This is a genomic window from Serratia sp. 2880STDY5682894 (assembly GCF_001537385.1).
Classification (GTDB): Bacteria; Pseudomonadota; Gammaproteobacteria; order Enterobacterales; family Enterobacteriaceae; genus Serratia; species Serratia nevei.
This window is the reverse complement of the sequence record NZ_FCJA01000010.1, coordinates 1-57,671: the sequence shown is the minus strand read 5'-3', so window position 1 is coordinate 57,671 and position 57,671 is coordinate 1. Positions and strand designations below refer to the sequence as shown.

The following is a 57,671-nucleotide window of genomic DNA, read 5'->3' as shown; positions in this document are numbered from 1 at the left end:
GTACGTGCGCATCGATCCAACCGGCGCTCAGGCGGCAGTTGCCCGCCAGATCCAGTTGGCGAACGGTGCTGACGTCCGCCGCCAACCGCCCGACCGAGGCTATTTTGCCGTCTTTCACCGCCAGATCGATCAGCGTGTCGTCCGCCAGTCTGGCACCTCTGATTACTAAGTCATACATACCGCATTGCTCCTGTTAGCCCGGGCGCCGCCGCAGCATCGGGCGGCGCCTGGCGCAGGCCTCTTAAGAAATGGCTACCGGGAAGATCGCCCCCAGGATCATCGCGCCGAGGATCGCTCCGCCGGTGATCGGTTTACCCCAGATATAGAACAGCAGCGCGCCGAGCAGCGAACCGATGCCGATCGGGATCGAGGCGGTCATCGCCGACAGGATGATCAACGGCCCGAGGAAGCGGCCCGACGAGTTGCCCGCGCCCATCATCACGTCCGCCCCGTAGGTGGAGTTGCTCTGATTGATGGTGAATTTGCGCGCCAGGATGATCACGTAACCGATCGCCAGGCCGATGACGAGGCCGGTGGCCAGCGAAGCGGCGAAGTTGGCGACCGGGAACACGATGCCGGCCCCCAGCAGCAGCGCCGGTACGCCCAGCCCGACGCCGGTCTGGATCGCGCCACCGATGTCCAGGATCCCCACCAGCGAACCTTCGATGATGCGCGCGAACAGGAAGCTGGCGCCGAACGCCGCCACCGCGCCATACACGCCGGTATCCATCCCCGCCCGCAGCATGGAAACGAACGCCACTTCGTTAAAGGCGCCGATGCCGTACAGGTAGTACATGTGCGTCCCGGCGAACACGCCGGAGGACAGCAGGCCAACAAAAATCGGGAATGACCAGTCGGCGTACCAGAAGCCTTTTTGGGTTTGCTCTTCCATCATCCCGCTCCTTATTTACCGCTCAGGGTGTTGTGAATGGCGTCCAGCCAGCCCGGCACGCCGAGGCTGAAGGACTCGAGAACTTTCATGTCGAAGCCGCGGAAGAAGCCGCTCAGCACGAACAGCAGCACGATCACCGCCATCATGATCTTGGTGATCTTGTTCCAGCCGCTCTCTTCCACGCCTTTGCCGATCAGAATGCCCAGCACCAGGCCCGGTACGGCGTTGCCCATGATCAGCTGCGCCAGGCCGCCGAAGATGGTGCCCCAGAAGCCGGAACGGCGCCCGGCGTCGATCGCCGCCAGCCAAAAGATCACCGGCATCACGGTGTTCACCAGCAGGTTGGCCGCCGGCACCAGCACCTTGATCGCGGTGACCTGCAGCGCGGCAGGCACGGCGGAAGCGGTGGTATTGAGGAACGCCACCACCAGCATGCCGATGATGCCGCAGGCAATGGCCATTTTTTTCGGATCGTGCAGCGTTTGCGCCAGATTGCGGTTCTTGACCATCAGGGCCGCCGCACCCCAGTGCGGGATGATGCGGTGGTCGACGTCCTGCGTGAAGGAGCCCGCCGCCACGGAAGACGCCCAGGCGTTGAAGAAGAAGCCCAGACCGAATGAGAAGTGGGAAGCCGGATCGCCCTCGCAGGAATTCAGCTCGCCCAGGGTGCGAAACGCCCCCATGCCCTGTGTTGTCGGTGCGTGGAACATGCGCGCGGCGCCGGCCCCTACGCCGACCCCCACCAGCCCACCGATAATAATCGATTTAAATAAGATGATTAAAAACATCAGTATACCCTTTCATTTATGCTAACGTTTTTATTTCGTGACGAAGACAACCTTCTCGGTATTGATAATGGTTACGTTCACGGTTATTTCCAGAGAAACGGCATAGCTCTTTCTTTCACGCGGCAAAAAGAAGAAAAGAAATTTCTCTTTAGTTATTTTCTCTTCCGCTTTCACTACGCTGACGTCCTGCGGCTCGATACGCAGCAGAATATTGTTGGTGGACTTTAATACCGCGCCCTGCACATTAGCCAAGGCGGAAGCAAAAGCTTTCGCTTTGCTGTCGCCTTTACCCTCCACCTTTACCGATGTGGTATATTGCTCTTTCATTATGGATTGCCATTTTTTTTGACGTAGGCTTCCACCAGTTTCTGGCCCAGCTCTTCTTTATCCATAAAGCCGAAGCCCAGCACGTTGTAGCCTTCGTTAATTGCCGTCACGCCCTCTTCCACCGAACGCATGCCATATTTAGCCTTGTAGCCGTGTTTGGTTTGCGCGGTAATCGCGCCGGCGCCGCCGCTGCCGCAAAAAGAGATGCCCAGCTGCGCGTTTTCCGCTTTCATGACGTCGCCGAGCTTCATGTCCGCCGCGACGCCGGGGATGACCACCGCTTTTCCGCCTGCGCTTTCAACGCCTTGGCCAACTTTTTGCCCTTTGCCCAGACGATCGCCGATCACTACGGTAATTTGACCCATGGTATATTCTCCTGATTGAAATCGATGCGTTAACCGCTATGCGTTATTATCTTTCGCCACTTCGAAGTGCACTGACAGCAAATAGGCTTCTTCGATAGGCAATGTGCCAAACTGATTCACCACGCGCTCCGCCATTTGCATGGATTCGGCAGAGATTTCGTCGAACAACGATTTATCCACCTCCGGCAACGGCTCACCGGTTATTGAACGCAGCACCATGGCGCGAATATGCGATTCCAGCATCTGTTGCTGCACCGCATTGGTATAAATATTTTCAGCATTCAGCATCGCGGTAATATCCGCCAACACCCGAGCAGCGATCGCTCCGGCTTCGCTGACATCGGATTGTTCAATTTCTTTTATCGAAGCAGATCCATCATTCACTTTTCAGTACCCCTAGATCCTACATTAATCAGTAAGCCGTAAAGCGCATCACCTGAATAACCCGCTTTCTGTGATGTCTTTACCCTACCCTCGGTAGGATTTTCTGTGTAGACCGGTTTTTTCCAGTTCGAAGTGGAAATCGAATGACGCGCGGGGATCCATTTCGCAAAACGGCGCGGCGGTGAAAAAGTCAATGAGATAACAAATAGATAACCGGGCTAACCGTTTCTTTTGCCACGATTGACGATAAAAGCCTTCGTGATCGGGATCTCTTTCTTTTCTCGCCCCAACCGCCTACTATCAATAGGACAAATCGACATTACCCACACCCCCGCTCCTCTGGCGCGGGGGTGTTGCTTTGTGTTGTTTTTCCGAATTTATGGGTGCACAGACTGGCACCCTTTGATTTGACTGGAGAGTGGAATGACCAAACCCATCATTACTATTAATGAGCTGGATGCGGAACGCCTGGATGCGCTATTGGAACAACCGGCCTTTGCCAACACCGACGTCGCCGCCGCGCTGAACGACGAGTTGGATCGCGCGGAAATCCTGCCGCCGGAGAAAATGCCGGCCAACGTGGTGACCATGAACAGCCGCGTGCGTTTTCGCGATCTGCACACCGATGAAGAGCACGTGCGCACGCTGGTTTACCCGGCATCGCTGAAAGACAGCCACGATCAGCTGTCGGTAATGGCGCCGCTGGGCGCAGCGCTGCTCGGCATGCACGTCGGCAAGCAGATCTCCTGGCAATTGCCGAACGGTGAAGAAGCGCGGATTGAAGTGCTGGAATTGCTGTACCAGCCGGAAGCGGCGGGCGAATACCACCGTTAAGCGGTTCTCAGGGCGGCATCCGGCCGCCCTTTCTGTTTCAGAGGCAGATAGCGATCAGCACGGCGATCAGCAGCAGCACGTAGATTTTGGCATGCAGCGCATCGCTCACCTTAGGCAAACAGCGCCTGGCAAACACGATCCCCGCAATTCCCGCGACCACCAGCAACCCCAGAATGTTCAGATTGACGTAGCCCAGATACTGCGGCCCGCTCATCTCGTGCCACCCCAACACGATATACATCAGCGCCCCGATCACCGCCACCGGGATCGACAGCGGGTTGGCGGCACTGACGCAATACTTCATGTCGTAACCATGGCGACGCAGCAGCGGCACGGTCATCACGCTGCCGCCCACCCCCAGCAGGGTGGCGATGCCGCCGATCAGCGGCCCACCGCCCCACAGCGTGACGGGGGACAGTTCGGCGCGCGCCGGTTTGATCAAAAAACCCCGGCGGAACAGGCAGTCGGCGATGGTCACTGCCATATAGACCACAAACAGCCCGCGGATTACGCCGTCCGCCAGCAGCGAAGAGGCGAACGCGCCCAGCGCCGCGCCGATGCCGATGAAAAAGATCAGCGGCACGATGGTTTCACGCAGCAGGTTGCCGCTGCGCCAGTTGGTCAGCGTGGCGTAACTCGCGTTGAGGATCATCACCGCCGTCGAGGTCGCCACCGCGATATGCATCGCCTGGCCGGGCTGCTCACCCGAGGCGGAGATCAGGTGATAGACGAAAGGCACCACCACAAAGCCGCCGCCGAAGCCGAACAGAATGGTGGTGATGCCGGTCAGAAAACCGGCACCCAGTACAATCAAGGTTTCAATCATGGCCGTGCGCCCGCACGAAGTCGTCGAACCCGGCGCAGAACTGCCCCGCCAGCGGGTGGAAACGATCGCCGACGAACAGCCCCAGATACTGCTCTCGCACGGCGTCATGGTCCACCAGCTCAATGCCCGCCTGCTCTGCCTGCGCCAGCGTCTGCGCGTCCGGGAAGCCCCAGTAGCGCGAATCGCCCTGCTTTTCCGCCGCTATCGCTTCGCTATGCTCCGCCCGCATCAGCTGGCGCGCCAGGAAAGTGCCGCTCTGCACGCCCAACAGCATCATGTTTTCCAGGAACGACAGATCGTGACGCAGCTCGGCGGGCAGGCGGGCGATCACCGGGCCGGCGTCCCAGTGCTCATCCATTTCATGCAGCGTTACCGCACAGTCCCTGTCACCGTTCATCATCGCGCGGAACAGCGTCATCACCCCGCGATAGCGCGGCAAATCCCCCGGATGCAGGTTCCAGAGCAGCTTGCCGCGTCGGCTGAAGGCGCGCACATAGTCGGCGGAGAATTTCTGATAACAGCGCAGGGAGATCACCCCATCCATATGCCCCAGGCTGCTGATAAACGCGGTGTCGTTGATGTCGAGAACGCGATGCGCTTTGACCCCGGCGGCGGCCAGGAACAGCGCCGGCGGCTGATAGACGCCCTCGCAGGCGGCGGCGTTGCGGCCCACGAACGGGAACACGAAATCGTTCAGCACTTCGCGCTCATACAGCCCCAGGTGGCGAACCGCCGGCTCCTGCGTGCGCCCGGCGCTTTTCGCCAGGGGGAAATACACCGTAAAGGCACACTCGCCTTTCAGGGCGGCGATCAGATCCTGACACACCAGCCAGGAGAAAATGTCGTTGCCGACAAAGAGCGCTACGTTTTTCATACTTCAGCCTTCTTTGCGTTGAAAATAGGGTTGTTAAACACGATCTTGCTGATATCCCGCGTGATGGACTCCATCGCCGAGGTGTAAAACAGATCGCCCTTGGCGGGCGCGCCGAGCGAGTAGAGATGCTGCTCGCGGCCGCGCCGGTCGGCGATTTTCAGCGTGTGCGGGTTGCACTTCACGCCGCCGAACAGGTTCTCTTGCACCAGCCCGTCTTGCAGCAGCTGATGGCTCAGGCGGTTGGGCGGCAGTTGATAGGAAGGCGTGGTGCAGTTGAACAGATACTGCGCGTGCACCCGCGTCTCATGGCAACGGAGGGTAAACCCGTCCGCTCCCTTGCTGATATCCGCCAGGCCGCCGCAGGCGCGCAGGCGTTGGCTCTCCAGCGCCGCCACGATCTTGTTGGCGTTCTTGATCGGCATGGCGTGCCGATTGCGCATCCAGGAGGAGTTGTAAAAACGCATGAAGACCTGCCGGTTGTTGGCATCCATCTTGACCCAGGCGGCGCACACCGCCGGGTGGATCGCCGCCAGATAGCTGCAAATATGCTCCCGGGCAAAACGCGCGCGATCGAGGCTGTCCGCCAGATCGCGGTAACAATCGCGCCTTTCCCCCAGCGCCGAGAGCACCGTCAACCGCTCCGGCCCCGGATAGTGGCGCGCCAGCGCGGCATTGATCGCATGCACCAGCTGATGCGCATCAATGAAATCGCTGCCGGCGACAAAGCGCCGCACCCCCTCCACAAACGCCTCCGGCGGCGGACGCATCAGCGCCGGCTGCACGCTGGGGAACAGGCCCGAGCGCGATAAAGCGCAGATGTCGGTCGCCCCCAGGCGCTCCATCAGCTCTACGATGGCGTCAATCGCCGTCAGGCTGCAGCCGATCACGCCGATGGTCGAATAAGGGTTGATCGGCGGCAGATCCTGGTGGGCCTGATAAGCGATCACCCCGTCCACCGGATAGAGACATTCCGGCGGGTTGTGCCCTGAGCACAGCACCAGCGCGTTCATCTGCTCGGCGCCGCCGCAGGCGGTGGTCAGCCGATAGCCGGCTTCGTGCGGCGCGATGGCATTCACTTCGGCGGTCACGAAATTCAGCGTCACGTTACTGTCCGCCGCCATATAAATCGTCATGTCGCGAATAAAATCGAGATATTCCCGATACAGCCAGCGCGGCGGATAACGATCCTGGCAAAACTGCGGGAAATGCATGGCAATCCAATCAACAAAGTGCGCATCGTCGAAAATATCCGCCGACATGTTTTCCGGCGTCATATTTAATATATGGCTGTCAAAATCGCTGCTGTATGCCATACCGCCCTTGAAGCCCTGCTTGTCGAAAACCTTCAGGGAAAGCGGTCTTTTGCAATGATTAACCGACTTATTTTTTATAAAGTTATACGCAAAAGAGATCCCGGCGGCTCCGCCGCCAATCACACCGAACTTATACATGAAATATCACCTTATAGTCATTGAACTGCACTAAGAACTATTGCTTCAGGTGTTGGAATAAAATGACGCTTTATTCCTTATTAACTTCTTGTATTGCGAGAACGAGAACGTTCGTCCCACCCCGGTGTGAAAACTTGCATGGGTTGCCTGGCCGATAAAATAGCGGCGCCCCGAACAAGCGTTATTTTTCTGCCCCGATAGTAGGGCGACGGCCGTTGGCTTGCTTTATATGAAGGGCCAACTATCATTGCGTTTCGGCCAATCTGCCCGCCAAAGAGGACACATGCGCAATGTCCACATTGATGACATCGACCACGTAACGCGCGCGGTGATCGCCATCGGCACCGACTACCCGCCGGGGCATCTGCTGCCGATGCACAGCCACCGGCGCGCGCAGTTGCTGTACGGCGCCACCGGCGTCATGCACGTTTTCACCCAGCAAGGCAATTGGGTCGTCCCGCCGCAGCATGCGGTGTGGCTGCCGCCGCAGATGCCGCACGCGGTAAGGATGGTCGGCGTCACCACCCGCAGCCTGTATCTCGAACCCGGCGCGTTGCCCGCCGAACGGCCGCAGGTCTGTCAGGTGGTCAGCGTTACCCCGCTGATGCGCCAGCTGTTGATGGCGGCCGTGGATATGCCGCTGGAGTATGAGCAAGACGGGCGCGACGGGGCGTTGGCGGCGCTGCTGCTGCACGAGCTGGCCCGGCTGCAACCCTTGCCGTTGCACATCCCGCTGCCCGCCGATCCTCGGCTGGGCGAGCTGTGCCACGCCTTTTTGCAGCACCCCGACGCCCACGACTCCGCGCAGCGGTGGGCGCCTCGTCTGTACATGAGCATTCGCACCTTCAGCCGCTTCTTTCGCGCGCAGACCGGCCTGCCGTTTTCGCAATGGCGCCAGCGCGCCTGCGTGGTGCTGGCGTTGGCGCTGCTGGCCGAAGGGCGCAGCGTAACGCAGGTGGCGATGGAGATGGGATATGACAGCAGCGCGGCGTTTTCAACCATGTTTCGCCGCGTGCTGGGGCAGGCGCCCTCCTCCTATCTGACGGAAGACGGGCGCGACGGTTGACGGATTAGCGGAATTTCTTGTGGTTGGCGTCGCGGGTTTGCTTGAAGCCCTGCGCCAGCTGCTTCGCTTCGGCGACTTTGCCCTGGTTGGCCAGCGCCAACGCCTGATCGATCTGGCCTATCAGGGTATCCAGCCCGCTGCGAAAATCTTTCATCTCCGGGCTGTCGGCGGCTTTGTCTTCCAGCTTCGGCGGGGTGCCCTGCTTGGCATCCTGCGCGGCGGCGCGCATGTTTTGCAGGCTCTGTGTGAGGGTAGCGGCCGAATCGGTATTTAGCACCGTTTTGTAGTTTTCCGCCAGGGTGTCCATATCGTCGCCCAGATCGGCGGCGGCCGCCAGCGAACTGGCTGCCAGCAGCGTCAACGCCGCCAGCGCTTTCAGGGTATTCTGCATGTTTGCTCACCTTCCAGTTATTGTTTTAATTAACCCACCGTTACCATAGGCAAGGCCGGGCAAAACCGAAACCGGAGATTTGTAAGCAAGGTTGAGACGGGATAACGCGCGACCGGCGGGCGCCGGCCGCGCAGAGGATCATTGACCGGCGATCTTCATTTCCGGCAACAGCACCGAACCGCACTGGATATTGCTGCGGGTTTCGATATCGCTGCCGACGCTGACGATATTGCGCAGCATGTCTTTCAGGTTACCGGCGATGGTGATCTCGCTGACCGGGTATTGGATCTCGCCGTTTTCGACCCAGAAACCGGCGGCGCCGCGCGAGTAATCGCCGGTAACGCCGCTGACGCCCTGGCCCATCAGCTCGGTCACCACCAGGCCGGTGCCAAGCTGTTTCAACATGCCGGCAAAGTCCGCGCCCTGCCCGGCAATGCGCCAGTTATGGATGCCGCCGGCATGACCGGTGCTGTGCAGGCCCAGCTTGCGCGCCGAGTAGCTGGTCATCAGCCAGGTTTGCAGCACGCCGTCCTTGACGATATCGCGCCGCTGGGTGCGCACGCCCTCGCTGTCGAACGGCGTCGACGCCAGCCCTTTCAGCAGGTGCGGATGCTCCTCGACGGTCAGCCACGCCGGCAGGATCTGTTTGCCGAGCGAGTCCAGCAGGAAGGTCGACTTGCGGTAAACGCTGCTGCCGCTGATGGCGCCCACCAGATGGCCGAACAGCCCGGTGGCCACCTCGGAGGCGAACAGCACCGGCGCCTTCATGGTCGACAGTTTGCGCGGCGCGAGACGCGCCAGCGTGCGACGGGCGCACTCTTGCCCCACCCACTCGGGGCTGTGCAGATCGCCCATCGCACGGCCGATGGTGTAAGCGTAATCTCGCTCCATATCGCCGTCCTGCTCAGCAATGACGCAGCTGGACAGCGAGTGGCGGCTGGAACAGTAGCTTTGCAGCATGCCGTGGCTGTTGCCGAACACCTTGATGCCGTAGTGGCTGTTGAAGCTGCCGCCTTCGGTGTTGGTAATGCGCTTGTCCGCCGCCAGCGAAGCCTGCTCGGCGCGCGCCGCCAGCTCGATGCCGCGCTCGGCGTCCAGTTCGATCGGGTGGAACAGATCGAGATCCGGCGCCTCGAACGCCAGCAGATCTTTCTCCGCCGGGCCGGCGCAGGGATCTTCAGAGGTGTAGCGCGCGATATCCAACGCCGCCTGCACGGTGCGGGCGATGGCGTCCGGGCTGAGATCGGTGGAAGAGGCGCTGCCTTTGCGCTGACGGTGATACACGGTGATACCCAGCGCGCCATCGCTGTTGAACTCGACGTTTTCCACCTCGCCGAAGCGGGTACTGACGCTGATGCCGGTCGATTTGGTGACCGCGACTTCCGCCGCGTCGGAACCGGCGCGGGCCAGCTCCAGCGCCTGAGAAACGGCCTGTTCCAGCGCCTTGCGCTGTTCTGCAACTTGAGTGACTACTTTCATCAATCTGCCATAATTAATCAGAAAATCGTTGAGAAAAGTGCCGGAGCGGCGTAGTTGTGCACGCGGGGCGGCGCGCAAAAATCCTGAGATCTCTGCCGTTGAGTCTAACAGGAACCGCGTTGAATTTCGCATAAAGCCGGCAACCTGTTAGGATTAGCCTCTTTTTAACGGAGCCTACCATGAACAAACAGCCTGAAGACTGGCTCGACGATGTCCCGGAGAATGAAAACGAGGACGATGACGAGATTATCTGGGTCAGTAAAAGTGAGATTAAACGTGATGCCGAAGCGCTGAAAGACCTGGGGGCCGAAATGGTCGATCTGGGCAAAAACGCGCTGGACCGCATTCCGTTGGACGAAGATCTGCGTGCCGCCATCGAGCTGGCGCAAAAGATCAAGAAAGAGGGCCGTCGCCGTCAGCTGCAGCTGATCGGCAAGATGCTGCGCGCCCGCGATATCGAGCCGATCCAGACCGCGCTCGACAAGCTGAAAAACCGCCACAACCAGCAGGTTTCGCTGTTCCATAAACTGGAAGCGCTACGCGACCGCCTGGTGGAAGAAGGCGATGACGTCATTCCGTCGATCCTGGATCTGTATCCGGCCGCCGATCGCCAACAGCTGCGTTCACTGGTGCGCAACGCGCAGAAAGAGAAGGCCGCCAACAAGCCGCCTAAGGCTTACCGCCAAATCTTCCAATACCTGCGCGAGCTGGCCGAAGCGGCCGACTAAGCGCCGCCGCCATCCCGGGATGAAGCCGTTTCATCCCCGGTGATGGGCCGGCTCGCCGCTGCTTTCACGGATATTGAAGCGCAGGCTGCCTTCCAGCTCTTCTTCCGCCTCTTCAAACAGCAGAATGATCGCGCCGAAACGACGCTTGCTGCGGGCATTCAGGTGAGTGAACTCGATTTCCACCGGCAGGCCGATATCGCCGGTCACCACGTCCCACAGCGCGTCGAGGTTGGCGCCGAACCCCTCGTCCAGCGCAAACTTGCGCGCGAAATCGCGGTAGAAGGCCGGCACATCCTGGATCTGTTCAAAATCAAACTCTACTTTTGCCATCAAACTCACTCCACACGAATGAAGTTTTTGTAATGGTCGCGCGTGACGAAGATCAGACCGTCGCTCGAATACAGCAGGCGATCGGCGCCGCGCCGGCCACACTGGTAATTGATGTCCGCTTCGCGCCAGACCCGGCCGCCGGCGGTCGGCAATTGCCCTTCACGGTTAGAGAATCGATCGCCGCCAATCGCCTTGCCCGGCAATACCACACAGAGGTTGCCTGAACGCGGATCCCAGCCCTGCTCGCGCGCCTGCTTCTTGGTGACGTAATAATCCGGCAGCCGCTGATGCTGCTGCAGGTAACTCACCACCGTTTGCTGCTGCGTGAGCCGATCGATGCTCTGCTGCTGCCCCGCCGGGGCCTGGACCACCGCCGGATTGCCGCCGATCGCACGGTGCTCGTTGCCGCGCAGCGCGCTGAAGACGGCGATAACCACGGCGATGACAATCGCCACCAGAATCCGCTTGTTCATGACATTCCCTGAAATTATGCCGCCGAAGGCGCCGCAGCTCCCCCAGGCTAGTTAGGTATATAGTCGACCTGGATGAAACTAAGATGACCGGCAAGTAACGTTTTCGCGGCGGCTAAGGTTTCATCCATTCATGACAATGATGCCACTTTCCAGCCGTTCTGGCACTCGGAGTCTCTCTGAAAACGGGCCGCCTCTTATGAGACGGCCGCCGTACCAGGCGCTGCTTTCAGTATAGTCAGGGAAGGCGCCGCATAACGCGGCGCAAAAGGCGGGAACGCATCAATCGATCAAGGCGTGGCGATAGCGATGCAGCATGTCGGCCAGGCGTTTCACCGGCCCGGTGACGCTGAGCGGCGCCTGATTGTCCACCAATTTTTGCTGGTACTCGTTCATTTCACCCAGCAAGCGATCGTAGTAATAGGCGCGCTTGACGTCGTTCTTGGCCGAGACCACCCGATCGGCGGTGCTGCGGATCTGGCGGTGGAAGGCCGACAGCTCTTCGCTGACCGGGATTTCCGCCCGCTGCATACGCTGGTGGGCGATGATCAGGTTCAGCGCCAGACGATACTTGGCGATATCGTTCGGGAACATCATCAGCAGCTGGTTGAGCTGTTGATACAGCGCTGGCAGGTGGTTCTGCCGACGGCGCGCCGCCTTGGTGGTCAGCGCCGACACCGCGCTGCTGACGAACTGGTTGAGCAACGTGCGGCCGGTGCGCTCGCGCGAATTGTCGCGGATCAGCAGCAGCACCATCAGCCCCACGCAGCTACCGAGGAACTGGCCGAGCGCCCCATCGAGAAACTGGGTGACGTTGAACTCCATCGGGTTGCTCAGCACCAGAATGTTGATCGTCCCCGCCAGCAGCCCCAGCGAACCGAGCCGCCGCTTCTGCACCTCGATGCCGATGAAAAACGCCAGCAGGCCGAGGCTGAGACACAGCAGCAAGATGCTCTGCTGCGTCGCCGGCAGGATCACCATGAAGAACAGGGAACCGACCGGGATCGCCGCCAGCATGCCCAGCACGAAATCCATCGCCACCATGCGCGGCGCCGGGGTGCGCATCGCCAGCGAGGTGATTACCGCGATGATCACCATAAAACCGCTGCCGGACGTCCAACCGGTCCACAGCCACAGCAGGCTGCCGAACGCCGTGGCCACAAAGGTGCGCAGGCCGTTGATCATCGCGTGATGCCCTTCCGCCGAGGTCGGCTTGACCACGGTTTCATTGCTCAACACACCCTCTTCCACCGCGCTGATGCTGCCGTTGGTGTGTACGCCCTTCGACAGCAGCAGGTAGCGCGTCGCCGCGCCGACCCAGCCGGTGAGGGTCGGCAGCGTTTCATCGGAGCGATGCGTGGTCAGCACCTGGCGCAACAGCTTCATGCGCTTGTGGATCTCCTGCGGGGTTTCCGCCGGCACCATCAGTTGCTCCCGCAGGCTCGCTTGCAGCGCGTTCGGGTGATTCAGCAGGATCAGATAGGTTTCGCAAGCTTGGGTGATCAGCGTCAGCGACAGGGTATGCAGCGCCTTCACCCGACGGTTGACCTTCTGCCAGCGCGAGGACTCCATCATCAGGTTGTTGCGCATGCCATCCAGCGCCGTGGTGCTCTTGACCAGATTGCTCCAGGCACGGTCAATGTCTTCTTTGTCGGCGTTGCTGATGCACATCTGCATCAGGCGATATTGATCCACCAACAGCTGATCCACCGCCCGATCGATGTCCTGCTTGATCGAACGCGGCGAGAACAGCAGATCCGCCAATACGGCGCTGACGATGCCCAGCACGATCTCGCTGCAACGCTCGATGGCGAACTGCGGCGCTTCCAGCAGATGGGCCTCGCTGGTGGCGACCGTCACGATGATGATCAGCGCGGTATAGCCGGCCAGGCCCCAGGCGTAGGAGTTCTCGACCTTGATCAGCGAAGAGAGCCAGGTGCAGAAGCCGGCCCAGATGCAGCACAGCAGCAGCATCACCACCGGCGCACGGGCGGTGGTGATGATAATGATCAGGCCGACAAAGCAGCCGATAAAGGTGCCGATGATGCGCAGCCAGCCGCGGTGGCGGATGGCGCCGGAGAAGGGTTCACCGCCGGCGGCAAAGGCCGGGCCGGCGGCGACGATGGCGGCGGTCATCGCCGACCAGCGCGGGGTTTCCAGGTTGAGATGGAAACCGACGAACAGCGCAAACACAATCGCGAAGCTGAGTTTGAAGGCAAACCTCAGCCGGATAAAGGTTGGGCTGTTCATTAGCCGAACTCACGCAGCCGGTGCATCAGGCGCACAAAGGGCGAGCCGCTGTCGGCATTGCGATCGTTCTTGCCGACGATCACCACGGTGGCGGTGGTGCCGGCCGGGTACGGATGCTGTTGGTCCTTGGCGTCCAGCAGGATCTTCACCGGCACGCGCTGCGCCAGGCGCACCCACTCCAGGTTGCTGTCGATCGAGGCCAGCCCTTTGCTGTTGACCGTGCTGCTGCTGTTGTTTACCGCCGCCGCCACGCTGTCAACGGTGCCGTGCATGATGCGATTGCTGCCGAGCGGGGTGATCTCCGCGCGGTCACCCTTATTCAGGCCGGTCAGCTTGGTTTCTTCCAGATAGGCCAGGATGTAGAAGGAGTCTTTCTTCACCAGCGCCACCGCCACCGAGCCGCGGGTGATGTATTCGCCGGCGTGGACGTTGAGGTTGGTGATCCAGCCATCGGCCGGGGCACGCACCGTGGTGCGCTCCAGATCCAGCTGCGCCAGCTCGTGCGCCGCCACGGCCTTCGCCAGCTGGTGTTGCACGGTCTGCAGCGAGTTGTTCGACTGGTCGATTTCTTCCTGCGACATCGCCTGCACGCCCAGCTTGACGCGGCGGCCGGCTTCGCGCCGTTTTTCCGCCGCCAGCGTTTGATAGTAGGCGACGTCGGCACCGGCCTCCGCCAGCGCCTGCTCATAGCGCGGCCGATCGACCACGAACAGCACCTGGCCTTTCTTCACCAGCTGGTTGTCCACCACCGGCACTTCGGTCAGCAGGCCGCTGACGTCCGGCGCGATCGCCACCACGTCGGCGGTGAACTTGGCGTCACGTGTCCACGGCGACTCGGTGTAGAACACCCAGGCCTTGAACACCGCAACGATACCCAGCAGCACAAGAATCAAAGTGATCGCGATTCGGGTTATTTTTATCGAAAAATTTTTCACAGCGACCTCAAACAAAAAGACATGAAATCAGATAAAACAAGCAGCAATACAGCGCGGTGTTAAACAGCGCCGGATGCCAGACAAAATCGTAAATCCCCGTCGGCTGCAGCAGGCGGCGCAAGAGAAAAAACAGCGCCAGCGACACCAGCAGCTCGAAAAACACCGGCGGAAACGACAGTCCGAAGATGACCATAACCGGAAGCAAACTCATCACTTTTTCCTTATTGTTCACTACGCCGGGGAAAGACACATCTCGCCATTCACATTCTCTTTACATTTTAGCGTGCGCGCGCCACAAATCTTGACCGGACAGCTTGTCCAGGTCACGAACCCGAAAAAAGGTTAAACTTTGGGGCAGACATCCACGACAGGGATTGCGAGGGTGCCGGAGGAGCGGCAGGATTGCGTCGCCGCTCGCTCTCGCACGTTGGTAAGGTCTATTCACCCGACCACGTTATATTAGCCTGCTTACTATCAAGGCATCAACAATCTGTGATCTAAATCACTTTTAAGCCAGAGTGAATAATGGAAAGATTAAAACGGATGTCGGTATTCGCCAAAGTGGTTGAGTTCGGGTCGTTTACCGCGGCCGCGCGCCAACTCGACATGAGCGTTTCATCGATCAGTCAAACCGTCTCGAAACTGGAAAATGAGCTGCAGGTCAAGCTGTTGAACCGCAGCACGCGCAGCATCGGCCTGACTGAGGCCGGCAAAATCTACTATCAGGGCTGCCGACGCATGCTGCAGGAAGTCAGCGAAGTGCATGAGCAGCTGTATGCGTTTAACAATACGCCTGCCGGCACGCTGCGCATCGGCAGCTCATCCACCATGGCGCAAAACGTGCTGGCGAACATGACCGCCGAGATGATGAAAGAGTACCCGGGCCTGACGGTCAACCTGGTGACCGGCATTCCGGCACCGGACCTGATCACCGATGGATTGGATCTGGTGATCCGCACCGGCGCGCTGCAGGACTCCAGCCTGTTCTCCCGCCGCCTGGGGCAGATGCCGATGGTGGTGTGCGCGGCCAAAAGCTACCTCAGCCAGCACGGCACGCCGCAGAAGCCGAGCGACATGGTCAACTTTTCCTGGCTGGAGTACAGCGTGCGCCCCGACAGCGAATTTGAACTGATGTCGCCGGAGGGCATCACCACGCGCATTTCACCGCAGGGGCGCTTCGTCACCAACGACTCCTCCACCATGATCCGTTGGCTGAAAAACGGCGCCGGCATCGCCTACGCCCCGCTGATGTGGGTGATCGAAGAGATCAAGCGCGGCGAGATCGAGATCCTGTTCAAAAGCTACCATTCGGATCCGCGGCCGATCTACGCGCTCTATACCGAGAAGGACAAACTGCCGCTGAAGGTGCAGGTGTGTATCAACTACCTAACCGACTATTTCGAACGCGTGGCGGCGGTCTATCAGGGTTATCGCTGAGCGGCGCTCAAATAGCGGTGCGCCAGCGCGCCCAGCAGCATCAGCGCCAGCATGCCGAGGCCCCATAGCAGCCAGACGGCATAGCCGGCCCAGTTCAGCAGCAGAGGAAAATAGCTCGCCAGCCCGCTGCCCAGCTGTTTCAGCCACGGCAGCCAGGCATCCAGCACCGTCTGCGGCACCAGACTCAGCGCACCGCTCACCGGCAGCGATGCGCCGCCGGCCGCTTCCGCCAACGCCGGGAGCCAGGTCAGCACGCCGGCCACGCCCCAGGCCAGCAGCGTCCATAGCGCCATGGCGCCCAGCAGCAGCGCGGCTGTCCAACCGCCCCGGTTCACGGCACACCGCCGCCGCACTGCGGGCAAAAGCGGCTGCCCGGCGGCAACGGCGCGGCGCACTGGCCGCAGGTGGCGCTCACTGCGGCAAATGGCTGACCGCAGCGATGACAATAACGTGCGCCCGGTTTATTCACCGCCTGGCATTCCGGACACTGCGGCCCCGGCTCGCCATGCTGGTTATAGCGGTTGCCATGATGCCCGCCGCGGTGACCCGCGCGCTGATGACCGCCGTTAACACCGCCTTGACCCAACAACCTTTTCAGTAAGCTCATCCCGCCTCTCCTCTGTACATTGACGCTGAAGCTCACTGTAAACCCTGGAGTAAACTCCAGGGTAAAGCCCAGCGAATGAGGATTTACGTTTCATTACATCGAAAAAGTGGCAAAGCTTTGATGCCGTTAACAAAAGCACCATCGGTATTATCCCACGCCGTCGCGCTGCGTTATGCTGCGGGAACCTCTCCCTGCATCAGGAATAACCATGAAAAAAATCATACTGGACTGTGACCCGGGGCATGACGACGCCATCGCCCTGCTGCTGGCCTGGGGCAATCCGCAGATCGACCTGCTGGCGGTCACCACCGTGGTGGGCAATCAGACGCTGGACAAAGTGACGCGCAACGCACTGGCGGTGGCGCGCATCGCCAATATCACCGGCGTGCCCTTCGCCGCCGGCTGCCCACGCCCGCTGGTGCGCAATATCGAAGTGGCACCCGACATTCACGGCGATTCCGGCCTCGATGGCCCGGTGCTGCCGGAACCCCACCTGCAGCTGGACTCGCGCCACGCGGTGGATCTGATCATTGATACCGTGATGGCCCACCCGCCCGGCAGCGTGACGCTGGTGCCGACCGGCGGCCTGACCAATATCGCCATGGCAGTGCGCAAAGAGCCGCGCATTGCCGAGCGGGTCAAGGAAGTGGTGCTGATGGGCGGTGGCTACCACGTGGGCAACTGGAGCGCGGTGGCGGAGTTCAATATCAAAATCGATCCCGAGGCGGCGCACATCGTGTTTAACGAAAAATGGCCGCTGACCATGGTCGGGCTGGATCTCACCCACCAGGCGTTGGCCACGCCGGCAGTCTGCGAGCGCATCGCCGCCCTCGGCACCCGGCCGGCCGCCTTCGTCGGCGAACTGCTGGCCTTCTTTGGCCACATGTACCGGCAGGCGCAGGGCTTCAGCGCCCCGCCGGTACACGATCCTTGCGCGGTGGCTTACGTGATCGATCCGAGCGTGATGACGGTGCGCAAAGCGCCGGTGGATATCGAACTCACCGGCACCCTGACGCTGGGCATGACGGTCGCGGACTTCCGCGCGCCGCCGCCGCCGGACTGCCACACCCAGGTGGCGGTCAAACTGGATCAGGATAAATTCTGGGATCTGGTGGTAGATGCGCTGGAGCGGATTGGCGAAGTGGAGTGAGATCTGTGAAACATGGATTAACGCGCTTTTACAGGCGCGTTGGTCCGTCTGGCATGATGGCAACAGGGATAGGCAGACCATCTCTCCGTTATTTACAAGAGCACAGAACAATCTTAAAAAAATTTACTTTAATAAAATTCAAAAAAAACCATAAGAACAAGAATAGTCTTAATAAAAATAAAAAATGGCGTGATAAAGAAAATGTGAAATAAGATAATGAACAGCGATAAATAAAATAACGCCCACCGCACCGCCATTAGCAACAGCGATTTAACAATAAAATGCTTATCTCATTGGCTCCGTCAGCTGTTTGCCCAGACGCTCGTTGCCGCTCACACGGCGTTTCATTACGCACAAGACAATCACAACCAATTGATTTAAACGCAAAAATAAAACAATAGATTAAAAATTGACTGGAGCGAGATAAATTTGAGAAAATGACAACCCTGTTTAAAAAAAATAAAAAACCTTTTTGCAGGCAACTGAATACGGCTTCCCCTTTTTATATAAGCCGTCCCCGCGCTCACAGGGGGGGAATTATTTATCACTTCGATATGAAGTCTTTTCAATTCCTATAAAGCATTTCAGGCATTGACGCTTCAGCGAATTTAAACCCCAGGATAAGGATAGGGAATCCTCAAAAAATGCATTCAATGAACGATATCGAGACATGGCGGGTTAACCATGACCGATAAAGCCCCCGTTAACGCACCGGCTATCGCCGTGTTGCCCCTGCTGCTGATCTGGATGGCGGTGCTCCTGCCGGTCTATCACCCCAACATGGGCGGCGGCGGCCTGGCGCTGCCGCAAAATATTCTGGCCTGGAGCGTCATGGCACTGACCACGCTGATCGTGACCTTCACCGTTTGCCTTGGCCGTACCCGTCTTTCGCTTACCCCCACGGCACGCCTGTTGCTGCTCGGCATCGCCGTGCTGGCGCTGCCGCTGCTGTATACCCGCCCCGAGTGGCGCGAAGATGCCCTGTGGCGCTGCGCCGGTTTGCTCGGCGGTTGGCTGTTCTATGTCGCCTGTCTGCAGCTGCGCCTGACAGCCCGGCAGCGCAACCTGTTGCTGTACGGTCTGCTGTTCGCCGTCGGCGTTCAGGCGTTGCTAGCGGCGCTACAGCTGTTCGCCCCTGCTCTGGCCTGGGTATCTCCTAACGGCAGCCGGGTCTACGGCGTCTTTCAGCAACCGAACGTGCTGGGCAGCTTCATCGCCACCGGGCTGGCTTTGGCGCTCTGGCTGCTGCTTGCCCCTCTTTCTGCGCCGACGCGGCGGCAACTCCCGCTGCTCGCGCTGCTGGCCGCTTTCTCCGCCCTGCTGGTGCTGATCCAGTCGCGCGCCGCCTGGCTGGGCAGTGCCCTGGCAGCGGCGTTGCTGCTGTGGCGTTTTGCCCGCCAGCACCCGGCCGTGAGCCGCTGGGCCGGCGGTGCGCTGCTGTTGGGCGTGGCGCTCGGTACCACGGTGTTGCTCACCGGTTTCGGTATGGATGGCCGCGCGGGTCTGATCGGTCGTGAGCTTTCCAATAGCGCTCGCCTGACCATGCTCCATGACGTCGGCGCCATGATCCTGGCCAAACCGCTGCTAGGCTGGGGCTACGGCGGCTTTGAATACAGCTTCGCGCACTTCCGTCTGCAGACAATGCCCTGGCGAGAAGTGCTGGAAGTCGCCGGGCACCCGCACAATGAAATCCTGCTCTGGTGGGTTGAGGGCGGCCTGCCGGCGCTGGCGGGTATCGTTATCGTCCTCGTCGCCGGCGCGCTGCTGTTGAAACGCGCCTGGCAACGGGATCGCGAGCAGCCGGCCGGTGCGCGCGTCGGGCTGTTTCTGGTGCTGCTGCCAATGCTGGTACACACCCAGCTGGAATACCCTTTCTATCTGTCTGCGCCGCATTGGCTGGCGTTTCTGCTGCTGCTGGCGCTGCTGGATGGCCAAACCGGCGAGCCGCGCCCGCTGCCGTTCGCCAAAGCCCTGAGCCTACCGGTGGCGATGGCGGCCATCGGCGTACTGGTGATGGCGGTCTTCGCCTGGCAAGGGCGCATGGCGCTCACCCAATCGGAGCGCACCATGCTGGCCACCATCGACAGCATCGAGCAGATGCCGCCGGCCGCCGCCTGGATCTACCGGGAGCGCAAAACCTTCGACGAGCAATCTCACGCGCTGCTGGTCTATAACCAAACGCGTGATGATGCCCTGTTGACCGGCTATCGGCAGTGGGCCAACGCCTATCTGCAGCGCCGTATCGACGCCAACGTCTACGCCACGCTGATCATGATCTTGCGCTACCAGGGTGCTCAGGCGGAAGCCGACGCTCGCCAGCGGGAGGCCGCTTTCCTGTTTGCGCGGGATGCGCGGTTCAGGTAGGAAAAGTGAGGTGAGAGCGTGTTGCTCTCACCTGCCGTCTTGAGATTCACGCGGCAAAATCGCGCACGTTTTATCCAGCAGCGATTCTACCGAGGCGCGGTTGCCAACGTCCCAGCCGCGCTTCGAGGCCAGCAAGATAAACCCCCGTTGGCCGGCAAACGTGGTCGGGACGACGGCCACGCCATATTCCGCCAGCTGCTGCGGCGACAGATGAAAATAATCCGCAAGATCCTTAATCGGGTAGATGCCCATCGCGGTCGGTTGCATCACGCGGCGGGCATAGTAGGTGTGGCGCAACAGCTTATCCGGCAAAGGTCGCCATTGTTCCTGAATATAGGGGCGTTCTGCCTGTAATTGGCGCCGTACATCTTCGCGCAGACAGGTCAGGTGAATATGCAATTGGTTCTGGCTGCGGCCATAAGCGGAGTTGATCGCCATGCCCAGCCTGTCGTCCGGCACCGGCCCGCCATACTCGGCGGCCAGCCGGTAACGCATCAGCCATGCATAGCCAAAATAGTCCGTCCGCTCCCCGGCCAGCAACTGCGGGCTTTCAATGCCGGAAAGCGGCGCCGTCGGCACCAAAATGAAGTGATAGGGATAACGCGGGTTTTGCAGCACGCTAAAACCCTGCGCTTTCCCCTGCGGCATATAAATCTGCTCACACGGGGCCGGATCGCGCTTTTGCTGATAGTTGGCCATGCAGAGCTTATCGACCACGCCCCACAGCGCATCGGAACGGGCACAGCCCGTCAGGGAAAGAACGCCCAGCAACAGCAGCCAACGCTGGGTAGACACACCAAAGCACGCCATCGTCATCTTTCTCGGCATCATCGCCGCACAGCACTCTTTGCGTGGGCGAGAAAAAACTCAAAGTGGGGAATGAACAAGGGGCCAGCGCATGGCCCCTTGAGGAAAGATTACGCCGTGCCGCCGACGGTCAGCGTATCCAGTTTCAGCGTCGGTTGGCCGACGCCTACCGGCACGCTCTGGCCTTCCTTGCCGCACACGCCCACGCCTTTATCGAGCGCCAGATCGTTGCCGACCATCGAGATCTGCTGCATCGCCTCGATGCCGGAGCCGATCAGCGTCGCCCCTTTCACCGGTTTGGTGATGCGGCCCTTCTCGATCAGGTAGGCTTCGGTGGTGGAGAACACGAACTTGCCGGAGGTGATGTCCACCTGGCCGCCGCCAAAGTTCGGCGCGTACAGGCCGTACTCGACGCTGGCGATGATCTCTTCCGGCGTCGATTGGCCCGCCAGCATGTAGGTATTGGTCATGCGCGGCATCGGCAGATGCGCATAGGACTCGCGGCGGCCGTTGCCGGTCGGCGCGACGCCCATCAACCGCGCGTTGAGCTTGTCCTGCATGTAGCCTTTCAGCACGCCGTTTTCGATCAGCACGTTGTACTGGCCCGGCACGCCTTCGTCGTCGATCGCCAGCGAACCGCGCCGCCCTTGCAGGGTGCCGTCATCCACCACGGTGCACAGCTCGGAAGCCACCAGCTCGCCCATATGGCCGCTGAACACCGAGGTGCCACGCCGATTGAAGTCGCCTTCCAGGCCGTGGCCCACCGCCTCGTGCAGCAGGACACCCGGCCAGCCGGCCCCCAGCACCACCGGCATATTGCCGGCCGGCGCCGCCACCGCGCCAAGGTTGACCAGCGCCATGCGCACCGCTTCTTTGGCGTAAGCATCGGCGCGCACGTCGCCGTCGACGGTTTCCAGGAAGTAGTCATAGCCGAAACGGCCGCCGCCGCCGCTGGAGCCGCGCTCACGCTTGCCATCCTGCTCCACCAGCACGCTGACGGAGAGGCGTACCAGCGGGCGAACGTCCGCCGCCAGCGTGCCGTCGGTGGCAGCCACCAACACCTGTTCGTAAACGCCGGTGATGCTGGCGTTCACTTCCTGCACCCGTGCATCGGCGGCACGCGCCACCTTGTCGACGCGGTGCAGCAGGGCAATTTTCTCTTCGCGCGGCAGGCTTTGCAGCGGATCGAGCAGCGGGTACAGCGCCCGATAGCCGATCTCGCCCAGGGTGTGCGCCCGCCCGTCACCCTGCTCACGCACGATGCTGCGCGCCGCCTGGGCGCTCTGCTGCAGCGCATTCAGGGTGATCTGATCGGCATAGGCGAAGCCGGTCTTCTCGCCGCTGACGGCGCGCACGCCGACGCCCTGGTCGATATTGTAAGAGCCATCCTTGATGATGCCGTCCTCGATAACCCAGGCTTCGTGATAGCTGGACTGGAAATAGAGATCGGCGTAATCGATACGGCGTTCTGCCAGTTGACCCAGTACCTTGTACAGGTCTTGATGACTCAGCTTGTTGGTAGCGAGTAACTGCTCACTGACAAACGTCAGGCTCATAATGGTTTCACTCTTGATTGGAGGATAACTTGTCAGACGGCGCCGTCAGCGACGTCTGGAATCGGTTGTGCTGCAGCACCGGCATCTGCGCACGAATATTTTTCAGGCTTGCGGTGTCCACGCGCACCTTCAGCGCCGCCACGGCGTCCGCGTTCTCAGCCAGCACCTTGCCCCAGCCGTCGACAGCCAGCGAGTGGCCCCAGGTGCGGCGGGTCGGCCCGTGGCGCCCCACCTGCGCCGGCGCCAGGATCATGCACTGGTTCTCGATCGCCCGGGCGCGCAGCAGAATTTCCCAATGCGCCTCGCCGGTGACCCGGGTAAAGGCCGCCGGCACTGAAATCAGTTCGGCCCCCTGCGCCCGCAGCGCCTGGAACAGCGCGGGAAAGCGCAGATCGTAGCATATGGTCATACCCAAACGCCCGACCGGCGTATCCACTACCGTCAGGTGCTGCCCGTGCTGGTAGGTATCCGACTCGCGGTAGTGGCCGTGCGCATCGTTGATGTCCACATCGAACATGTGCAGCTTGTCGTAGCGGGCGCGGATTTCGCCCTGCTCGTCGAACAACAGGCTGCTGGTGGTGATAAGCTCCGGGTTTTCGCGGCTGATCAAGGGCATCGAGCCCACCAGCAACCACACGCCATAGCGGCGCGCCAGCTCGCGCACCGCGTTTTGCAGCGGACCGTCGCCCTGTTTTTCCGCCTGTTGGCGGTAGGCAGCAGAGTTGGCGAACAGCAGCGCGTTCTCCGGCGTCATGACCAGTTTTACCCCGGCATTGAGCTGTTTGATCTGCTGTTCAATCTGGGCCAGGTTATCGCGCACCTGATCGCCACTGCACAACTGCAACAACGCAACGTTAGCATTCCTCATGACGCCTTATCCTCCTTTGCCTTACGAAGTACCTCATTGATCTTCGGCTGGTCGAGATCGCCGCTGATATGGTAACGAATCAGCGAAATCTTGCTCCACAGCGGCCCCAGCACCTGCGAGGCGGCAAATACCGCCGCGCCGACGATCGGGTTGACGACAAACGCCGTGGCCACGCCGACGGTCGCCGAAATCGCCGGCGCCACCACCGCCTCCATATCAATACGGCGGCGCGCCAGATCGATCTGGCCACTCATGGCGATATCCGCCGCCAAGCCGTCGATCAATAGATTATCAGTATGCATTATGCCATCTTTCAGCCAGGCGGTGCTGCGGATGGAATCAAAGTAGAAGCCTTTGCCGAAGGTATCGCTGAAATCGAACTGCAGCTTGCGCAGCAAGGCGTCGAAGCTGACCAATCGCAGCAACTGACCGGCACGGCCGCCGCCCATGCTGTCGATCTCGCCCTTGCCCATCTTGACCTGCAGCGCGCCGCTCAGCGTATTGACCTGCGGCTGCCACGGCGCGCCGTGCCAGTACAGATCGAAGTCCACGTCGTAAGGCGCGCCTTTCAGCGGGATAGTGATGCCGAAGAAGGCGGCGGTTTCATCTATTTTGCCGCCGAGCAGCTTGCCTTTCAGCGAGCTGCGCTCTTCCTGCGCATTTTGCTTCCACAGGCCGGTGGCGCTCATGCGCCCTTTGCCGGTGTCGACCAGGCCGTGATCCAGCGTCAGGGTATCCCCTCGATTGCTCAAATCCGCCTCGACCCTGCCGAAGTTCTGCCCCAGTACCCAGCACGACTTGCAGCGCAGCATCAGCGAAGGCCAGTCACGGAAGGAAACTTTCTCGGTCGATGGCGGCGTACCCGCCGCGTTTTTCGTCTCGGCGAACTGCGGGTTGTAATACAGGTAGTTGATATCGGCGCGCCACGGCCCGCGATCGGCCACCCGCAGGCTGCCGTCCACTTCATCGCTCTTGGCGCTCACCACGGTGGCACCCAGCTGTTTTTCGGCCGACAGCGTCAGCTTATGCCAGGCCTGGCCGCCCAACAGCAGCTGCGGCGTGGTCAGCGCCACGGTGGTGGGGAAGCTGAAGCCGCCCACCTGACCGCTGCCGCCCCCCTGTTTCAGCGCCGGCGCCAGCAGCGCCAGCCACTGCTCGCCATCCAGCGCCGGCAGGTTCAGCGTCATCGACTTGCCGGCCGGCAGCGGCGGCGTGCCGCCACCGTTGGTTTGCCAGGCGGCGCGCGCCAGATTCACCTGTTTTTTGTCGAAGCGCCATTCACTGTTGAAGCGGTTTTGCTTGCCCGCGCTGCCGGTCAACATGAAGCCGTTCAGACCGCCTTTGACCTTAACGTTCACCGGCAACGCCTCGCCCGGCGGTTTGTCCAGCGGCGAAGGTAAGTGACTGCTCACTTTTTTCAAATCCGCGTCGATGCCGATATCGTAGCTGGCCGAGCCCTGATGCGGCAGCGTTATGGCCACCTGGCTCTGCCAGGGCGCACTGCCGCTGAGCGCATCGGCGGCCTCTTTCGGCAGACCGGGGAACTTGCCCGGCTGCCAATCGCCCTTCAGGCCGACGTTGACCTTGTAGTCACGCTCGCCTTCCTGGGTGGTGAAGTTGACCGCCACCGGCTGCCCGAACCAGGTGGCCGACAGCGGGTCGCTCTGCAGGTTACCGTTGTCGAAGCGGAACTTGCCGCTGAGCTTTTGCAGTTCGCTGTCCAGCGGCTTGATCAGCAACGAGTTGTTGTTCAGCGCCACTTCACCGGTCGCTCTGACCTGCTCGCCGTCCAGGGGAATATCGAGATGTAAGCGCCCACTGACATCACCGCCAATCTGCAGCTGATCCAGCGCCGCCCCCAGCGAATCGTGCAGCGGCGTCTGCATGAAGTAGTCGTGCACGTCGCTGCCCGCGCCTGCGACTTCGGCGTCGATCAGCAGCCGCTCTTTCAGGTAATCCGGGATCACCGCGCTGATATTTTTGCCCGCCACCTTGCCCAACCGGGTTTGCGGCGCATGCATCCACAGCCCCTCGTTGGCGAAGTCGAGGTCGATCGCCAAATCGGTCAGCGCCGGCCAGCCCGGTTGGAACTGGAAGGTGGCGTGGCGCAGCGGCACGAAGACTTCAAACTGTCCTTCGTTTTTACGGTACGGGAAGTGCTGCGGATCGCCGGAATAAATCAGCGTGGCGTTATCCACCTGGCCGCCCTGAATGGCGCCGCTCAGGTAGTCCACCAAATGCTTGCCCATCAGCGGTTCCGGGAAATAGCGCCAGGCGTCGGCGCCGTCATACAGGCGGATGCCCGCCAGGATATTCAGCCACGGATCGCCCTTGGCCGGCTGCTGATAGCGGAAATCGCCGTTGACCCACAGCGACTTCGCCTTGACGTCCAGCCCCTGGCTCGCCAGCTCCCAGCCTTGATCGTTGTAACGCCAGGTCAGCGCGCCACGCGCGCTGCTGATTTCAAGCGGGGCGCGGAACATGTCGCCGTAAGGCAAGGTGCTGCCTGCCAGCCCCAGCGTCAGGCGGCCGTTCTCCACCCCACCGCTCAACGCGCCGGAGAAGTGGTTGACGCCCGGCAGCAGTTCCCAACGCTGCCAGCTGACATCGCGCCACAGCGCCTGGAAACGGCTCTTTTCCGGCTGGTTCAACGGGATGTCCAGCGCCAAGGCCTCCATCATCCCCTGCGGCTGCAGATCGTTCCAGCGATCGAGCACGTCCGGGCTGAGGAACGAGAAGGTCGGCAGCAGCGCCGACAGGCGCTCCAGCTGAAGGTTGGTCGCGCGCACCCGCAACTCTTCATTCTGCGCCGGCCCCATGAACTCGGTGTTTTCCGGCAGCCACAGCGCGGAAAGCGTGCCCTGCGGCCAGGCCTGGCCGTCGGTGCTCAACCGCAGCTGCGGCACGTCGAGCTGCCAACCGGTGCCCTGGCGGCGCAGCGACAGCGCCAGATTGTCCACGTCCAGCCGGTGCTGCGCGGCGCCGGTATCCCAGTTGGCCGCCCCCTGCTTGAGCAACGCGTGGCCGCCGGCAATCTCGCCGTTCTGCACCTGCAGCCAGGCCGCCAGGCTGAAGTCGGCGCTTTCCAGCCCGGTGTTGGCGCGCAGCCAGCGGGTAAACCAGGGCTTCATGTCGATGTTATCGGCCTGCAGATAGACCGTGCCGGTGTCCAACAGGCCCTGATTATCGCGCAGGTCCATGCGCAGCTGCACCACGCCGTGTTGGCCGTTCAGCGTCGACAGGCTGATCTGCCCCTCGGCGCGGTGACGATCGCGGCCGTTGAGCCAGGTCAGCTGAGGAATGTCGAATTCGGCGCGCGCGCCGGCGGGCGTCAGGAACGAGATACGGCTGTCGCGCAAATCAAAGTGATCGAGCTGGCGTAGCATCAGATCGCTGATTTTACCCGGTTCAAGGCCTTCGCCCTGCCGGTCGCCGCCCAGCGTGGCGTTCAGATCGAGCCGGAATTGATAGAAGGTCAGATCGCGGAACTGCCAGCGCCAGTGCAGCAGCGATTGCCACACGTCCAGCGCCAGCGTCACGCGTTCGATATGCACATCGCTTTTGGGCAGCGTAACGCTCAGGTTACGCACTTCAAGCTGTGGGCCGAACGTTTCCCAACTGCCCTGCAGGAAATCCATCTGCACGGGCACGCCGGACAGCTTCTCCACCTGCGCCAGCAGTTGGGGACGGTAGTCGTTCAGCTTCGGCAGCATCAGGCGCAGCCCGCTGATCAGCAGCGCCACAATCACGATTAGGGTGGCGCCTGTTGCTAACAGAATCCCAGGCAGTCGCCTCACGCAGTTCTCCTTGCTCCGCTGCCTGGCAACGGGAATATCTATGCACTGACGGGCCCGGCATCCGGGCCCTTACGATGTCGGGCGGGCTACATCATGACGACGTCGAACTGCTCCTGGCTGTACAACGGTTCGATCTGCACCTTCACCTGTTTGCCGACGAAGATCTCCACTTCGGCCAGCGCATGCGACTCTTCGCTCTTCAGCGCTTCGCCGACCGCCGCCGAAGCGTACACCAGGAAGCGATCGGAATCGTAAGCATGGTGCACGCGCACAATCTCACGCAGGATCTCGTAGCACACGGTTTCCACCGTTTTCACGGTGCCGCGCCCATTGCAAGTAGGACAATCGTGACAGAGCACATGTTCAATGCTTTCACGCGTTCGTTTACGCGTCATTTCAACTAAGCCTAGCTGAGAGAAGCCGTTGATCGTGGTTTTTACCCGATCTTTACTCAACGCCTGCTCCAGCGAGTGCAGCACCCGGCGGCGATGCTCTTCGTTGTTCATATCGATAAAGTCGATGATGATGATGCCGCCCAGGTTACGCAGCCGCAACTGGCGCGCGATGGCCTGCGTCGCCTCGATGTTGGTGTTGAAGATGGTTTCGTCGAGGTTGCGGTGGCCGACGAAGGCGCCGGTGTTGATGTCGACCGTGGTCATCGCCTCGGTCTGATCGATGATCAGATAGCCGCCGGACTTCAGCTCCACCTTGCGTTCCAGCGCACGCTGGATCTCGTTTTCCACATCGTACAGATCGAAAATCGGCTGGCTGCCGGTATAGAGTTCGAGCTTGTTGGTAATGTCCGGGATGTACTCGCCGGTAAACTCCACCAGCAGATCGTGCGTTAGCCGCGAATCGACGCGGATGCGATCCAGCGCCGCGCCGGCGAAATCGCGCAAGATGCGTTGCGCCAACGCCAGCTCGCCGTACAGCTTGTATTTGGTCTGGTTGCGCTTCTTGCGCTCCATTACCTTGGTCCACAGGCGTTTAAGGAACGCGGCATCCTGCGCCAGCTCTTCCTCGCCGATGCCTTCCGCCGCGGTGCGGATGATAAAACCGCCCAGCTCGTCGCAGTGCGGCGCAACGATGGATTTCAGGCGCTCACGCTCGGCTTCGCTGTCGATACGCTGTGAAACGCCGACGTGCGCCGCGCCCGGCATGAAGACCAGATAGCGCGATGGCAGCGTGATGTCGGTGGTCAGGCGCGCGCCCTTGGTGCCGAGCGGATCTTTCACCACCTGCACCATCAGGTCTTGCCCCTGGCGCACCAGCTCGGCGATGTCGCGCACGTGGAAGTTTTTCCGCTCGTCGCCGGCGACGCATTCGGTATGCGGCATGATGTCGGAGGCGTGCAGGAAGGCGGCCTTGTCCAGGCCGATGTCGACGAACGCCGCCTGCATCCCCGGCAAGACGCGGCTGACGCGCCCTTTATAGATATTGCCGACGATGCCGCGTTTGGATTCGCGTTCGATATGGATCTCTTGCAGAATGCCGCCATCGATATAGGCGACCCGCGTTTCAGACGGTGTGATATTAACCAGTAGCTCAGCTGTCATGCCTTCTCCTCAGAGCCGGTCGATAATGGCAGCGCCCATCAACCGGTTCTTACATCACGTAATGCGACAAAATTACTGAGCAGCTCATGTGTTTCGACCAGCGGCAGACCGACCACCGCGTGATAACTCCCGGTTATCGTTCTGACGAAACAACCACCCTTTCCTTGAATTCCATAGGCGCCCGCCTTATCCATCGGTTCGCCCGTAGCAATATAGTCGCGGATATCCTGTTGTGACAGGTTGCGGAACGTCACGTCGGTCACCACCAGCTGGCAGCGCACGTCGTGGCGATCGGCGATCGCCACCGCCGTCATCACCTGATGCTGTTTGCCCGACAGAGCCGCCAGCATGTCCGCCGCATGGGCTTCGTCGCGCGGCTTCTCCAGCACCCGGCCGTTGAGCACCACGATGGTGTCGGCGCCCAGCACCGGCCGATCTTCCTGCGCCAACGCTACACCCGCTTTGGCCTTGTCCTGCGCCAGGCGGCGCACATAGGCTTCGGCGGCTTCGCCTTCCCGGCGCTGCTCTTCGGTATGCGTCAGCAGAATGTCGAACGACACGCCCAACAGGGTCAGCAGTTCACGTCGACGTGGGGAGCCGGAGGCCAGATAAAGCGAAGTCATTGAGATACCCTTACTGTACGGCGAACTGACGGCGGATTTTGCGCATCAACAGGAACAACCACGGCCACAAAATGCCGTTTACCACACTACTCCAGAACACCTCTGGGCGGAAAGAGACGTTGATCACTAAAAACTCAGCCCAGAACACCACCACGTCCATCGACAGCGACAGCAGCACGACGATCAGCGCCTGTTGCCACAGCGCCATATTGCGGAACAGTTGGAATTTGAACGCCACCAGGTAGGCGATGATGCCCAGCGCCAGCGCGCGTACGCCCAACGTGGAGCCGAGGATCAGATCCATGATCAGCCCCAGCACAAAGCCGGTGCCGACGTTGACCCGGTGCGGCAAGGCCATTACCCAGTAAATCAGGATCAACACCAGCCAGGAAGGCCGGAACATGTAGATTTGCTCCGGCCACGGCATGATTTGCAGCACCAACGCCACCAGGAACGACAGCCAGATTATCCAGCGCCCGTGGCTGCGGTAGCTGTTCATTGCACCACTCCCGCCGCAGCAGGCTGAGCTTGAGGCTGGACAGACGCCGGAGCGGCGGTTTGCGGCGCCACGCCGGTAGCCGGAGCCGGCAACTGAGGCCCGACCGAACCGGCAGGCGGCAGCACCTGCGGCATCATCTGCATCAGGCGTTCATTGGCCACGCGGTGCACTTCGTCCGGCGGCAGCGGCATGTCGCCGTTGCGATCGGCGCCCCACAGCAGCAGCAGGTAGCGCAAGCGCTGCAGACCGGCGGTCGGCCGCGCCTGAATCACGGTGTAAGCGCGCTGGTTGTCGACCTTGACCGAGGAGACCACCGCCACCGGATAGCCTTCCGGGAAGCGGCCGCCGAGGCCGGAGGTCACCAGCACGTCGCCAACGCGGATATCGGTGTTGTTCGGCAGGTGCTCCAGCTGCAGATCGTCGGCGCAGCCGCTGCCTGCGGCGATCACCCGAATATCGTTGCGCAGCACCTGGATCGGCAGCGCGTGCGAGGCATCGCAGATCAGCAGCACGCGGCTGGTGACTTTCGCCACCGCCACCACCTGACCGACCACGCCCTTGTCGCTGATCACCGGCTGGCCTTCATAGACGCCGTTGTCCGACCCTTTGTCGATCACCACCTGATCGCTGTAGGGATCGGAACCGGTGGAGATGACCTGGGTCACCATCTTGTGTTCGTCCTGGCGCAGCGGGGAACCCAGCAGCTCGCGCAAGCGGGCGTTTTCCTGCTTGAATTGGCCAAGAAGAAGAATATCGCTGTTTTTCAGCAGCAGTTCCTGCCGCAGAGCTCGGTTTTCCAGCTCCAGCTGTTGGCGGGTAGCCAGCGTTTCTGACACGCTGTCCAAAACTTTACGCGGCCCGTTGGCCAGAAAATAGAAAGGGCTGACTGCGGTGTCCATGTAGTTGCGTATCTTCACGAACGTGCCGAGCCGGCTGTCAGCAACGATCAGGCCAATGGCCGCGATCACCGCCAAAAAAAGTCGCAGTTGCAGGGAAGGCCCCCTGCTAAAAATCGGCTTCATAAATTATGCGAGTTCCTCGACAACAGAAAGAGGAACCGTACCCGATTTTCGCTGTGCGCATTCATCCGATACGATTCCTCCTTCCAGGGGCTGACTATTCTTCGCTGAACAAATCGCCGCCGTGCATGTCGATCATTTCCAACGCCTTGCCGCCGCCGCGCGCCACGCAGGTCAACGGATCTTCCGCCACCACGACCGGAATGCCGGTTTCTTCCATCAGCAGGCGATCGAGGTTGCGCAGCAGCGCGCCGCCGCCGGTCAAGACCATGCCACGTTCGGAAATGTCGGAGGCCAATTCTGGCGGGCACTGCTCCAGCGCAACCATCACCGCGCTGACGATGCCGGTCAGCGGCTCTTGCAGGGCTTCGAGGATTTCATTGGAGTTCAGGGTAAAGCCGCGCGGTACGCCTTCGGCCAGGTTACGGCCGCGGACTTCGATTTCGCGCACTTCGTCGCCCGGATAGGCAGAACCGATTTCGTGCTTGATGCGCTCGGCGGTCGCTTCGCCGATCAGCGAGCCGTAGTTACGGCGCACATAATTGATGATGGCTTCATCGAAGCGGTCGCCGCCGATGCGCACGGAAGAGGAGTACACCACGCCGTTCAGCGAGATCACCGCCACTTCCGTGGTACCGCCACCGATATCCACCACCATGGAACCGGTCGCTTCGGAAACCGGCAGGCCTGCGCCGATCGCCGCCGCCATCGGCTCTTCAATCAGGAACACTTCACGCGCGCCGGCCCCTTGGGCGGACTCGCGGATAGCGCGGCGTTCAACCTGGGTTGCGCCGACCGGCACACAGACCAGCACGCGCGGGCTTGGGCGCATGAAGCTGTTGCTGTGAACCTGTTTGATAAAGTGCTGCAGCATTTTTTCGGTCACGAAGAAGTCGGCGATCACGCCGTCTTTCATCGGGCGAATAGCCGCGATGTTACCGGGGGTGCGGCCCAGCATCTGTTTGGCGTCATGACCGACGGCCGCTACGCTCTTTGGGGAGCCGGCACGATCCTGGCGAATGGCAACCACCGAAGGTTCATTCAGTACGATGCCTTGCCCTTTAACATAAATCAGGGTATTGGCGGTACCCAAGTCGATGGACAAGTCGTTGGAAAACATGCCACGAAATTTCTTAAACATAACGAAAGGATAATCCTGCAAGCTGGGGGCGGAAAATAAAATCCGCCTACTTTACCAACCACACGAAGCAGCGACAAGGCGCAAAAACGTTCTACTTCGGTGAAAAATAGTCTGTATTGTTTCTGCTCGAATGCACGGAAATTGGATGAGGCCTGAATTCCCTGAACAAAGGCTCAGTTTACCACCCTGTCAACGCACGAAACGGCGTAACACAGCTCATAAAATCTAACATATTCCCTGATTGCCGCCGATGGTAAGCACCTACCAACGTCAACCAGATAAAAGCTGACAAGAGCCTATCTCAAATAGGCGTCGTTGTCGCAGGCAGATTGGAGAAAACTCCAAAATGACGGGTGACATGGCCCAGATAGATCCGGCGCTCATTCTACGTCAATTTTTGTCCGGCAATCAGCTTAAACACGATAACGACGTGAATATTTTTTACGCCCCACGTCGATCGGTTCCGGCGACGCGAAAAAGTCACCCTGCCCGCCGTGGATACCACGCTCTTTCAGCGTCTGCCACTCGTTGCGCGTGCGTACGCTGGCGGCGAACACCTGCGCGTGCGTGCCCGCGCAGGCGCCCGTCAGGCTCTGCACGAACAGCTGATTTTCGTCCCGCTTATCGATACTCCGCACCAGCCCCGGGTGGAGCTTGACGATCTCCACCTGCAACGACTTGATATAGGACGTACTGACCACGGTTAAACCCGCTTTGGACACCGCGAGGCGGCAGCCCAGCCCTGACAGCAACTTCAGCACCGGACGCAAACGGTCGATATGTTGACACACATCTGCCTCCGCAAGTTCAATCAGAATTCGCCTACGCTGACTTTTTTCGCACTGCAACAACATATCGCGCAGCCAGCGCTGGAAAGAACGCTGCAAAATCGAGTCGACGCACAGCGGAAACGCCAGCGTTTCCTCAGGCCATTGCGCCAGCAAGGGGATGATGCGGCTCACCTGTTGGCGATCGTAACTCTCCGCCAACCCCAGCTGCTGCACCAGCGGCATATATTCCGCCGGCAGCAACTCCTGGGAGCCGTCATAAATCCGGCTCATGATCTCAAGATGGTGTACCTCGCCTGCCACGGTCACCGCCGGTTTCTGATACAGCCGCGGGCCGCCGCGCGCCAGTACCTGTTCCAGCAACGTGCGCCACTTGACGCTGCCGCGCCCCTTTTCCGGCACCTGGCTGTCGTACACATACCAGCCGTTTTCGCCCTGCAGCGTCGCGTGGCGCGTCGCCTGCTCCGCGTAATCGATCACCTGCTCCGTGGTTTGCCCGCTGCGGTACGCCACGATGCCGATGTGCAGGAAGGCCTCACGATCGATCAGCGCCGTGGAAGGCAAGGCATCGATGGCGTTGACCAGCTGTGACGCGATGCCGTCGGCCTCCTTCAGGGTTCGATGCGGCAACAGCACGGTAAAATCGCTGTGGAAATAGCGCGCCAGCAGCGCCGAGGGGTAGCGCATCACAAAGGTAGACAGCAGGTTAACCAGCGAATACATCAGCTCCTGGACCGCCACGCTGCCGTGCGTGTCGCGCAGGGTCTCGAAATCGGGCAGCCGCACCATCATCACGATGCCGTGCGAACCTTCGTCTTCCAGCTGAGTGGTCAATTGATTATCGAAGAACAGGCGATTATTCAACCCGGTTTTGGCGTCCTGCGCGGCGAAGGCGCGGATCAGCGTATCGACCCGGCTGCGCTCTTCCCGCGCTTCCGCCAGATCGGCCAGCAGGCGATCGAGCGCGCCGCTGACGTTGGCCGGCCACTCACGCACGTCGCCCTGCATGACGTTTTCACGCTCGCCGTTCAGAATGCGCCGCGCGCGGCGTTCCAGGCGATCTTCACCGTCGGCCTGCTCACGCAACCAGCGCAGGCTGAACAGCAAAACCACCACCATGACGACGATCGACAGCGTGACGGCGGCGGTGGACTGCAACGTGCGCACGTCGCTGGCGAAGGGATCGAGGTAAGTGATGTACAGCGTGCTGCCCGGATGTTGCAACAGGGGGCGCGAGACCTGACGATAGCCGTTCAGCGTATCCCAGGGCTCTTTTTTCAGCGTCGGCAATTTATAGTTGAGAAACTGGCTGGTGCCAGCCTCTACGCGGATCGACACGATGCCGAGCGGGCGCATGACGATCGGCAACCATTTCTCCTGATCGCGCGGCGATTCGTGCAACATGGCCTGATCGAGAGAGGTAACCAGCGAATCAAAGCGACGCTCCTGGCGATCCTGGGTAACGTAAAAGAAGCTGTATGAGCATCCCATCAGCATCAAAAACATCGCCAGCGCGACCAACAGAGTGATCAATGCAGAGAGTTTGGTGGTAAATCGCATCCCTGTGCCTTGTCCGCTATGGTTAAGTGAGTGTTCACCCTTTAGCTAAAAGGGGCTGTCCAACCCTAACAAGCCTTGCTGAAGAATTAAACCTGCAAGCGCCGTTTTTGTCCTTTATCAGGACTTGGGCCGCTTATTATGCATATAGTCAAATAAATGTGATTCAGCCATTGATAGAAAAGTGTAAACGAGAGGAAGAGTGACATGCGTGCACTGTTATTGGAACAACAAGACGACCAAACTCTGGCTCAAATCAAAGATATCGGCAGCGATCGGTTGCCGGAAGGCGATGTCACCGTCGACATCAACTGGTCCAGCCTAAATTATAAGGATGCGCTGGCGATCACCGGCAAAGGCAAGATCGTGCGCAACTTCCCGATGGTGCCGGGCATCGACTTCGCCGGCACCGTGCGCCACAGCCGCGACGATCGCTTCAAAGAGGGGCAAAGCGTGGTGCTCACCGGCTGGGGCGTGGGTGAACATCACTGGGGCGGCCTGGCCGAGCAGGCGCGCGTCTCGGGCGAATGGCTGGTACCGCTGCCGAACGGCCTGGATGAGCGCAAGGCGATGATCATCGGCACCGCCGGCTTTACCGCCATGCTGTGCGTGATGGCGCTGGAGGAAGGCGGCGTGCACCCGGACGACGGCGATATCCTGGTCACTGGCGCCAGCGGCGGCGTAGGCAGCACAGCCATCGCCCTGCTGGCGGCGTTGGGCTATCGGGTGACCGCCATCAGCGGCCGCGACAGCAATACCGACTACCTGAAAGCGCTCGGCGCCAAAGAGGTGATGTCGCGCGATGGCTATATCGACACGCCGCGCCCGCTGGAGAAACAGCTGTGGGCCGGCGCGGTGGACACCGTCGGCGACAAATTGCTGGCGCGGGTGCTGGCGCAGATGAACTATAACGGCACCGTCGCCGCCTGCGGCCTGGCGGGCGGTTATCAGCTGCCGACCACCGTGATGCCGTTCATTCTGCGCAACGTGCGTCTGCAGGGTGTGGATTCGGTACATACGCCGCTGCACCGCCGCCAAACCGCCTGGGAGCGGCTGGCCGGTATTCTGCCGGACAGCTTCTATCAGCAGGCCACGCATGAAATCACCCTCGAGCAGGCGCCGGCCACCGCCGCCGCGCTGCTGAACAACCAAATCACCGGCCGCACCCTGGTGAAAATCCGCTGACCTTCTCCCCCCGGCAACGGGGGTTCACCCGCTTCTGCGAAATTTCATATTTTCCCGCGTCCCCTCGCTTCCGGCCGGCTTTAGCGCCATGCTTATTTCATGGAGACCCGTTAGCCGCTCGCAGGCGGCGGGAATCAGTCGCGGAGAACATAAGCATGAACAAACACCCGAAATTGACCGAGGCCGACGTCACGCCGGAGAGCGTGTTCCACCAGCGGCGCAAAGTGCTGCAGGCGCTCGGCATCACCGCCGCTACGCTGGCGCTGCCTACCGGCGCACGGGCGGACCTGCTGTCGTGGTTCAAAGGCAACGATCGCCCCAAGGCGCCGCCGGGCAAAGCGCTGGAATTCAGCAAGCCGGCCGCCTGGCAGGCGCAGCTGGCAATGACGCCGGAAGACAAGGTCACCGGCTACAACAACTTCTATGAATTCGGCCTCGACAAAGCCGATCCGGCCGCCAACGCCGGCGGGCTGAAAACCGAAGGCTGGAAAGTGCGCATCGACGGCGAAGTGGCGAAGCCGATAACGCTGGATATCGACGATCTGATGAAGCGTTTCCCGCTGGAACAGCGCATTTACCGCATGCGCTGCGTCGAGGCCTGGTCGATGGTGGTGCCGTGGATCGGTTTCGAACTGGGCAAGCTTCTCAAGCTGGCCGAGCCGAACAGCAACGCGCGCTACGTGGCCTTCCAGACGCTGTACGATCCGGAGCAGATGCCCGGCCAGAAAGATCGCTTTATCGGTGGCGGCCTGAAATACCCCTACGTCGAAGGGCTGCGGCTGGACGAGGCGATGCATCCGCTGGCGCTGCTGACCGTCGGCGTGTACGGCAAAACCCTGCCGCCGCAAAACGGCGCGCCGCTGCGGCTGATCACACCGTGGAAATACGGCTTCAAAGGCATCAAATCGATCGTGCATATCCGTCTGGTGCGCGATCAGCCGCCGACCACCTGGAACCAATCCGCGCCGAACGAGTACGGTTTTTATGCCAACGTGAACCCGCACGTCGATCATCCGCGCTGGTCGCAGGCCACCGAGCGCTTCATCGGCTCCGGCGGCATTCTCGACGTCAAACGCCAACCGACGCTGCTGTTCAACGGCTATGCCGATCAGGTGGCGTCGCTGTATCGCGGCATGGATTTGCGGGAGAATTTCTAAGTGCGCCTGACGCCTGTTCATATCAAATGGCTGAAAGCCGCCCTGCATCTGGCGGCGTTTTTGCCCTTTCTGTGGTTGGTGCTGGCGGTAGATCAGGGCTGGTTCAGCGCCGATCCGTCCAAGGACATCCAACATTTTACCGGCAGGATGACGCTGAAACTGCTGCTGGCCACGCTGATGATCGCCCCGCTGGCGCGCTACGCCCGCCAGCCACTGCTAATCCGCTGCCGCCGTCTGGTGGGGCTGTGGTGCTTTGCCTGGGGCACGCTGCACCTGATAAGCTACTCCACGTTGGAGCTGGGGCTGAGCAACCTCGGCCTGCTGGGCAGCGAGTTGGTGAACCGACCTTACCTGACACTCGGCATCCTCACCTGGCTGATCCTGCTGGCGCTGGCGGCCACCTCGACGCTGTGGGCGATGCGCAAACTGGGCGCCAAATGGCAAATGTTGCACAACTTCGTCTATCTGGCAGCGATCCTCGCCCCCATCCACTACCTGTGGTCGGTCAAAACGTTTTCCCCCCAGCCGTTCATCTACGCGCTGCTGGCGGTGGCGCTGTTGGGCCTGCGTTACAAGAAATTCCGCGCCTGGTGGCGCTGAATCACGCGGCGGCACGCGTTATTGTCGTTGAAAAACACGTGCCGCCGGCCGGAACTTTTTCTGTGTTCCAGCGCTCATATTCCTGTCACGGATCCCCGAGTTAGTCGATTTGGGGTTGAATATCTTCGCTGATAAGACCAGTATTTAGCTGCGAATTGCTACGATATCGTTATAATGCCCGACCTTGTTTCTGTTCTCAGGGTGAATTGGCCCCTTAACAGGTGACAAATCGATAACATCGGGTTATTTTCTACGATGATGGTTTTATTGCCGGAGATACCAGCACAATGGCGGATAAGTTTCACATTTTGCTTCTGAACGGCCCCAATCTCAATCTGCTGGGGACGCGTGAGCCGGAGAAGTACGGCAGCACGACGCTGACAGAGATTGTTAACGGATTGGAAAACCAGGCATCCGCATTGGATATTACCCTGAGCCATCTGCAATCCAACGCCGAGCATCAGCTGATCGATCGCATTCATCAGGCGCGCGGCAACACCGATTTCATTCTGATAAACCCGGCGGCGTTCACGCATACCAGCGTGGCGCTGCGCGATGCGCTGCTGGCGGTGCAGATCCCGTTCATCGAGATCCACCTGTCCAACGTGCACGCCCGCGAACCTTTCCGCCATCACTCCTATCTCTCAGACGTGGCGGTAGGCGTGATTTGCGGCCTCGGCGCGGATGGCTACGCTTTCGCTTTACAGGCAGCGGTTAACCGTCTGTCAAAAACCCACTAATTGCTCCACAAAAAGAGTACGGAATCACACTCATGGATATTCGTAAAATCAAGAAACTGATCGAACTGGTTGAAGAATCAGGCATTTCTGAACTGGAAATCTCTGAAGGCGAAGAATCGGTTCGCATCAGCCGTGCCGCACCGGCGCAGGCTTACCCTGTCATGCAACAGGCCTATGCGATGCCGGCACAGCAGCAGCCGGCCCTGGCTGCCGCCGTTGCTACCGCACCTGCGGCAGAAACCCCGGCGGCACCGGCGGCCATGAGTGGCCACGTCGTTCGTTCGCCAATGGTAGGCACCTTCTACCGCACCCCAAGCCCGGACGCGAAAGCCTTCGTGGAAGTGGGCCAGAAAGTGAACGCCGGCGATACCCTGTGCATCGTTGAAGCCATGAAAATGATGAACCAGATCGAAGCGGACAAGTCCGGCGTCGTGAAAGCCATCCTGGTGGAAAACGGCCAGCCGGTCGAATATGACGAGCCGCTGGTCGTCATCGAATAACGAGGCGCCCCCATGCTTGATAAAATTGTTATCGCCAACCGCGGCGAGATCGCGCTTCGCATCCTGCGTGCCTGTAAAGAACTGGGCATCAAGACCGTTGCGGTTCACTCCGCGGCCGACCGCGATCTGAAACACGTGCTGCTGGCCGACGAGACCGTCTGCATCGGTCCTGCGCCATCGGTAAAAAGCTACCTGAACATCCCGGCCATCATCTCGGCGGCGGAAATCACCGGCGCCGTGGCGATCCACCCGGGCTACGGCTTCCTGTCTGAGAACGCCGACTTCGCCGAGCAGGTTGAACGCTCCGGCTTCATCTTCATCGGCCCGAAAGCCGAAACCATCCGCCTGATGGGCGACAAGGTTTCCGCGATCAACGCCATGAAGAAAGCCGGCGTGCCTTGCGTACCGGGCTCCGACGGCCCGCTGACCGACGACATGGATAAAAACCGTGCCTTCGCCAAGCGCATCGGTTATCCGGTGATCATCAAGGCGTCCGGCGGCGGCGGCGGTCGCGGCATGCGCGTCGTGCGCAGCGACAAAGACCTTGAGCAGTCCATCAACATGACGAAAGCGGAAGCCAAAGCGGCTTTCAACAACGACATGGTGTACATGGAAAAATACCTGGAGAATCCGCGCCACATCGAGATTCAGGTATTGGCCGACGGCCAGGGCAACGCCATCTATCTGGCCGAGCGCGACTGCTCCATGCAGCGCCGCCACCAGAAAGTGGTCGAAGAAGCGCCGGCACCGGGCATCACCAGCGAAATGCGCCGTTACATCGGCGAGCGCTGCTCGAAAGCCTGCGTGGAAATCGGCTACCGCGGTGCGGGTACCTTCGAGTTCCTGTATGAAAACGGCGAGTTCTATTTCATCGAAATGAACACCCGTATTCAGGTCGAGCACCCGGTTACCGAAATGATCACCGGCGTGGATCTGATCAAAGAACAGCTGCGCATCGCTGCCGGTCAGCCGCTGTCGATCAAACAGGAAGAAGTGAAGATCCACGGCCACGCGGTAGAATGCCGTATCAACGCCGAAGATCCGAACACCTTCCTGCCGAGCCCGGGCAAGATCACCCGCTTCCACGCGCCAGGCGGTTTCGGCGTGCGTTGGGAATCTCATATCTACGCCGGTTATACCGTACCGCCGTACTATGACTCCATGATCGGCAAACTGATCACCTTCGGCGAAAACCGTGACGTGGCGATTGCCCGCATGAAGAACGCCCTGGCTGAACTGATCATCGATGGCATCAAAACCAACGTTGAGCTGCAGCAGAAGATCATGAACGACGAAAACTTCCAGCACGGTGGCACCAATATCCACTATCTGGAGAAGAAGCTGGGTCTGCAGGAAACCTAAGGCAGCCACGCAGCATCGTCTGACGAAAGGCCGGTTAATCACCGGCCTTTTTCTTTGGCGTTGCCGCCAGTAACGGCTTGGCAAAACGCCGTCATGCCGTAAAATTCCCTACCTTTGATGAATCCATCACCGTAAACCTATGGGAGACACGGATGGACAAACGTTTTATCCAGGCGCACCGCGAAGCGCGTTGGGCGCTGGGGCTGACGCTGCTCTACCTGCTGGCCTGGGGGCTGGCGGCCTACCTGCCGGACAGCGCTATCGGCGTCACCGGCCTGCCGCACTGGTTCGAAATGGCCTGCCTGCTGGTGCCGCTGCTGTTCATCGGCCTGTGCTGGCTGATGGTGCGCACGGTGTTCCGCGACATTTCGCTGGAGGACCGCGATGCAAACTGAAGTGATCCTGCCGCTGGTCGCCTACCTGCTGCTGGTGTTCGGCGTGTCGGTGTACGCCTACAGCCGCCGCCAGAGCGGGAATTTCCTCAGCGAATACTTCCTCGGCAACCGCTCGATGGGCGGCTTTGTGCTGGCGATGACCCTGACCGCCACCTACATCAGCGCCAGTTCGTTTATCGGCGGCCCCGGCGCCGCCTACAAATACGGCCTGGGCTGGGTGCTGCTGGCGATGATTCAGCTGCCGGCGGTGTGGCTGTCGCTCGGGGTGCTGGGCAAGAAATTCGCCATCCTGGCGCGGCGCTACAACGCCATCACCCTCAATGACATGCTGTATGGCCGCTACCAAAGCCGCCTGCTGGTGTGGCTGGCCAGCCTCAGCCTGCTGGTGGCGTTCCTCGGCGCCATGACGGTGCAGTTTATCGGCGGCGCCCGCCTGCTGGAGACCGCCGCCGGCATTCCTTACGACACCGGCCTGCTGATCTTCGGCATCAGCATCGCGCTGTACACCGCCTTCGGCGGCTTCCGCGCCAGCGTGCTGAACGACGCCATGCAGGGGCTGGTGATGCTGCTCGGCACCGTGCTGCTGCTGGTGGCGGTGATCCACGCCGCCGGCGGACTGGACAGCGCGGTGCACAAGCTGCAGCAGATCGATCCGGCGCTGGTGTCGCCACAGGGCGGCGATCAGATCCTCAGCCTGCCGTTTATGGCGTCGTTCTGGATCCTGGTGTGCTTCGGGGTGATCGGCCTGCCGCACACCGCCGTGCGCTGTATCTCCTACAAGGACAGCAAGGCGGTGCATCGCGGCATTCTGCTCGGCACCGTTGTGGTGGCGGTGCTGATGTTCGGCATGCACCTGGCCGGCGCGCTCGGCCGCGCGGTGTTGCCGGATCTCAAGATCCCCGATCAGGTGATCCCGACGCTGATGATCACCGTGCTGCCGCCGTACGCCGCCGGGATCTTTTTGGCGGCGCCGATGGCGGCGATCATGTCGACCATCAACGCCCAGCTGCTGCAATCCTCCGCCACCATCATCAAGGATCTCTACCTGGGCGTGCGGCCGCAGCAGATCCACAACGAGCGGTTGATCAAGCGCTTCTCCAGCCTGACCACGCTGATCCTTGGCCTGCTGGTGCTGCTGGCGGCCTGGCGACCGCCGGAGATGATCATCTGGCTCAACCTGCTGGCTTTCGGCGGGCTGGAGGCGGTGTTCCTATGGCCGTTGGTGCTGGGCCTGTATTGGGAACGCGCCAATGCTCAGGGAGCGCTTAGCTCAATGGTGTCGGGTGCGGTATGCTATACGCTATTGGCCAGCTTCAACCTGCAGCCGGCGGGGCTGCACCCTATCGTGCCTTCGCTGTTGCTCAGCCTGTTGGCGTTTTATCTCGGTAACGTCGTCGGCGAAAAGCGCCGGGCGGCGTCATCATTATCTTCTTGAAGAGAATTGCTATGCCTTGGATCCAACTCAAACTGAACACCACCGGCAGCCAGGCGGAAGACCTGAGCGACGCGCTGGTGGAAAGCGGCGCCGTGTCGGTGACCTTCCAGGACACCCACGACAACCCGGTGTTCGAACCCTTGCCGGGTGAAACCCTGCTGTGGGGCGATACCGACGTGATCGGCCTGTACGACGCGGAAACCGATATGGCCGAGGTGGTGGCGATGCTGGAACAGCACCCGCTGCTGGGCGCCGGTTTCCGCCACAAGATAGAACAGCTGGAAGACAAGGACTGGGAGCGCGAGTGGATGGACAACTTCCACCCGATGCGCTTCGGCGAGCGCTTGTGGATCTGCCCGAGCTGGCGTGACGTGCCGGATCCCGACGCGGTCAACGTGATGCTCGATCCGGGCCTGGCGTTCGGCACCGGCACCCACCCGACCACGGCGCTGTGCCTGCAGTGGCTGGACGGCCTCGATCTGGCCGGCAAAACCGTTATCGACTTCGGTTGCGGTTCCGGCATCCTGGCAATCGCCGCCCTGAAGCTGGGTGCAGCGCGCGCTATCGGCATCGATATCGATCCCCAGGCCATTCAGGCCAGCCGCGACAACGCGCAGCGTAACGGCGTTTCAGAGCGTCTGGAGCTGTATCTGCCGAAAGACCAACCGGCAGACCTGCTGGCTGACGTGGTGGTCGCCAACATCCTCGCTGGCCCGCTGCGCGAGCTGGCGCCGCTGATCGGTTGCCTGCCGAAGGCCGGTGGTCATCTGGGGCTGTCCGGCGTGCTGGCCAGCCAGGCCAGCAGCGTTGCGCAAGCCTACGAAGAGAAGTTCACGCTCGACCCGGTCGCCGAGCGTGAAGAGTGGTGTCGCATCACCGGCCGCCGCAAGTAAACGTCACGGTCTATTGCCCCCTCATCCACCGGCCCTGCGCCGGTGGATTTTTTTTGCCTGGCGATCGGCCTGCGGGCGAGACAAAATTTTATGCAATTTTTCGCCGCTCAACGACGGATCGCCCTGACAATGCGCCTTCCAGACAGGCTATCTCGGCAAAAAACGCGGGTGAATGCAGATAATATTCTGCGCAGAGGCGAATATTTTGCCGCACACAAAATAAGCACTTTTCGTCAACTTATTGTAAAATATATATAATATTTTTATGAATCACCGCGTAGCGCATTTTTCGTCCTAATATCGGGCCAATTGGTTAAAGTTTGGCCTTTCATCTCGACGCAAAAATGCGTAATATACGCGCCCTTGCGGACACAGTATGGTCACTCTTTGTCTATGCGCATTGGACACCACCAGCTTACTAATTGCCTGATTGCGGCCCCGATGGCCGGTATTACAGATCGCCCGTTCAGAACCCTCTGTCATGCAATGGGTGCTGGGATGGCTGTATCCGAAATGCTCTCCTCCAACCCGGAGGTGTGGCGGACGGATAAGTCGCGTCTGCGTATGGTGCATAGCGATGAACCAGGGATCCGCTCCGTGCAGATTGCCGGATGCGATCCTGATGATATGGCCGCCGCCGCGCGTATCAACGTGGCCAGCGGCGCGCAGATCATCGACATCAATATGGGATGCCCTGCCAAAAAAGTGAACCGGAAGCTTGCCGGGTCCGCCTTGTTGCAGTACCCGGATCTGGTAAAACGGATCCTCCACGCGGTGGTTGACGCGGTGGATGTGCCGGTAACGCTGAAGATTCGCACCGGCTGGGCGCCAGAGCATCGTAACTGTGTAGAGATTGCCCAACTGGCCGAAGACTGTGGTATTCAGGCCCTGACGATTCACGGCCGAACCCGCGCCTGTCTGTTTAACGGCGACGCGGAATACGACAGCATTCGGGCAGTTAAGCAGAGTGTTTCCATTCCGATTATCGCGAATGGGGATATTACTGACCCGCATAAAGCCAGAGCAGTGCTCGACTACACCGGGGCCGACGCCCTGATGATAGGCCGCGCTGCTCAGGGGAGACCCTGGATCTTCCGGGAAATCCAGCATTATCTGGACACTGGGGAGCTGCTGCCGCCGCTGCCGCTTGGCGAGGTGAAGCGCTTGTTGATTGGGCACATTCGGGAATTGCACGGCTTCTATGGCCAAGGCAAGGGATTCCGGATTGCTCGTAAGCACGTGTCCTGGTATCTCCAGGAACACGCTCCGAATGACCAGTTTCGGCGCACATTCAACGCCATAGAGGATGCCAGCGAACAGCTGGAGGCGTTGGAGGCATATTTCGAAAATCTTAGCGTAAAAAAAGAGCTGACAGAACTATGTTCGAACAACGCGTAAATTCTGACGTACTGACCGTTTCTACCGTTAACTCACAAGATCAGGTGACTCAAAAGCCTCTGCGTGACTCGGTTAAACAAGCACTGAAGAACTATTTTGCTCAACTGAACGGTCAAGACGTAAATGACCTGTATGAGCTGGTACTGGCTGAAGTTGAACAGCCACTGTTGGACATGGTGATGCAATACACCCGTGGCAACCAGACCCGCGCAGCCCTGATGATGGGCATCAACCGCGGCACGCTGCGTAAGAAGCTGAAAAAATACGGCATGAACTGATACTAGTCAGTTAACGTGTTGAAAAGGCGCTTTATCTCATTTGATAAGCGCCTTTTTCTTTTTCTGGCCTGTGCCTACATTGGCGGGGCTTTACGCGGAATGCGCTTATCAATATATCCGGCAATGAAATAGCAAATACCCGCCACGCCCGCGATCATCACGTAGCGCTTCCACCCGTCCAACTCCACACCCAGGCTATCCAGCCCGCTCAACACCACAAACACCAGCAGACCCAAAATAACCGATGCTCTGCCTGTCCAGGTTGGCGGAGGTGTAAATAAACGCCTTACCCAATAGGGCCTCATAGGGCTTCCTTCTTACTTACGACGGAGTCACCAATCGATGAAGGATACTCTCACGTTTTAATCAGGGCGACAAAGCACGACATCAGCGTGGCGGATTATAACCATAAAAAAAGGCCGGAAACCCGGCCCTCTTGTTGTGACGACAGCAAATTACTCGGTCGCTTTGTTCTTGAGGCTTTCCGCCCCTTGCTTGGTCTTATCCCAAGCCTTCTCCGTACCCTGTTTGGTGGAGTGCCAGGCCTTTTGCGAGCCCTCGCTCACTTTGCTGCCGACGCTGTCGCTCTTGCCTTCAGCGGCGTGCTTGGCTTTCAGCTTCAGCTCTTCACCCTTGTCCTGAGACTGGTGCAGCTTTTCTTTGGCGGTATCCGCCCCTTTGTGCGCTTCGGCAACGACCTCGTTGCTGGCGTGAGCGGCGGTGTCGGTCGCGGTCTCAGCGGCGAACACCGGGGAAGCGAGCAGCAGTGCAGACAAGGCAATGATTGATTTCTTCATAAGTCCCTCTTTTTTCAGATACGTGCCATTCGTCATGAAACAAGATGGCATGAAACGCCCCTTGAACGATTTAAGAATAGGACTAAAACCAAAAAAATCGATATAAAATTTTATTAAAAATAAATTTCTCATTTTTTTATGCCGTTCGAGCGAATCCCGGTCAAAAAGCACGAAAACGTTAAATTTTTCCTGTCACAAAACTATAATTTGTATGAATTTTTAACAAGCATTAACAGGGATGGATTCTATGGTTGCCGCGATCATTATCGGCATTTTCATCGTCAGCTTCTTCTACGCGCACTCCCGCGGCAAAGAGAAACAAAAGGTTACCCGCCAACTGTTCGATCACTCCACCTTTATGGGGCCGATCAACATGTTTATGACCGGTTTCTCCCGTTTGCCCGCCAAACAGCCCTATTTCGACGAAAAAGGCTTCCCGGAGCTGCAGACGCTGACCGACAACTGGCAGGTGATCCGCGAAGAAGCGGTGCGCCTGCAGGATCACATCAAAAAGGCGCAGTCGCACAACGATGCCGGCTTCAACACCTTCTTCAAACGCGGCTGGAAACGTTTCTATCTGAAATGGTACAGCGACAGTCACCCTTCGGCGCAGACGCTGTGCCCGCAAACCGTCGAGCTGCTCAACCGCATCCCGTCGGTCAAGGCGGCGATGTTCGCCGAGCTGCCGCCCGGCAGCCATTTGGGTAAACACCGCGACCCTTACGCCGGCTCGGTGCGCTATCACCTGGGGCTGATGACGCCCAACGACGATCGCTGCTTCATCGAAGTGGATGGCGAACAGCACAGCTGGCGTGACGGCGAGGCAGTGATCTTCGACGAAACCTACGTGCACTGGGCACAGAACGACACCGACCAGACGCGCATCATTCTATTTTGCGACGTCGAGCGGCCGATGAAGTGGCGCTGGGCGCAGGCGGTCAACCACTGGGTCGGCTCTACGCTGATGTCGGCGGCCAGCTCGCCGAACGACGACCAGGACCGCACCGGCGGCATCAACCGCATCTTCAAATACGTCAACGCGGTGCGCGATGCCGGTCAGCGCCTGAAAGCACGCAACCGCCGCGGTTACTACCTGCTGAAATGGCTGGTGATCGCTGCAATCTTCGCCGCGATTATCATTCCCAGCCTATAAAACGCGCCAATCTTCAACTTAGGGGCAACGCGAATGAGAATATTCGCATGCCCCTCTTCCGCCACACCCCGTACCCTGTGCTAGCATAAGCATTCCTAGAGCCGCCTCCGCTGGCCAACAGCTATCCCTCCGAAGCCTGATAGCAGCGCAAACCGCCCTTCGAATGTAAATGTTTAGTCAATTATGGAATCCCGACTAAACCCTGGTCGTGCCCGGGTGTCTGAGTGGTCGTATCGCTATCGAGTGGAACCTTTATGCGTTACAGCTTGCTGCCCCTTTTTAACGTATAAAACGAGTTTCTATGAAATCAGCCAAAGCATTTCAACTGGCCTTGCTGCACCCGCGCTACTGGCTCACCTGGTTCGGCCTCGCCCTGCTGTTCCTGCTGGTCCAGCTCCCCTATCCGTTGCTTTACCGGCTGGGGGTGTGGATGGGGCGTACCTCGATGCGTTTTCTCAAGCGTCGCGTCGCCATCACCCGCCGCAACCTCGAGCTGTGCTTCCCCGAGATGGACGAAGCGCAGCGCGAGCACAAAGTGGTGGGCAACTTCGAATCGCTCGGCATGGGCCTGTTGGAAACCGGCATGGCCTGGTTCTGGCCGGATAAACGCGTCAAGCGCTGGTTCAACGTCTCCGGCATCAACCACCTCAACCTGGCGCAGCGTGACGATCGCGGCGTGCTGGTGATCGGCGTGCACTTTATGTCGCTGGAGCTGGGCGGCCGGGCTATGGGCCTGTGTCAGCCGATGATGGCGATGTACCGCCCACACAACAACAAAGCGATGGAGTGGGCCCAGACCAAGGGCCGTATGCGCTCCAACAAGGCGATGATCGATCGCAAGGATCTGCGCGGCATGGTGCACGCACTCAAGCGCGGCGAGGCGGTGTGGTTCGCGCCGGATCAGGACTACGGCCCGCGCGGCAGCGTATTCGCCCCGCTGTTCGCCGTCGATCAGGCCGCGACCACCAGCGGCACCTTTATGCTGGCGCGCATGGCCAACCCGGCGCTGGTGCCGGTGGTGCTGATCCGCCGCGAAGGGGGCCGCGGTTACGACCTGCTGATTCAACCGGCCCTGGAAGACTATCCGCTCAGCGACGAACAGGCGGCGGCGGCCTATATGAACAAAGTGATCGAGAAAGAGATCCTGCGGGCACCGGAGCAATATCTGTGGCTGCACCGCCGCTTCAAAACCCGGCCGGTCGGCGCGCCGTCGCTGTACTGACCCCTTTTTCCAGCCCGGCCGACGCCGGGCTTTTTTGTGCGCAGCGTTTAAAAAATCTGCGGTTCACGATCCCGCTTTCCTGTAATCTCCTTTTTTACCCGCACAGGAAAGGAAATGATGAAAGCTCAAGTTCGCATTGCTCTGGTCGGTGATTACAACCCGCAAGCCGTGGCCCATCAGGCCATCCCCGTGGCGCTCCGGCTCGCCGCCGCCCATCTCGACATCGACGTGCTGCCCCAGTGGCTACCGACCGACACCCTGACCACCCCCGAAACGCTGCAAAATTTCGACGCCATCTGGGTGGTGCCGGGCAGCCCGTATCGTTACGACGACGGCGCCTTTATGGCGATCCGTCATGCGCGGGAAAACGACGTGCCGTTCCTCGGCTCCTGCGGCGGTTTTCAATACGCCATCGTCGAATACGCCCGCAACGTGATGGGCTGGCACGACGCCGGCCATGCGGAAACCGACAGCGGCGGCCGGTTGGTGATCGCCCCGCTGAGCTGCTCGCTGGTGGAGAAAACCGGCGACATCGTTTTTCAGCCCGAGACCCGCGTCGCGCAGGCCTACGGCAGCCTGAACACCCATGAAGGCTACCACTGCAACTTCGGCGTGAATCCGGAGTTCGTCGCCGATCTTGAGCGCTTCCCGCTGATGATCAGCGGCCACGACAGCGAAGGCGACGTGCGCGCCATCGAACTGCCGGGCCTGCGTTTTTATGTCGCCACGCTGTTCCAGTCGGAACGCGCCGCGCTGCGCGGCGAGCTATCACCGCTGGTGGTGGAGCTCGTCAAAACCGCCGCCAACGGGTAAAAAAAAAGCCCTCTTGCGAGGGCTTTCTCATCGGATACATCCCGCCGGCTTACGCCTGTCCGAGCTCGCGCAACGCCAGATTGAAGTGTTGCCCCAGCTCACGCCGATGAACCGGATGCTCCATCATCGACACATGGTCGCCGTTGACCTGGCTGACGCGGACGGTCGCCGGCGGCAGCAGCTTATCCCATCCCAACGCGGAAGCGTCTTCGCGGCAATATCCCGCCTGCTTGATCTTCTGCCAATACGCCTGGAACTGTGCGTTCTGCGAATTGACGGAAACCTGCTCCTGCTTCGCCTTGAACAGATGGATTTTCAGCGATGCGGGCTGCACCAGGGTCGCTTCCACCAGTTTGGCGTAGTGGTGCCGCTGCTGCCAGAGCGCCGCCTCGTCGGCCACTTCCTCACGCTGAGTCTTGATCCCGGCGCGTTGCACGGCCGCAATCGCCTCCGGCAACGGCAGCTCAGCCAACTGCTGACAGAACTGCGGATCCGGCCTTTCCTGCGTTGACTCCACCCAGTTCAGCAACAGCTGGACCGGGCTGTGCATCGCCGCCACCGGCCGCAACGTGTCGATCAACCCCAGGAAAGCGACCGCTTCCCCGGCCGATTGCAGCTGCTCGGCGATGGCATAGGCCAACACCCCGCCGGAAGAGTACCCCGCCAGATGGTATGGCCCCTGCGGCTGCACTTCGCGAATCAACGCCACGGCGCTGGCGGCCATATCGGACATGGTGGCCGGCTTCTCCTCCACCGCCGGCCACGGCACGGCGTAGACCGGGAAGGTCTCGTCGATCTCCTTGGCCAATTCAAACACGTAGGAGTGGTCACCAAAGCCGGTCGGGACGAAGAACAGCGGCGGCCGGCTGCCGCTGCTGCGAGCCGGCACCGCTTTACGCAACGGAGCCTCGGCGGTGCGACGATCTATCCGCTCGGCCAGCTCGGCCAATATCGGATGGTTGAAGATCGCCTGTACCGGCAAGGTGATGCCTTGCTGACGCAGCTGGCTGGAAAGACGCACCGCCAGCAGCGAATGGCCACCGAGCTCGAAGAAATTGTCGTGACGCCCTATCTGGCCAATCTCGAGCAGCTCACACCATACCCGCGCCAGCGTCGTTTCGGTCTCCCCCTGAGGCGCCGCATACTCCCGAGTGCCGACTGCCGCGCGCTCCGGCTCCGGCAAGGCGCGCCGATCCAGCTTGCCGTTGGCGGTCAACGGCAGCGCATCCAGCCAGACATAAGCCGACGGCACCATGTACTCCGGCAAACGTTCGCTCAGATAGGCCCGTAGCTGTCCCTGCAACGCGCTGCGGTCAACGTCGGCCGTCGGTACGATCCAGGCGACCAGGCGCGGATGATGTTCCGTCGAACAAACCTGCACCACCGCTTCCCGCACCCACGGGCTCGCCGCCAGCTGCACCTCAATCTCGCCCGGTTCGATGCGGAACCCGCGCAGCTTGATCTGCTGATCGCATCGCCCCTGGTATTCAAGACTGCCGTCCGGCAAATAACGCGCCAGATCGCCGGTGCGATACATGCGGCCGCCACCGACCGGATTGAACGGATCGCTCAGGAAGCGCTGTGCCGTCAGTTCCGGTCGGTTCAGGTAGCCCAACGCCACCCCCACGCCGCCGATGTGCAATTCCCCCACCGCCCCCATCGGCACCGGGCGCCCGCGGGCGTCCAGCAAGTAAGCGCGGGTATTGCCGATCGGTTTCCCAATCGGCAAGCGCGCCTCCCCTTCAGCCCGCTCGATACGTGCCGTTGTCGCAAAGGTGGTGGTCTCCGTCGGCCCATAGGCATGGATCAGGTGCACCGGCCCCCGCTCTTGCAACAGCCGCGCATAAGCGCCCGGATCCTCTTTCTCCCCTCCGCTAATCAGATATTTCAACTGCGCCAGTGCGCCGCTGATGCTGTGCACATACTGATTGAACAGCGCGGTGGTCAAGAACAGCGTGGTGATGCGATGGCGTTGTAGTTCGGCCGCCAGACGCTCGGCCTCCATCATCACTTCCGGCGCGATCACCACCAGCGCACCGCCATTCAACAGAGCGGCCCAAACCTCCATCGTGCTGGCATCAAACGCCGGGTTGGCGGCAAAGGCGATGCGGTCGTCGGCGTCAAAGGCGGCGTAGCGGTTGTTGCGCACCAGACGCGTGATCCCCTGGTGCGGCGTCATGACGCCTTTCGGCGTCCCGGTCGAGCCGGAGGTATACATGATGTAGGCTGTCGCGCCGCTCGACACGCGCAACGCCGGGTTACCGACATGACCTTCAGCTTCGCGATCCTCGACCGTCAGCTGCGGAATGCCTTCGTCGCCGACGGCGTCCGTCAGCATCAGGCAGGCGCCGCTGTCATCGGCGATCCACGCCTGACGCGCGGCCGGCAGTTGCGGATCGATAGGGACATACGCCGCCCCGGCCTTGATTACCGCCAATTGGGCGCAGACCAGTTCGATGCTGCGCGCCAGCCGCACCGCGACCCGGTCGCCCGGTTGTACGCCGCGCTCAATCAGCCGATGCGCCAACCGGTTGGCGCGCGCATTCAACTGTGCGTAGCTGAGCCGTTGCGCATCCTGAATCAAAGCGATGGCCTGCGGCGTCTGCCGCGCCTGCTGTTCAAACAGTTCGTGCACGCAGGTATCCGCCGGGTAAGCTTCCGCCGTATGATTCCAGCGGCACAGCTGCAGCGCATACTCTTCATCCGGCATCACCTCCAGTTCGCAGACCGGTGTCTGAGGCGCCTGCTCCAATGCCTGCGCCAATGCGCTCAACGCCTGCGCCATATAGCCGCACACGCGCTGCGCTTCAATCGGCTGCCTGACCTGCGCCGTCAGGCCCAGCGAATCACCGCCATCCTCGACCGACAGCACGAACGGATAGTTGGTACGTTCCTGGCTATCGAGCAGCGTCACGCCGGTCGGCAATGCGGTGTCCTCGCCGCTGTTATGCCGGTAGTTCAGCAGGGCACTGAACAGCGGCGTGCCCGCGGCGACGCCGCTGCAGCGCTGCGCCAACGCCAGCGGCGCATGCTCATGGGCCAGCAGCCCACTCAGCCGGATGTGCGCCTGCAACACCGCCGATTCCGCGCCGACCTCGTTGACATCCAGCCGTAGCGGCAGAGTATTGATAAACAATCCGAGCGCCCGTTCCGCCCCGTCTCCGGCCTGCATGCGGCCCAACAATACGGTGCCGAACACCACCTCATCGCGGCCGGTAGCGCGCGCCAACACCTGCGCCCAGGCCAGGTGGCACAGGCTGGCCAGGCTGACGCCCAGCCGCCGCGCCTGCCGCCGCAGCTGTTGGTTGAGCGTATGCGGTAAGGCCAGGTGCGCCGTCGAGATATCCCGCCCTTCGCCATGCACGTCGCTCAGGCCGAACGGCAACGACGGTTCATCGATATCCGCCAGCATAGTGCGGAAGAACTGTTCGTGTTCGGCCTTGCTGACGCCGAGCCTTGCCTGCGCCACCGCGTTGCGGAACGGCGGCGCCTTGGCCAGTTCGTCCCCGCGCCCGGCCAGGATCAGGTTGATCTCCTCCTGCATCACCGCCAGGGTCGAGTGGTCGCCGATCAGGTGATGCCACTGCTGGAGCACGCACCAACTGCCTTCTTCCCCCTGTGCGGCGACAAAGCTCAGCAACGGTGCGCGCGTCAGGTCAGGCCGCACGCGGCGCGGATCAAACAACGCCGTCAGCCGCGAACCGATCTCGCCCTCCGCCGGATTGAGCCGCAGTTCTCGCAGCGACAACTCGGCCTTGCGCCACACCACCTGCACCGGCGATGACACGCCCTGCGTGATGAACGCGGTGCGCAGAATGTCATGGCGATCGATCACCTGCTGCATCGCCGCCAGCCAGGCGTCCAGGCGCGCACGGCTGTCGAAACGCAGCACCGCGGACAGCTGGTACGGGTCGCCCCGTTCCGCCAGCAGATGGTGGAACAAAATCCCCTCCTGCAGCGGCGACAAGGCGTAGATGTCCTGTACGTTGGCCACGCCGCCCGGCACCTGCGCTACCACCGCGTCGATCTCCGGCTGGCTCAGCGTCGCCAGCGGCAACATCTCCGGCGTAATGGCTACGCAGCCCGGTAGGATACCGTTGGCCGGCACGCTCACTTCCTGCTGCGTGACCAACGTCTGCGCCAGCGTTGACAGCGTCGGCGCGGTGAACAGCGTTTGCACCCCGGCGCTCAATCCGACACGGCGCAGCTGCGCCATCAACTTCACCGCCAGCAGCGAGTGGCCGCCCAATTCGAAGAAGTTATCGTGGCGCCCGACCCGCTCAAGGCCCAGCAGCTCGCGCCAGATCCCCGCCAGCAGCGTTTCCAGTTCGCCTTCAGGTTCGGCGTAAACCTCACGCACGTAGGCGTCCTCCTGCGGCTCAGGCAGCGCGCGCCGATCCAGTTTGCCGTTCGGCGTCAGCGGTAGCGTATCCAGCGCCACCCAGGCCGCCGGCAGCATAAACTCCGGCAACATCCCCGCCAGATACTGTCGCAGCGTCACCGCCAACGTCTGGCGATCCGCGTCAGCCTCCGGCACCACCCAGGCCACCAACCGCTTAGTGTCCGCTTCGCCGAGGACATCCACCACCGCTTCGCGCACCGCCGGGTGACCGGCCACTCGCGCCTCGATCTCACCGCATTCGATGCGGAAGCCGCGAATTTTCACCTGCCGATCGTTGCGTCCCAGGTAGTCGATATTGCCGTCCGGCAGATAGCGCGCCAGATCGCCGGTGCGGTACATCCGCTCGCCTGGGTTAAACGGATCCGCCAGGAATCGCTCTGCCGTTAACTCTGCGCGGTTGAGATAACCCAGCGCCACTCCGGGGCCGGCGATGTAGATCTCGCCGGTCGCGCCGAGCGGCACCGGTTGCCCGTGCGCATCCAGCAGATAAATCCGGGTATTGCCGATTGGCCGCCCGATAGGCAAACGCTGCCAGGGATCCACCCGCTCGATCGTGGCCGTCGTGGCAAACACCGTACACTCGGTCGGCCCATAACCGTTGATCAGCCGTACCGGCCCAGCCTCTTTCAGCATGCGGGCAAAGGCGTGCGGATCCGCCGCTTCACCGCCGCTCAGCAGATATTTCAACTGCGCCAGCGTCGCGGCGATGCTATGGACATATTGGTTAAACAACGAGGTGGTCAGGAACAAGACGTTAATCCCTTGCCGCACCAGCGCCGCCGCCAACGCCTCGGCTTCCGTCAACACTTCCGGCGCAATGATTGCCAGACTGGCGCCATTCAACAGGGCTCCCCACATTTCCAGCGTGCTGGCGTCAAACGCCGGATTGGCGGCGAAAGCGAAGCGATCGCCGCGTTCAAACGACGCAAAACGGTTGTTGATCGCCAGCCGGAGGATGCCTTGATGCGTCACCATGACGCCTTTAGGCGTACCGGTCGAGCCCGAGGTATACATGATGTAGGCCGGCGCGTCGCCGGCGCGAGGCACCGCCGGATCGTGGGTCGGATTCTGCCGCAGCCGATCGATACGCAGGCATGCGATCTCGCCGGCTATCTCGCGGTCGAGATCGCGATCGCACAGGATCAACGACGCCCCGCTGTCGCCGATGATCCACGCCTGCCGCGCAACGGGCAGGTGCGGATCGAGCGGCACATAAGCAGCCCCCGCCTTGAGGATCGCCAGCTGGGCGATGACCAGAGAAACGCTGCGTTCAAGCGACGTGGCCACGCGATCGCCCGGGCGCACGCCCTGTGCGATGAGTTGGTGCGCCAGTTGGTTGGCGTGGGCGTTCAATTGGGCATAGCTCAGGCTGTCCCGATCGTTCACCACCGCGACGGCGTCCGGCGTGCGCTGCGCCCACTGTTCAAACAGGACGTGGGCACTGCTCTGCGCCGGATAAACTTCCGCGGTTCGGTTCCAGCCGTACAACAACAGTTCGCGCTCGGCAGCCGGCAGCAGATCGAGATGCGACGCAGGCTGCGTAGCATTTGTCGCCATCGCCCGCAACACCTGCACCAGGTAAACGCCGTAACGCTCGGCGGTAGCGCGGTCGAACAGCGCGGTGGCGAAGTTCAGCGTACCGCTGATTTGCTCATCGCGCTCCGCCAGATCGAGCGTCAAATCATACTTGGCGATCTGATAGCCCAACTCGGCACTCTCGGCCTGCAGCCCAGGCAGCGAGATATCGCGCACCGAGCCGTCCTGCCAGGCCAGCATCACCTGGAACAGCGGGGTATAGCCCAGGTGGCGCGGCGGATTGACCAGCTCCACCACCTGCTCGAACGGCAGATCGCGATTTTCCCGTGCCGCCAGCACCGTGTGGCGGATCCGCGCGATCAGCGTCGGCAGATCCGGATCGTCGCGAAGATCGATGCGCAGCGCCAGCGTGCTGACGAAGAAGCCGACCAGCGATTCGGTTTCCAGCCGGCCACGGTTGGCCTCCGGCGTGCCGATCACCAGCTCCTGCTGCCCGGCCATGCGCGCCAGCACCAGGCTCCAGGCCGCCAGCACCGTCATGAACAGCGTGCCGCCATGCTGCCGGCTGAACTGCCGCAGCGCCTGCGTCAGCTCGGCGTCGATCGCGATCGGCACCTCTCCGCCGCTGAAAGACTGCACCGTCGGACGCGGCCGGTCGGTCGGCAGCGTCAGCAGCGCCGGCGCATCGCTCAGCGTTTCGCGCCAGTATTGCGCCTGCGCCGCCAGCCGCTCCGGCGTCAGATAGCGACGCTGCCAGGCGGCGTAATCCGGGTATTGCAGCGTCAGCGGCGGCAGCGGATCGGTATCGCCGCGACGGAAAGCCCCGTACAACGCCCCCAGTTCACGCAGCAGAATGCCGGTCGACCAACCGTCGGAGACGATGTGATGACAGGTGAGCAGGAACAGATGTTCCTCATCCGCCAGGCGGATCAGCGCGGCGCGCACCAGCGGCCCCTGCGTCAAATCGAAAGGCGCCTCCGTCAGGCGCTGCGCCAGTTGCCGCGCCTGGCTCTGAGCATCCTGCCGCCCGCGCAGATCGTGAACCGTCAACGGCAGCGCGTCTGCCGGCAGAATGTGCGCCTGCGGCTGCCCCTCGACGGTGACAAACCGGCTGCGCAACGCTTCGTGGCGGGCATAGAGCGCATCCAGGCTCTGCCGCCAGGCGGGCAGATCCAGCTCGCCGCGCAGGCTCAGCGCCAGGGGAATATGGTAGGTTTCACTCAGGCCTTCCAACTGCGTCAGGAACCACAAACGCTGCTGGGCAAACGACAGCGGCAACTCGGCGCCGCGTGGCATAGCCTCGATCGGCGGCAGCGCCTCATCGGTTCTCCGCAGTTGCTGCGCCAACGCCAGCAGCGTCGGGTTGGCGAACAGGGTCTGCAACGGCAGCTGCCATTCCACCTGCTGCAGACGGTTGGTCAGACGTACCGCCAACAGCGAGTGCCCTCCCAGTTCGAAGAAGTTATCGTGGCGACCTACCTGCTCCACGTTCAGCAGCTCGCGCCAGATCGCCGCCAGCAGCGTTTCGTGTTCACCCTGCGGCGCTTCGTACGCTGCCTGGCTCTGCGCCCCCTGCGGTTCCGGCAACGCCCGACGATCCAGCTTGCCGTTCGGCGACAGCGGCAACGCCGCCACCACCACCCAGGCCGACGGCACCATATAGTCCGGCAGCGCCGCGCTCACATGCTGCCGCAGCGCGCCTGCCAGCGTCTCTTCTGCCACGCCGGCGGCCGGCACCACCCACGCCACCAGCCGTTTGTCGTCGCCCACCGCCCGCGCATCCACCACCGCTTCACGCACCGCCGGGTGCGCCGCCAGCACCGCCTCTATCTCCCCGCATTCGATGCGGAAGCCGCGGATTTTCACCTGCTGGTCATTGCGCCCCAGGTACTCGATGTCGCCGCTCGCCAGATAACGCGCCACGTCGCCGGTGCGGTACATCCGCCCGCCCGGCGCGAACGGATCGCTCAGGAAGCGCTCCGCCGTCAATTCGGGCCGGTTCAGGTAGCCCCGCGCCACCTGCACCCCGCCGATATACAGCTCGCCCACCGCCCCCAGCGGCACCGGCTGCCCGTGCTCGTCCAGCAGGTAGATGCGCGTGTTGGCGATCGGCCGCCCGATCGGCACCGACACCCGGTCCGCCTCCCGCGAACAGTGCCAGGCGGTAACGTCCACCGCCGCCTCCGTCGGCCCATACAGGTTATGCAACTCCGCCTGCGGCAGCCGGCGGTAAAACTCTGCCACCAGCGCCGCCGGCAGCGCTTCCCCGCTGCACATCACCCGCACCACCTGGCCGCAGCGCGTCGCCGCCTGCCCGTCCGCCAGGAAGCTTTGCAGCATCGACGGCACGAAGTGCAGCGTGGTGACGCCGTACTGTTCGATCGCGCGGCTCAGGTAGTCCGGATCCTTGTGCCCTTCCGGCTTCGCCATCACCAGACGCGCGCCGACCATCAGCGGCCAGAAGAACTCCCACACCGAGACGTCGAAGCCGAACGGCGTTTTTTGCAGCACCGTGTCCGCCGCCGTCAGGCCGTAGGCTTCCTGCATCCACACCAGCCGGTTGACCACCCCGCGGTGCTCATTCATCGCGCCCTTCGGTTTACCGGTCGAGCCCGAGGTGTAAATCACGTACGCCAGGTGCGACGCCTGCGCGCGCCGTTCCGGGTTCTCGGCGCTCAGCGTATCCGGCAGCGCCGCCTCCAGCGCCAGCTGCGGCGTCGCAGGCTCGCCCAGCGCCGCCCGGCCGGCGGCATCCGCCAGCAGCAGCACCGGGTCGGCATCCTGCAGGATGTACTGCAGGCGTTCACCCGGATAGGCCGGATCGAGCGGCACATAGGCGCCGCCGGCCTTGAGGATACCGAACAGCGCCGTCACCATGTTCAGGCCGCGTTCGGCGCACACCGCCACCCGGCTGTCCGGGCCGACGCCGCGCGCTATCAGCGCGTGCGCCAGCCGGTTGGCGCGGGCGTTCAGCTGGGCGTAGCTCAGGCTTTCCGCTCCGCTCACCAGCGCGGTGGCGTCCGGCGTGCGGCGCACCTGCTGCTCGAACAGCGCCGCCAGCGTCTGATCCAGCGGGTAGTCACGCTCGGTGCGGTTCCAGCCATGCAGCAGATGCTCCCGTTCGGCGAGCGGCAACAAATCGATATGGGATACTGACCGTGGGCTATTCAACGTCATCGCCCGCAGCGCCTGTACCAGGTAAACGCCGTAGCGTTCGGCGGTGGCGCGATCGAACAACGCCGTGGCGAAGTTCAGCGTACCGCTGATGCCTTCGCCGGTATCGGCCAGATCGAGCGTCAGATCAAACTTCGCCGCGCTGTATTCCAGCCCGGCCAACTCGGCCTGCAGCCCAGGCAGCGGAATATCGCGCACCGAGCCGTCCTGCCAGGCCAGCATCACCTGGAACAGCGGGGTATAGCCCAGGTGGCGCGGCGGATTGACCAGCTCCACCACCTGCTCGAACGGCAGATCGCGATTTTCCTGCGCCGTTAGCACCGTGTGGCGGATCCGCGCGATCAGCGTCGGCAGATCCGGATCGTCGCGAAGATCGATGCGCAGCGCCAGCGTACTGACGAAGAAGCCGACCAGCGATTCGGTTTCCAGCCGGCCACGGTTGGCCTCCGGCGTGCCGATCACCAGCTCCTGC

At 61.2% G+C, this 57,671-nt stretch carries 51 protein-coding genes (1 of these 51 running past the window's edge); 20 read left to right on the top strand and 31 right to left on the bottom strand.

Annotated elements, in window-relative coordinates; all coding sequences use genetic code 11:
• The 6 genes from AWX27_RS20210 to AWX27_RS20185 form a co-directional block, all read right to left on the bottom strand.
• Positions 1–178 carry the beginning of an amidohydrolase/deacetylase family metallohydrolase gene (locus AWX27_RS20210; protein WP_060424648.1) on the bottom strand. It extends 962 nt beyond the left edge of the window, so only the first 178 of its 1,140 coding nucleotides appear in the window; the start codon lies at positions 176–178; its stop codon lies off the left edge, out of view.
• Positions 179–241: 63 nt separating this feature from the next.
• Entirely contained in the window at positions 242–892 is a 651-nt protein-coding gene (locus AWX27_RS20205; RefSeq protein WP_048234891.1) for a DUF4310 family protein, read from the bottom strand.
• Positions 893–903: 11 nt separating this feature from the next.
• Positions 904–1,680, bottom strand: coding sequence for a DUF4311 domain-containing protein (locus AWX27_RS20200; protein WP_004937006.1), 777 nt, complete (start codon positions 1,678–1,680; stop codon positions 904–906).
• A gap of 30 nt (positions 1,681–1,710) precedes the next feature.
• Positions 1,711–2,007 (bottom strand): DUF4312 family protein, encoded by a 297-nt coding sequence (locus AWX27_RS20195; protein ID WP_004937003.1) that lies wholly within the window; start codon positions 2,005–2,007, stop codon positions 1,711–1,713.
• A complete protein-coding gene (locus AWX27_RS20190) occupies positions 2,007–2,372 on the bottom strand; it encodes a glycine-rich SFCGS family protein (protein WP_060424646.1) in 366 nt (121 codons plus the stop codon). Before AWX27_RS20190 ends, AWX27_RS20195 begins: the two co-directional genes overlap by 1 nt.
• 36 nt (positions 2,373–2,408) lie before the next feature.
• Positions 2,409–2,735, bottom strand: a complete 327-nt coding sequence (locus AWX27_RS20185) for a glycine dehydrogenase (RefSeq protein WP_369803947.1) — start codon at positions 2,733–2,735, stop codon at positions 2,409–2,411.
• A 444-nt stretch (positions 2,736–3,179) separates the two neighbouring features.
• On the opposite strand from AWX27_RS20185, the gene rnk reads away from it, so the two are divergent.
• Complete coding sequence (gene rnk / locus AWX27_RS20180) at positions 3,180–3,590, top strand: nucleoside diphosphate kinase regulator (RefSeq protein WP_004936993.1); 411 nt, start codon at positions 3,180–3,182, stop codon at positions 3,588–3,590.
• Positions 3,591–3,627: 37 nt separating this feature from the next.
• Here rnk and AWX27_RS20175 read toward each other — a convergent pair whose 3' ends face one another.
• From AWX27_RS20175 to AWX27_RS20165, 3 genes are read right to left on the bottom strand one after another with little or no spacing between them, the layout of a single operon-like run.
• A complete protein-coding gene (locus AWX27_RS20175; RefSeq protein ID WP_060424644.1) occupies positions 3,628–4,416 on the bottom strand; it encodes a sulfite exporter TauE/SafE family protein in 789 nt (262 codons plus the stop codon).
• A complete protein-coding gene (locus AWX27_RS20170) occupies positions 4,409–5,290 on the bottom strand; it encodes a formyltransferase family protein (RefSeq protein WP_060424642.1) in 882 nt (293 codons plus the stop codon). The genes AWX27_RS20175 and AWX27_RS20170 overlap by 8 nt, the downstream gene beginning before the upstream one ends.
• On the bottom strand, positions 5,287–6,741 hold the full coding sequence (locus AWX27_RS20165) for an FAD/NAD(P)-binding protein (RefSeq protein ID WP_049273715.1): 1,455 nt from the start codon (positions 6,739–6,741) through the stop codon (positions 5,287–5,289). Before AWX27_RS20165 ends, AWX27_RS20170 begins: the two co-directional genes overlap by 4 nt.
• 283 nt (positions 6,742–7,024) lie before the next feature.
• On the opposite strand from AWX27_RS20165, the gene AWX27_RS20160 reads away from it, so the two are divergent.
• A complete protein-coding gene (locus AWX27_RS20160; RefSeq protein WP_060424639.1) occupies positions 7,025–7,807 on the top strand; it encodes an AraC family transcriptional regulator in 783 nt (260 codons plus the stop codon).
• A 4-nt stretch (positions 7,808–7,811) separates the two neighbouring features.
• On the opposite strand, the gene cybC is transcribed toward AWX27_RS20160, so the two are convergent.
• Together cybC and pmbA are read right to left on the bottom strand one after the other, a co-directional pair.
• On the bottom strand, positions 7,812–8,198 hold the full coding sequence (gene cybC, locus AWX27_RS20155) for a cytochrome b562 (protein ID WP_060424637.1): 387 nt from the start codon (positions 8,196–8,198) through the stop codon (positions 7,812–7,814).
• Between the two features lie 138 nt (positions 8,199–8,336).
• Positions 8,337–9,677 (bottom strand): metalloprotease PmbA, encoded by a 1,341-nt coding sequence (gene pmbA, locus AWX27_RS20150; protein ID WP_060424635.1) that lies wholly within the window; start codon positions 9,675–9,677, stop codon positions 8,337–8,339.
• A gap of 179 nt (positions 9,678–9,856) precedes the next feature.
• On the opposite strand from pmbA, the gene yjgA reads away from it, so the two are divergent.
• Complete coding sequence (gene yjgA, locus AWX27_RS20145; protein ID WP_004936968.1) at positions 9,857–10,405, top strand: ribosome biogenesis factor YjgA; 549 nt, start codon at positions 9,857–9,859, stop codon at positions 10,403–10,405.
• 30 nt (positions 10,406–10,435) lie between these two features.
• Here yjgA and AWX27_RS20140 read toward each other — a convergent pair whose 3' ends face one another.
• From AWX27_RS20140 to aaeX, 5 genes are all read right to left on the bottom strand, one after another.
• Positions 10,436–10,735, bottom strand: coding sequence for a barstar family protein (locus AWX27_RS20140; protein ID WP_047730838.1), 300 nt, complete (start codon positions 10,733–10,735; stop codon positions 10,436–10,438).
• 5 nt (positions 10,736–10,740) lie between these two features.
• The gene (locus tag AWX27_RS20135; RefSeq protein ID WP_060424634.1) at positions 10,741–11,208 is read right to left on the bottom strand and encodes a ribonuclease; all 468 of its coding nucleotides are present in this window, start codon (positions 11,206–11,208) and stop codon (positions 10,741–10,743) included.
• A gap of 279 nt (positions 11,209–11,487) precedes the next feature.
• Positions 11,488–13,455, bottom strand: coding sequence for a p-hydroxybenzoic acid efflux pump subunit AaeB (gene aaeB / locus AWX27_RS20130; RefSeq protein ID WP_060424633.1), 1,968 nt, complete (start codon positions 13,453–13,455; stop codon positions 11,488–11,490).
• Entirely contained in the window at positions 13,455–14,390 is a 936-nt protein-coding gene (gene aaeA, locus AWX27_RS20125; protein ID WP_060424631.1) for a p-hydroxybenzoic acid efflux pump subunit AaeA, read from the bottom strand. The genes aaeB and aaeA overlap by 1 nt, the downstream gene beginning before the upstream one ends.
• Before the next feature lie 7 nt (positions 14,391–14,397).
• Entirely contained in the window at positions 14,398–14,601 is a 204-nt protein-coding gene (aaeX, locus tag AWX27_RS20120; protein WP_004936952.1) for a p-hydroxybenzoic acid efflux pump operon protein AaeX, read from the bottom strand.
• 314 nt (positions 14,602–14,915) lie between these two features.
• Between aaeX and aaeR the strand changes: the two genes are divergently transcribed.
• Positions 14,916–15,827, top strand: coding sequence for an HTH-type transcriptional activator AaeR (gene aaeR / locus AWX27_RS20115; protein WP_004936950.1), 912 nt, complete (start codon positions 14,916–14,918; stop codon positions 15,825–15,827).
• On the opposite strand, the gene AWX27_RS20110 is transcribed toward aaeR, so the two are convergent.
• Positions 15,818–16,162 carry a hypothetical protein gene (locus AWX27_RS20110; RefSeq protein WP_060424629.1) on the bottom strand — a complete coding sequence of 115 codons (345 nt, stop codon included), beginning with the start codon at positions 16,160–16,162 and terminating at the stop codon, positions 15,818–15,820. The genes aaeR and AWX27_RS20110 overlap by 10 nt on opposite strands.
• Complete coding sequence (locus tag AWX27_RS20105) at positions 16,159–16,434, bottom strand: zinc ribbon domain-containing protein (RefSeq protein WP_060424626.1); 276 nt, start codon at positions 16,432–16,434, stop codon at positions 16,159–16,161. Before AWX27_RS20105 ends, AWX27_RS20110 begins: the two co-directional genes overlap by 4 nt.
• A 208-nt stretch (positions 16,435–16,642) precedes the next feature.
• Here AWX27_RS20105 and AWX27_RS20100 point away from each other — a divergent pair, with 208 nt between their 5' ends.
• A complete protein-coding gene (locus tag AWX27_RS20100) occupies positions 16,643–17,584 on the top strand; it encodes a uridine-preferring nucleoside hydrolase UriH (RefSeq protein ID WP_060424624.1) in 942 nt (313 codons plus the stop codon).
• Positions 17,585–18,268: 684 nt separating this feature from the next.
• Positions 18,269–19,948, top strand: a complete 1,680-nt coding sequence (locus AWX27_RS20095) for a PglL family O-oligosaccharyltransferase (protein WP_060424622.1) — start codon at positions 18,269–18,271, stop codon at positions 19,946–19,948.
• Between the two features lie 27 nt (positions 19,949–19,975).
• Here AWX27_RS20095 and AWX27_RS20090 read toward each other — a convergent pair whose 3' ends face one another.
• From AWX27_RS20090 to csrD, 10 genes are all read right to left on the bottom strand, one after another.
• A complete protein-coding gene (locus tag AWX27_RS20090) occupies positions 19,976–20,758 on the bottom strand; it encodes a CDP-diacylglycerol diphosphatase (RefSeq protein ID WP_047730837.1) in 783 nt (260 codons plus the stop codon).
• A gap of 107 nt (positions 20,759–20,865) precedes the next feature.
• Complete coding sequence (tldD, locus tag AWX27_RS20085) at positions 20,866–22,311, bottom strand: metalloprotease TldD (protein WP_049273727.1); 1,446 nt, start codon at positions 22,309–22,311, stop codon at positions 20,866–20,868.
• 7 nt (positions 22,312–22,318) lie between these two features.
• Positions 22,319–23,179: a deaminated glutathione amidase gene (gene nit1, locus AWX27_RS20080; RefSeq protein ID WP_060424620.1), complete on the bottom strand. Its 861-nt coding sequence runs from the start codon at positions 23,177–23,179 to the stop codon at positions 22,319–22,321.
• On the bottom strand, positions 23,176–26,976 hold the full coding sequence (gene yhdP / locus AWX27_RS20075) for an AsmA2 domain-containing protein YhdP (RefSeq protein WP_060424618.1): 3,801 nt from the start codon (positions 26,974–26,976) through the stop codon (positions 23,176–23,178). The genes nit1 and yhdP overlap by 4 nt, the downstream gene beginning before the upstream one ends.
• 86 nt (positions 26,977–27,062) lie before the next feature.
• The gene (rng, locus tag AWX27_RS20070; protein ID WP_025304418.1) at positions 27,063–28,532 is read right to left on the bottom strand and encodes a ribonuclease G; all 1,470 of its coding nucleotides are present in this window, start codon (positions 28,530–28,532) and stop codon (positions 27,063–27,065) included.
• Between the two features lie 38 nt (positions 28,533–28,570).
• Positions 28,571–29,155, bottom strand: a complete 585-nt coding sequence (locus AWX27_RS20065) for a Maf family protein (protein ID WP_060424616.1) — start codon at positions 29,153–29,155, stop codon at positions 28,571–28,573.
• A gap of 10 nt (positions 29,156–29,165) precedes the next feature.
• Positions 29,166–29,654, bottom strand: coding sequence for a rod shape-determining protein MreD (gene mreD / locus AWX27_RS20060; protein ID WP_004936918.1), 489 nt, complete (start codon positions 29,652–29,654; stop codon positions 29,166–29,168).
• Positions 29,651–30,676 carry a rod shape-determining protein MreC gene (gene mreC / locus AWX27_RS20055; protein WP_060424614.1) on the bottom strand — a complete coding sequence of 342 codons (1,026 nt, stop codon included), beginning with the start codon at positions 30,674–30,676 and terminating at the stop codon, positions 29,651–29,653. The genes mreD and mreC overlap by 4 nt, the downstream gene beginning before the upstream one ends.
• A gap of 94 nt (positions 30,677–30,770) precedes the next feature.
• Complete coding sequence (gene mreB, locus AWX27_RS20050) at positions 30,771–31,814, bottom strand: rod shape-determining protein MreB (protein ID WP_003855260.1); 1,044 nt, start codon at positions 31,812–31,814, stop codon at positions 30,771–30,773.
• A 413-nt stretch (positions 31,815–32,227) separates the two neighbouring features.
• Positions 32,228–34,162 carry an RNase E specificity factor CsrD gene (gene csrD / locus AWX27_RS20045; RefSeq protein WP_060424612.1) on the bottom strand — a complete coding sequence of 645 codons (1,935 nt, stop codon included), beginning with the start codon at positions 34,160–34,162 and terminating at the stop codon, positions 32,228–32,230.
• A 204-nt stretch (positions 34,163–34,366) separates the two neighbouring features.
• Between csrD and AWX27_RS20040 the strand changes: the two genes are divergently transcribed.
• The 11 genes from AWX27_RS20040 (at position 34,367) to fis (ending at position 44,102) form a co-directional block, all read left to right on the top strand.
• A complete protein-coding gene (locus AWX27_RS20040; protein ID WP_047729768.1) occupies positions 34,367–35,344 on the top strand; it encodes an acrylyl-CoA reductase (NADPH) in 978 nt (325 codons plus the stop codon).
• 155 nt (positions 35,345–35,499) lie between these two features.
• On the top strand, positions 35,500–36,501 hold the full coding sequence (gene msrP / locus AWX27_RS20035) for a protein-methionine-sulfoxide reductase catalytic subunit MsrP (protein ID WP_047729767.1): 1,002 nt from the start codon (positions 35,500–35,502) through the stop codon (positions 36,499–36,501).
• Complete coding sequence (gene msrQ, locus AWX27_RS20030) at positions 36,502–37,101, top strand: protein-methionine-sulfoxide reductase heme-binding subunit MsrQ (protein ID WP_047729766.1); 600 nt, start codon at positions 36,502–36,504, stop codon at positions 37,099–37,101.
• Positions 37,102–37,388: 287 nt separating this feature from the next.
• Positions 37,389–37,841 (top strand): type II 3-dehydroquinate dehydratase, encoded by a 453-nt coding sequence (gene aroQ / locus AWX27_RS20025; protein ID WP_004936891.1) that lies wholly within the window; start codon positions 37,389–37,391, stop codon positions 37,839–37,841.
• A gap of 32 nt (positions 37,842–37,873) precedes the next feature.
• Complete coding sequence (gene accB, locus AWX27_RS20020) at positions 37,874–38,341, top strand: acetyl-CoA carboxylase biotin carboxyl carrier protein (protein ID WP_038879746.1); 468 nt, start codon at positions 37,874–37,876, stop codon at positions 38,339–38,341.
• Positions 38,342–38,353: 12 nt separating this feature from the next.
• Positions 38,354–39,703, top strand: a complete 1,350-nt coding sequence (gene accC / locus AWX27_RS20015; RefSeq protein ID WP_004936886.1) for an acetyl-CoA carboxylase biotin carboxylase subunit — start codon at positions 38,354–38,356, stop codon at positions 39,701–39,703.
• A gap of 152 nt (positions 39,704–39,855) precedes the next feature.
• Positions 39,856–40,098 (top strand): YhdT family protein, encoded by a 243-nt coding sequence (locus AWX27_RS20010; RefSeq protein ID WP_004936865.1) that lies wholly within the window; start codon positions 39,856–39,858, stop codon positions 40,096–40,098.
• Positions 40,088–41,533, top strand: coding sequence for a sodium/pantothenate symporter (gene panF, locus AWX27_RS20005; RefSeq protein ID WP_060424610.1), 1,446 nt, complete (start codon positions 40,088–40,090; stop codon positions 41,531–41,533). Before AWX27_RS20010 ends, panF begins: the two co-directional genes overlap by 11 nt.
• Before the next feature lie 11 nt (positions 41,534–41,544).
• Positions 41,545–42,426 (top strand): 50S ribosomal protein L11 methyltransferase, encoded by an 882-nt coding sequence (prmA, locus tag AWX27_RS20000; RefSeq protein WP_033636181.1) that lies wholly within the window; start codon positions 41,545–41,547, stop codon positions 42,424–42,426.
• A gap of 393 nt (positions 42,427–42,819) precedes the next feature.
• The gene (gene dusB, locus AWX27_RS19995; protein ID WP_004936856.1) at positions 42,820–43,824 is read left to right on the top strand and encodes a tRNA dihydrouridine synthase DusB; all 1,005 of its coding nucleotides are present in this window, start codon (positions 42,820–42,822) and stop codon (positions 43,822–43,824) included.
• The gene (gene fis / locus AWX27_RS19990) at positions 43,806–44,102 is read left to right on the top strand and encodes a DNA-binding transcriptional regulator Fis (protein ID WP_000462905.1); all 297 of its coding nucleotides are present in this window, start codon (positions 43,806–43,808) and stop codon (positions 44,100–44,102) included. The genes dusB and fis overlap by 19 nt, the downstream gene beginning before the upstream one ends.
• A gap of 74 nt (positions 44,103–44,176) precedes the next feature.
• Here fis and AWX27_RS25165 read toward each other — a convergent pair whose 3' ends face one another.
• Together AWX27_RS25165 and AWX27_RS19985 are read right to left on the bottom strand one after the other, a co-directional pair.
• Positions 44,177–44,407, bottom strand: a complete 231-nt coding sequence (locus tag AWX27_RS25165) for a hypothetical protein (RefSeq protein ID WP_141960366.1) — start codon at positions 44,405–44,407, stop codon at positions 44,177–44,179.
• A gap of 150 nt (positions 44,408–44,557) precedes the next feature.
• Positions 44,558–44,899 carry a hypothetical protein gene (locus AWX27_RS19985; RefSeq protein WP_016930249.1) on the bottom strand — a complete coding sequence of 114 codons (342 nt, stop codon included), beginning with the start codon at positions 44,897–44,899 and terminating at the stop codon, positions 44,558–44,560.
• Positions 44,900–45,146: 247 nt separating this feature from the next.
• Here AWX27_RS19985 and lpxO point away from each other — a divergent pair, with 247 nt between their 5' ends.
• The 3 genes from lpxO (at position 45,147) to AWX27_RS19970 (ending at position 48,087) form a co-directional block, all read left to right on the top strand.
• Positions 45,147–46,052: a lipid A hydroxylase LpxO gene (lpxO, locus tag AWX27_RS19980; protein WP_060424607.1), complete on the top strand. Its 906-nt coding sequence runs from the start codon at positions 45,147–45,149 to the stop codon at positions 46,050–46,052.
• A gap of 301 nt (positions 46,053–46,353) precedes the next feature.
• Positions 46,354–47,274: a kdo(2)-lipid IV(A) palmitoleoyltransferase gene (lpxP, locus tag AWX27_RS19975; RefSeq protein ID WP_060424606.1), complete on the top strand. Its 921-nt coding sequence runs from the start codon at positions 46,354–46,356 to the stop codon at positions 47,272–47,274.
• 114 nt (positions 47,275–47,388) lie between these two features.
• The gene (locus AWX27_RS19970; protein ID WP_195892965.1) at positions 47,389–48,087 is read left to right on the top strand and encodes a CTP synthase C-terminal region-related (seleno)protein; all 699 of its coding nucleotides are present in this window, start codon (positions 47,389–47,391) and stop codon (positions 48,085–48,087) included.
• Positions 48,088–48,136: 49 nt separating this feature from the next.
• Here AWX27_RS19970 and AWX27_RS19965 read toward each other — a convergent pair whose 3' ends face one another.
• Positions 48,137–57,661 carry a non-ribosomal peptide synthetase gene (locus AWX27_RS19965; protein WP_231734703.1) on the bottom strand — a complete coding sequence of 3,175 codons (9,525 nt, stop codon included), beginning with the start codon at positions 57,659–57,661 and terminating at the stop codon, positions 48,137–48,139.
• Positions 57,662–57,671 lie beyond the last annotated feature (10 nt).

Excerpts from the sequence above, each read along its gene's own strand:
- rng (WP_025304418.1), bottom strand. The coding sequence starts at position 28,532 with ATGACAGCTGAGCTACTGGTTAATATCACACCGTCTGAAACGCGGGTC.
- AWX27_RS20040 (WP_047729768.1), top strand. The coding sequence starts at position 34,367 with ATGCGTGCACTGTTATTGGAACAACAAGACGACCAAACTCTGGCTCAA.
- AWX27_RS20165 (WP_049273715.1), bottom strand. The coding sequence starts at position 6,741 with ATGTATAAGTTCGGTGTGATTGGCGGCGGAGCCGCCGGGATCTCTTTT.
- AWX27_RS20090 (WP_047730837.1), bottom strand. The coding sequence starts at position 20,758 with ATGGCGTGCTTTGGTGTGTCTACCCAGCGTTGGCTGCTGTTGCTGGGC.
- AWX27_RS20200 (WP_004937006.1), bottom strand. The coding sequence starts at position 1,680 with ATGTTTTTAATCATCTTATTTAAATCGATTATTATCGGTGGGCTGGTG.
- aroQ (WP_004936891.1), top strand. The coding sequence starts at position 37,389 with ATGGCGGATAAGTTTCACATTTTGCTTCTGAACGGCCCCAATCTCAAT.
- fis (WP_000462905.1), top strand. The coding sequence starts at position 43,806 with ATGTTCGAACAACGCGTAAATTCTGACGTACTGACCGTTTCTACCGTT.
- AWX27_RS20135 (WP_060424634.1), bottom strand. The coding sequence starts at position 11,208 with ATGAACAAGCGGATTCTGGTGGCGATTGTCATCGCCGTGGTTATCGCC.
- csrD (WP_060424612.1), bottom strand. The coding sequence starts at position 34,162 with ATGCGATTTACCACCAAACTCTCTGCATTGATCACTCTGTTGGTCGCG.
- AWX27_RS19970 (WP_195892965.1), top strand. The coding sequence starts at position 47,389 with ATGATGAAAGCTCAAGTTCGCATTGCTCTGGTCGGTGATTACAACCCG.
- pmbA (WP_060424635.1), bottom strand. The coding sequence starts at position 9,677 with ATGAAAGTAGTCACTCAAGTTGCAGAACAGCGCAAGGCGCTGGAACAG.
- AWX27_RS20065 (WP_060424616.1), bottom strand. The coding sequence starts at position 29,155 with ATGACTTCGCTTTATCTGGCCTCCGGCTCCCCACGTCGACGTGAACTG.
- AWX27_RS20160 (WP_060424639.1), top strand. The coding sequence starts at position 7,025 with ATGCGCAATGTCCACATTGATGACATCGACCACGTAACGCGCGCGGTG.
- AWX27_RS20190 (WP_060424646.1), bottom strand. The coding sequence starts at position 2,372 with ATGGGTCAAATTACCGTAGTGATCGGCGATCGTCTGGGCAAAGGGCAA.
- AWX27_RS20105 (WP_060424626.1), bottom strand. The coding sequence starts at position 16,434 with ATGAGCTTACTGAAAAGGTTGTTGGGTCAAGGCGGTGTTAACGGCGGT.
- AWX27_RS20100 (WP_060424624.1), top strand. The coding sequence starts at position 16,643 with ATGAAAAAAATCATACTGGACTGTGACCCGGGGCATGACGACGCCATC.
- AWX27_RS20205 (WP_048234891.1), bottom strand. The coding sequence starts at position 892 with ATGGAAGAGCAAACCCAAAAAGGCTTCTGGTACGCCGACTGGTCATTC.
- prmA (WP_033636181.1), top strand. The coding sequence starts at position 41,545 with ATGCCTTGGATCCAACTCAAACTGAACACCACCGGCAGCCAGGCGGAA.
- tldD (WP_049273727.1), bottom strand. The coding sequence starts at position 22,311 with ATGAGCCTGACGTTTGTCAGTGAGCAGTTACTCGCTACCAACAAGCTG.
- AWX27_RS20170 (WP_060424642.1), bottom strand. The coding sequence starts at position 5,290 with ATGAAAAACGTAGCGCTCTTTGTCGGCAACGACATTTTCTCCTGGCTG.
- cybC (WP_060424637.1), bottom strand. The coding sequence starts at position 8,198 with ATGCAGAATACCCTGAAAGCGCTGGCGGCGTTGACGCTGCTGGCAGCC.
- aaeR (WP_004936950.1), top strand. The coding sequence starts at position 14,916 with ATGGAAAGATTAAAACGGATGTCGGTATTCGCCAAAGTGGTTGAGTTC.
- AWX27_RS20195 (WP_004937003.1), bottom strand. The coding sequence starts at position 2,007 with ATGAAAGAGCAATATACCACATCGGTAAAGGTGGAGGGTAAAGGCGAC.
- dusB (WP_004936856.1), top strand. The coding sequence starts at position 42,820 with ATGCGCATTGGACACCACCAGCTTACTAATTGCCTGATTGCGGCCCCG.
- AWX27_RS20010 (WP_004936865.1), top strand. The coding sequence starts at position 39,856 with ATGGACAAACGTTTTATCCAGGCGCACCGCGAAGCGCGTTGGGCGCTG.
- panF (WP_060424610.1), top strand. The coding sequence starts at position 40,088 with ATGCAAACTGAAGTGATCCTGCCGCTGGTCGCCTACCTGCTGCTGGTG.
- AWX27_RS19985 (WP_016930249.1), bottom strand. The coding sequence starts at position 44,899 with ATGAAGAAATCAATCATTGCCTTGTCTGCACTGCTGCTCGCTTCCCCG.
- msrP (WP_047729767.1), top strand. The coding sequence starts at position 35,500 with ATGAACAAACACCCGAAATTGACCGAGGCCGACGTCACGCCGGAGAGC.
- accC (WP_004936886.1), top strand. The coding sequence starts at position 38,354 with ATGCTTGATAAAATTGTTATCGCCAACCGCGGCGAGATCGCGCTTCGC.
- yjgA (WP_004936968.1), top strand. The coding sequence starts at position 9,857 with ATGAACAAACAGCCTGAAGACTGGCTCGACGATGTCCCGGAGAATGAA.
- AWX27_RS20140 (WP_047730838.1), bottom strand. The coding sequence starts at position 10,735 with ATGGCAAAAGTAGAGTTTGATTTTGAACAGATCCAGGATGTGCCGGCC.
- AWX27_RS20095 (WP_060424622.1), top strand. The coding sequence starts at position 18,269 with ATGACCGATAAAGCCCCCGTTAACGCACCGGCTATCGCCGTGTTGCCC.
- lpxP (WP_060424606.1), top strand. The coding sequence starts at position 46,354 with ATGAAATCAGCCAAAGCATTTCAACTGGCCTTGCTGCACCCGCGCTAC.
- lpxO (WP_060424607.1), top strand. The coding sequence starts at position 45,147 with ATGGTTGCCGCGATCATTATCGGCATTTTCATCGTCAGCTTCTTCTAC.
- mreD (WP_004936918.1), bottom strand. The coding sequence starts at position 29,654 with ATGAACAGCTACCGCAGCCACGGGCGCTGGATAATCTGGCTGTCGTTC.
- nit1 (WP_060424620.1), bottom strand. The coding sequence starts at position 23,179 with ATGAGGAATGCTAACGTTGCGTTGTTGCAGTTGTGCAGTGGCGATCAG.
- mreB (WP_003855260.1), bottom strand. The coding sequence starts at position 31,814 with ATGTTTAAGAAATTTCGTGGCATGTTTTCCAACGACTTGTCCATCGAC.
- AWX27_RS20175 (WP_060424644.1), bottom strand. The coding sequence starts at position 4,416 with ATGATTGAAACCTTGATTGTACTGGGTGCCGGTTTTCTGACCGGCATC.
- mreC (WP_060424614.1), bottom strand. The coding sequence starts at position 30,676 with ATGAAGCCGATTTTTAGCAGGGGGCCTTCCCTGCAACTGCGACTTTTT.
- aaeB (WP_060424633.1), bottom strand. The coding sequence starts at position 13,455 with ATGAACAGCCCAACCTTTATCCGGCTGAGGTTTGCCTTCAAACTCAGC.
- AWX27_RS25165 (WP_141960366.1), bottom strand. The coding sequence starts at position 44,407 with ATGAGGCCCTATTGGGTAAGGCGTTTATTTACACCTCCGCCAACCTGG.
- aaeX (WP_004936952.1), bottom strand. The coding sequence starts at position 14,601 with ATGAGTTTGCTTCCGGTTATGGTCATCTTCGGACTGTCGTTTCCGCCG.
- rnk (WP_004936993.1), top strand. The coding sequence starts at position 3,180 with ATGACCAAACCCATCATTACTATTAATGAGCTGGATGCGGAACGCCTG.
- accB (WP_038879746.1), top strand. The coding sequence starts at position 37,874 with ATGGATATTCGTAAAATCAAGAAACTGATCGAACTGGTTGAAGAATCA.